Origin of the sequence: Lentibacillus songyuanensis (assembly GCF_039548255.1) — a bacterium.
In the GTDB taxonomy this organism is placed as follows: Bacteria; Bacillota; Bacilli; order Bacillales; family Amphibacillaceae; genus Lentibacillus_C; species Lentibacillus_C songyuanensis.
The window spans coordinates 1-50,884 of record NZ_JBCLVH010000027.1 but is presented as its reverse complement, the minus strand read 5'-3'; the positions used below and the strand labels follow the sequence as shown (position 1 = coordinate 50,884).

Below are 50,884 nucleotides of genomic sequence, written 5' to 3'. Positions count from 1 at the left end.
TACTCCCACGGGCAAATAATATATAAAGCCCACCTTAACTTATAAAAATTTGTGTCTTGACAATGGGGTCCACTTTATAAATCAGTTAAATTATAAGAGAAAACAAAAAGATTAAAATCCCATTATTTTGCGAATATCATAAATCCTCTCCAAAATTATTAACATTTTTTGTGATAAATTAAATAAAAATATAATCGCTACTGAAAGGTGTGTTTTCGTCTTTTTGAGACAATCAAAAACTTCGTGTATCAGAAATTCAACAGAGTAAGAAAAAGGTACAATAAGCAGAATTTAAACCGCTTATTGTGCCTTTTTTTCGCACTAACGTTATCTTAATGAACCACCTTCGTCGTGTCCCTATTTTCCCAAGCCGGAAGCATGTTAGACAGGGCTTTGTCTTGTCGGTAACCTAATACATATTCCGCCTGCATGATCGTATGGATTTCTCGTGTTCCTTCATAAATAACCGGTGCTTTCGAGTTACGCAGATAGCGTTCGACCGGATATTCATCGGAGTAACCATAAGCTCCATGAATTTGTACAGCGTCATCAGCAGCTTTGTTGGCAAAATCACATGCCTGCCACTTAGCAAGTGACGTTTCCCGTGTATTTCGTTTTCCTTGATTTTTTAGTTCTCCTGCACGATAGACGAGTAGACGACTCATTTGCAGGCCGGCTTCCATCTTGGCAATCATTTGCTGTACAAGTTGATGACGGCCGATTTCCTTGCCAAATGTTTCGCGTTCGTGGCAATAGTCGACGCTCGCTTCCAGACAAGCCATTATTTGTCCGCATGCACCAGCAGCAACGGTGAAACGGCCATTATCTAATGATGCCATGGCAATTTTAAATCCTTCGCCCTCTTTGCCGAGCAAGTTTTCTTTTGGCACCCGGACATTATCAAAGAAAAGCTCACCGGTGTTGCCAGAGCGGATGCCATGTTTTCCTTTGATTGCTTTTGACGAAAAGCCTTCCATTGTTCGTTCAACAATAAATGCAGAAATCCCGTGGTGTTTTTTGGATTTGTCCGTATAGGCGAACACTAAAAAGTGGTCAGCTGAATCGCAAAGAGAAATCCATGTTTTTTGACCGTTCAAGACATAAAAGTCGCCATCTTTAACCGCCGTTGTTGAAAGGGAGGCAACATCTGATCCGGCACCGGGTTCGGTTAAGCCGAAAGCCCCAACTTTTTCGCCTTTTGCCTGGGGTACTAAATATTTTTGTTTTTGTTCCTCATTTCCCCATTGCAACAGAGACATACTGTTTAAGCCAGTATGCACGGAAACGGCGGTACGAAAAGCGGTATCTCCGCGTTCCAGCTCTTCGCAAACGATAGCTAGTGCGTTATAATCCATGCCACTGCCACCATATGCTTCAGGGATACAAACGCCCATGAGACCAAGTTCGGCTAATCGATTCATAATTGCCGGATCAAAAGCTCCTTCCCGTTCCCAGTCACCAATGTATGGCATAATTTCTTTATCAACAAAGTTACGTACCGTTGTTCGTAGCATTTCCTGTTCTTCTGAGAATTCAAAGTTCATTCGAATCAACTCCTAAATTTAATTGGTTTTGATTACGCCTAATTTTGCGAGTATTTCCTCGGTATGTTCACCGGCGTCTGGCGGATGATGCTTTAAGCCAACCGGTGTCCGGGAAAATTTTAATGGACTGCCAATCATTTTTACATGGCCGGCAGTTGGGTGTTCACAGTCAATAAACATATTGCGTGCCTGTAATTGCGGATCATTCGTTACTTCTTCAAGATTTTGAATCGGCCCGCATGGAATCTTGTTTTGCTTACATTGTTCCTGCCAATATGCTGTCGATTTGGTTAAAAATACTTCCTGCAGTAATGGAACCAGTTCATCACGATGTTCAACCCGGCTTGGATTCGTTTGGAATCGTTCATCCTCGATGAATTCCGTTTTTTCCATTAGGAGGCATAATTTTTTAAACTGAGTATCATTTCCAACGGCGATTACCATCTCCCCATCTGCTGTTTTAAATGTCTGGTAAGGAACAATATTGGCATGATTGTTGCCAAGTGCTTGCGGGATCTTCCCGGACATTAAATAATTACTGCCAACGTTAACAAGGGCGCTGGCTGCTGAATCATATAGCGAGATATCAAGTTTCTGTCCCTTGCCTGATTGGGTGCGTTCAAGCAATGCGCCCTGGATGCCAATACAGGAATATAGTCCGGTTAAAATATCGGTAATCGCTACACCAACTTTTTGCGGACCGGAATCTGCGTCCCCAGTAATGCTCATCAGTCCGCTCATTGCTTGAATAATAAAATCATAGCCTGGCATATCTTTGTTGGGACCTGTTTCGCCAAACCCGGTAATGGAGCAGTAGACAATTCCTGGATTTATTTCAGCGAGCGTCTCATAGCCCAGCCCGAACCGCTCCATCGTACCGGATTTAAAATTGTTAATGATGACATCACTTTCAGAAACAAGCTTTTTAATTACCTCGATACCATCGGCGGATTTTAAATCGACGGTGAGGCTTTTTTTATTGCGGTTGGCACACAAATAATAAGCACTTACCCCGTCCTGAAACGGTGGACCCCATTTACGTGTTTCATCACTTCCGCCGGGTGCTTCTACTTTAATGACTTCCGCGCCCATATCACCAAGAATCATTGTACAATAAGGGCCAGCTAACACACGGGACAAATCAAGTACTGTTACATTTTCAAGCGCCCCAAGCATGACATCACTCCTTTTTTAATAATTAAAAAGCCAATTCAAATTGACTACAGTCGTGCTGTGAGTCAATTCGAACTGGCTGTATATCTGTTGGAACAGTACTGGAGTAGAACTGTAAACAGATTAGGCAGTATTTGTTTTGTGAAGTTTAATTTCTTCAGGATAGTGATCATGCTAAAAAAACGTGGCAACGCTTTCGCATGATTCAACTGTTATTTATTATAATCTATTCTGAAAAATATGTAAATGACTTTGTGTCAATTTGAGAATTTTTTCTGGGTGTGGAAGGGTACACGTAGGAAGAAAGCCTTTGGAAGTGATGCGCTTGTGAGAAGCTGAAGCTATTAACGTCAGCTTCGGTTTCAACTGATCAAGCCAGAATATCAATCTAAAAAGATAAACATCAACCGGCTAAGCCAAAACATCAACCAAACTTCCATACTGTTAACTTGATAAACAGGCCATGTATGTAAGACTGTTACATGGCCTGTTTAGTTAATTATTTTGCTGCTTTTTGCAGTTTGGTAATCATTTTTAGGGATCGACCTGTGCCGATTGCCACGGATTCAAGTGGGTTTGGAGCAATATGAACGGGAACGCTGATTACATTTGTTAGCCAATCTTTCATCCCGTTTAATAACGAGCCACCACCAGTTAGTACAATTCCGTGATCGACAATATCGCCACTTAATTCCGGTGGACAATTTTCTAATGTTGCCCGTATCGCTTCTAATATTTGCTGAAGCGATTCTTTTAAGGCATTGTGCACCTCATATGAGGAGACGGTTACTGTTTTTGGTAAACCTGCAACCATGTCTCGGCCGCGAACTTCCATGGTTTCCTCCTTATGATCAGGCAGGGCGTAACCGATTTCCATTTTGATGTTTTCAGCTGTACGTTCACCAATAAGAATGTTGTATTTTTTGCGGATGAACTGGATGATCTCTTCGTCCATCTTATCGCCGCCAATACGGATCGAATTGCAGGATACGACTCCGCCAAATGAAATAATGCCGACCTCAGAAGTACCACCACCGATATCTACAACGACATTGGCAATTGGCTCATCAACTGGCAAATCAGCACCAATGGCAGCAGCTACTGGTTCTTCAATTAAATGGACGTTTTTAGCCCCATAGCTTGTGACCGCATTGTGAATAGCCCGCCGCTCTACTGTGGTACTGCCGGATGGAGTGCATACGACGATCGTTGGTTTTCGCATGGACATCCCCATTTTTTTGCTAACCTTTTTTAGGAATTCCTTTAACATTTGAGCGGTCACATCATAATCCGCGATGACACCGTCTTTTAATGGACGGATCGGAACAATGTTTTGTGGTGTTTTTCCAACCATTTCTTTGGCTTCAGACCCAACGGCAACCACATTTTTTGTATTAATATCGATAGCAACAACGGAAGGCTCGTTTAAAACGACTCCCTTGGACTTTGAATAAATCAATATATTTGCTGTACCTAAATCTATTCCAATTTCTGCATTAGATAACATGATAAACTTCCTCCATTAATACAGTTTTCTATTTACATAACTTCTATACCATATCATATTTTCTGGGGGTAGATCATTACTTTACAAATATTGTTAGGAAAGCGAGTGGACGGTTTCTTTTAAGCTGTAATAGATTATCATCATAGGTAAAAACGCAAGTAACAATATCGTTACAAAATCAGACCTTTTGTAACAAAACACATGAAATTCTGATACTGTCAATAGGCAATTTGATGCAAGATTTTCCACCTGATTGAACATTTTCCAATTTTCCTGAAAGCAGCTGACACTATTTTTCTAGTAAACTCGGGATTATCTATCGTGAAACAGATAACTATTTCTATCTTTTTATTGAATGGCAGCCCTTGCCAATTTTATTACAAAAATCCCATGCTATGATAATTGTGCAAAACAAAACGAAAAGGGAGAGTGAAAAATATGTTGAAAAAATTTGGTGTTGTTACTGCAATCACAACAGCATTGGTATTTGGCGGTGCATTAACTTCTGTAGATGCCTCAGCTAGTACCGATAATTCAACAAATCAATCATATAATGTTCATTACACAATGAATGGTGGAGACTGGAACAATTCTTCCAATCTAGTAAACAATTACTTCCATCATTTCCATTGTAATTGGAGCCAGCAAGGAAATCATCAGCAGCAAGCTGCTCCAACAAAGAATGGAACACAACAGGACAAGACAACGGAACAGCCAAAGCAAGAGCAACCTAAACAGACAGAAAACAATCAAGCATCTGCTGAAAAACAACCAGCTGCTGATAAACAAGAACAGCAAAGCCAAGAAAAAGCACAAGGGTTAAGTCAATATGAGCAACAGGTTGTTGATTTAACAAACCAAGAAAGAGAAAAGCAAGGCTTATCTCCACTAAAAGCAGATACAGAATTAAGCAAAGTAGCGCATGAAAAATCTCGTGACATGAGTGCGAATAATTATTTCTCACACAACAGCCCAACATATGGTTCTCCATTTGACATGATGAAGTCTTATGGTATTAGCTATCAATCTGCTGGTGAGAATATCGCTAGAGGACAACAAACACCTGAAGAAGTAGTGAATGCCTGGATGAACAGTGAAGGTCACCGTGCAAACATACTAAATGCGAAATTCACTCACATTGGTGTTGGCTTTGTAGAAAATGGAAACTACTGGACACAAGAATTTATTGGTAAATAAAATGAAATAGGATTGATAGGGACTAGCTACGGTTAGTCTCTTTTTTTATCTTATTTCACTTCCTATCCATTATGTTTAATCATTTTTCGATCGGGAATACCTTTTATAAAGGTTGTTCAAAGCAATGAAATCATTTTGAACAGCAATTTGTAAATAGTAGAGCAAAAGCGCTTCTATTTCTAATGGAAAACAAATTTTTAGGAGGAGATTTCCATGAATCCAATTGTAAAAGAATTTCAAGATGACGTTGCATTAAAAAATGAAGTAAAAGAACTATCTGCAAAAGGAATTAGTAAAGATGATCTGTACGTGATATCACATGATGTCGATCGTACAGAAAGGGTAGCTGGAAAGGTTGATGCTAATACAGTTGGTATCAATGAAGAAGGACTCGGCACAGCGGTTGGAAATATATTTCGAAAAAAAGGTGACGAGTTGCGTGAGAAGTTTAAAGAACTCGGCTTTACCCAGGAGAAGGCTAATGAACTGGAGGCGAAACTGGACCACGGAGAGATCTTATTAATTGTTGACAACGCAGAAAGTGCATAATTCAATCGAATAATATTTTGGCGAAAGATTGGGGAAACCCTGAAGGCTGCTTTTAATGAGCTTTCAGGGTTTCCTTTTGCGGTTTAATTAGATCGTGCTGCCTTGATGCATACTAGATACGTCAGTAATGAATATTTCGAGTGGTGACTAGTGATAATAGGTTACCGATCTTGACGTTTAGTATTTACCGAGAGTGGTATTGGTTCTAGAATGAATGGGCAAACGATTAATGACACTGTATTTGGTAAAGCATAGGATTAGTAATAACAGGGAAAGTTTTGAAAAGAGGCGACCGTTTAAAATAGATGAATTCGTTGTGAGGTGAGCATAATGGTGCAAGGCGCAGCAAATTGGAATACGGAACAAACTCAGGAATGGTTAACTAATTATGTCAATGATTGGGTTTCTTTTTACCGTAAGAATACAGAAGATGGGGAAGTTGCCTCCTACATCCCGATTTTAGCACAAGCAAATCGAGAACATCTGGGAATATCTATTATTGGCAAAAATGATATGCAAATTCGGTCTGGTGACGTAGATGTTCCCTTTACATTTCAAAGTATATCCAAGGTATTAAGTTTTATTGTAGCTTGTATGGAGCGTGGTGTGGGTTACATGCTTGATCGCGTGGATGTGGAGCCGACTGGCGAGGCATTTAATTCTATTATGCATTTGGAAATGCGTCAGGTTCAGAAGCCATTTAACCCATTTATTAATGCTGGTGCGATCACTGTTACATCCATGCTGGAGGGAAGGACATCTGATGAGAAACTGGAGCCAGTTATTGCTTTAATGGAACGAATGCTTGGTTATCGACCGGCCATCGATGTGGATGTGTATGAATCGGAGCGGGATTCATCGATGCGCAATCGAGCTATTGGCTATTATTTGTTAGAGACCGGGTTTTTAGAGTCGGATTTAAATATTACGTTAGAAACGTACTTCAAACAATGTTCTATTGAAGTCACGGTCGACGATTTGGCTAGAATTGGCTTGATCCTGGCGTGTGATGGGGAGGATCCCAAAACAGAAGAAGAAATTATTCCTCGCCAGGTTGCCCGGATAACAAAAGCATTAATGCTGACGTGCGGGATGTACGATGATTCGGGGAAATTTGCCACCTATGTAGGAATACCTGCTAAAAGTGGTGTGTCAGGAGGAATTATGGCTGTAGCACCTCCAAGGGTTCGGGAGGAAGAATTGCCATTTATGGAAGGCTGTGGTATTGGCGTGTTTGGTCCAGCTTTAGACGACAAAGGCAATAGTGTTGCCGGTATTCGTCTGTTACGCCATATCGCTAAGCAGTGGGATCTTAGCGTGTTTTAGGGAGCGTGGGATAGCCGCGAGAATGATGAGCACCGACCGAGACAAGACGCCAAACGATCGAAAAAGCAAGTTAACCGATCGAGAGAAGGCGCCAAACGATCGGGAAAGTAGTCTAATCGATTGAGAAGCGCCGCCAAGTGATCAAGCAAGCATTCTAACCCATTGGGTCAATGTCTCACGATGCGTGTTTGCGTTTTTCATTTGATAGCTCCGTTTTTGTTATGTTGATGAACGTCTCTGCTTTTGCTGCAGGTGCTTTGGTGACCAGGCTGACTACGATGAACAATACGGATGAAATAATCATTCCCCACACCCCTGCTCCGAGTCCCAATGGTGTAATTCCAGTGAACTCTAGCACCATAACAAGAATTGCGCCTAGTGAGACGCTGGTTATAACGCCGCTTGCCGTTCCTCGTTTCCAAAAAAATGTCCCAACGAAAGCAGGTACCGAAACAATGAGTCCGGACGATGCTGCTACCGATAAGACGGCAATAAGATTAAATTCTAATTCAGCAAAAGCAAATGCTAATATGGCAATAATGGGGATGACAATTTTCCCTACTTGTAACTGTTTCGCATCGGAAGCCCGCTTGCTGCTATTTCCGTAAACATCCCGAGCAAACATGGATGACAATGTCAACATGATCGAATCAATGGTCGAAACAGCAGCTGCCAGGATGCCAATCATGACAATCACGCCGAGAATAGGCGGAACCAAATCAGATGATAGTAATTTTGGTGTGGCCAGATCGGCTGTAGTTAGATTAGGAAACATTTGTAACGCTGAAAAACCCCATAATACCGAAACAAACGTATAAATAAAACCAAACACAAGAAAACCAATTAACATTTGTCGCAAACCCTTGAGTGAAGCAGGCATGAATAGGCGCTGGCTTACTTGCGGATTGGACAAGCTAAAGAAAAACCATGGCAATGTCAGCCCTAGAAATGTAGTAAAACTGAAATAGCCATTACCTGGAACGGACAGGGAGGCTGGGTGGTCTGTTTGTAACGTGTGAAAAAACATTCCAAACCCGCCCAAATGATGAACGACCAGCAATACAACAACTGTTGCGGTGATAATCATAATGACAGCCTGCAGCGAATCAGTCCAGACAACTGAGCGAATACCGGCAATATAGGAAAATACAATTGCTAAAATCGTAGCGATAATAACCCCTGTGGTAAATGGTATGGCATCATTTGTCATTCCCTGCAATAGATACCCCACCCCTGCAAGCTGGACCGCACAATATGGAATGAGAAATAAACAACTGACAAGCGAAATCACTGCGGCGGCTAGTTTGCTGTCGTAGCGGTCTCCTACCATTTCAGCAGGAGAGACATAGCCGAATTTTTTACTGGCAAGCCAAAAACGCGGCCCAAATAGCGCAACAAGTGAAACTCCGGTAAAATAGACAATTTCAAATCCAAGTGCACCAACGCCGCCTTGATACGTAAGCCCAGCTAGTCCAACCAACATAAAGGCACTATAAGTAGTGGCGCTATAACTCAATGCAGATAGAATACCATTCATACGACGTCCGCCAATAAAGTATCCGGACATATTCGTACGATCGCCGCGGCGTGCCAACATTGCAACAGCCAGTGCGATGATGATGTAGATAGTAATTCCGCTGAATACAAGATTTGTTGACATGTTATTCCCTCCAGTCCCTGGTGACCATAATGTTGGCAATGATGATGAGACTGCCGATAATTCCCCATAATAGAAAGCTTCCATACCAGGCATGAATGGAGGTCATAATCGTATACGGTAAAATATACGCTAATAAAATAAGTACGACGATAAATGTTCCCCAGATTTTTTTTGTATGCATCGTGATTCTCCTTTATGTGAATAATTGAACAAACGGAAAACTATTGCTGTATTCATAAATGATTTTACATGTGTCTTTACACATATATTTACATAATATGAGTGAAAACGCAATACTTATTTTTCAAATAGCAAGGTATGACCTTCAGGCGGTGATCTTTGGTATAATAAAAGCAATCAAAATAGTGATCAAAAAGTGGAGGTGATGCATGTGAATAAAGTTTTCGGTGAAGAGAGAAGGCAGTTAATTTTATCGTGGCTGAAGGAGAGTGACCAGCCATTGTCAGGAAAACTGTTGGCTACCAAAACAAACGTTAGCAGGCAGGTAATTGTTCAGGATGTATCTCTCTTGAAAGCAGCTGGTGAACCGATTGTTGCTACATCAAGAGGATATGTTTATTTTCAGGAATCGGCCAATACGAAATCATGTGCAACCGTTATAGCAGTATGTCATCAAGAGGTAGATACGGCAAACGAATTGTACACCTTAGTCGATTATGGGGTGACGGTTAAAAATGTTATGGTGGAGCATCCGATTTATGGTGATCTCACAGGCTCATTGATGTTGAAGAACAGACGGGACGTGGATGTTTTTATTCGCGAGTTAAAAACAAAGGAGGCATCTCTGCTGTCCGAGCTTACCGGTGGTGTGCATTTACACACGATTGAAGCAGAAACAGAGCAGCAATTAAGGGAGGCAAAAGCAGCATTACGAACTGCCGGCTACTTGTTGGAATGAGGCATGGGGACTGGTAATGGAAATAGCATGGTGCTTTATCTTTCATGTCACGGGACGCAAACATAGGATTGAGTATGAGGGAAAGTTAATCGAGCGCCGCCAAAAGTTAATCGAGCACGAGAGAAAGTTGATTGTATTCTCGATCGGTTATCCTACAATCTCGAGCGCTCGAGTCATATTGTCGATCGGTTCTCCTACAATCCCCGATCGTTCGAGTCATATTCCCGCTCGGTTAATTCGCTTTCTCGATCGCTTAATGCCCATCCTCGATCGGTTCTCCAGTATTCATGATCGTTCATACCTCATCCGGTCTTCAGCTAACACCTACCTCATGTTTTAATTTCCTGTCACTGGGTAATAGAATATGTAACTATATGCTATTTTTCCAACTCAGCAAAAAATCCGTTATAATAAAATGGAGAACGTGATACGACAGGCTGAAGGAAATTGAATCTCTATTTTCAATACAAGGATGGGGTATAAGAGCCACTAGTAGCAGAAAAAGATGCTGGCTCTTGATAGGATAATGGCGGATGATCAACTTATTAGTAGATAGAGGACATATTTTTCGAACGCCGGTCAGACGTATCCGTTTAAAAAGTCGTATTAGCTTGGTACAATCAATGTAGCGCAAGTAGTACTGATGAGACAAGGAGAGATAGCAATGGGTAAACAAAAATTATGTCTAGGTGTTTTCTTGGGTGCAGTGGCTGGAGGGTTAACTGCTTTATGCGATAAGGAGACAAGATCCTTTACTAAACAACAGCTGAAACTAGTCAAGAACACGACAGGTTATTATGTAAAGCATCCAACTGACGCCATTCGAAACGTGCAGGATACACTTAATGGTTTGAATCAAAAGGTCAATGCAAATGCAGACAATGCGATTAATGCATTGGAGCAGGTGGAAGAGACGTTAAACAAGATAAGTAAGAAAGACGAGCCCAAAAAGCTGGAATCGACCATGTAAGGTAATGAAAGGGGAAGATGGTATGGTGAAAACGAAGCAATTTTTTAAGCAGCTGTTTAGACGAATAACGGATGATGATGTGTTCGGTCTTTCGGCACAGCTTGCCTACTTTTTACTTTTATCACTCTTCCCGTTTCTATTGTTTTTGGTGACGTTGATCGGTTATTTGCCATTAGATGAGGATATGATAACGGAATTTATTCAGACTTATGCGCCGGCCGATATTACCGAGATGATCACGAGTAATATGAGTCAATTGGTAAATAATCAAAACGGCGGGCTGTTATCAATTGGAATTATTGGTACTTTATGGTCCGCATCAAATGGAATTAAAGCAATTATGAAGGCCTTCAACCGGGCACATGAGGTTGAGGAAGATAGATCGTTTATTTTTGGACGGCTAATTGCGATTGTGTTGACAATTGCAATGGTGTTGGTAATCGCTGTTGCCTTTTTGCTACCAGTTTTTGGGGAAATGATTGGTAAATATGCTTTTACCTTATTTGGATATTCTGACGGTTTTATCCAATTTTGGTCCTTGATGCGCTGGATACTTTCATCGGTTATTATATTTATTGTGTTAGTTATTCTATATAAACTAGCACCAAACACGCGAATTTATTTTAAACATGCCATTTGGGGTGCGATTTTTGCTACAATTGGCTGGCAACTAGTTTCACTGGCATTTTCCTATTATGTTAATACGCTTGGTAACTATTCGGCAACATATGGAAGTCTTGGTGCGGTTATCGTGTTGATGATTTGGTTTTATATATCCGGGATCATTATCATTATTGGCGGCGTGATTAACGCGATTATGATGAATAAAAAACAGAAGGGATAGCAGTCATCAGTCATATGGGTGACTGCTATTTTAATAACTGCAAGCCATTTAAGAATGACTCTACGGATTTCGTTCTCATTCGGATGCCAGAGGTGTTCACTGTACATATAGGAACCTTTTCAGCAGGTCAATCATGATGCGTGAATAAACCGGAATTTTACGTTATGATGGGAAGTAGGCTAAGTATCTTGAATGGAGGGAGATAAATGGATTTTTATTTAAAGGATAATGGGATGCGAACAGAATTTGAATATGGGACATTATCGGTGTCAGGTGATGAGCAGTATGGATACCGTCCATTTCAATTAATGGTTGCTTCCATTGTCGGCTGTAGTGGTTCTGTTTTCCGTAAGATCCTCGATAAACAACGTACACAATATGAAGATTTACAGATTCATGCAGATGTAGAACGTAATCCGGAAGTGGCCAATCGCATTGAAAAGATTGTATTGACCTTTACCGTAAAGGGGAAGCATTTAGATCCGGCAAAGTTACAGCGAAACCTGGAGCTTTCACGAAAAAATTGCTCAATGGTCCGCTCGGTTGAAAACAGTATAACGGTTGAAGAAAACCTGGAAATTATTGAGTTAAGTAAATAGCAGAATGATCGGTCCATCGTGAACAATTCACCTGGACCGTTTTTATTTTACAAGATACTTCTAATAATGCAGGTATAATATCCATGTGTCCGAAAAAACTAAAGCAAAACGGAAAGGAATGGGACACATGAAACGAAAAAAAGTCTGTCAATTTGTCTTACTTGTAATGGTATGTTCATTACTATTTCCACTAAATAGCTTTGCTGCAGAAAAGAAAAAATCCAAGGATGATTTTAAGGTACCGAGTCACGCACTGAATATTTCCAAGGAGAACACATTCCCTAATTCTACCGAGGATCAAGAGATTGTGGAGCCAAGTAAAGCGACAAAGGAATTAATCGATGGTGTGAATGTGCCGATTAAGAATCCAGATTTAATAAAGATGTTAAATGAAACATCAGTGAAACCGTCATTTTTTGCTGTTGGCTACCGCGGCATGGTTTATTTGGGACGCTGGCCGGTGAATTATAAGTCACTTGAAACAACAATCAACTGGCAATATCAGCAAATTAATGAAAACGAACTGAATAATATGGGTGGGGACACCAACCAAAAGATGAATTATATTCAAAAGGAACAGAAAGAAGTCAAAGGTGCGCTTACCAACAAGATAGCAAAACCAGATGATATTAAGAAAATGATGCTGCTTGAGGCAAAGGACAAAACGAAACTGCCGCTTGCGTATAAAACAGTCATTGGAAGTAATACGAAAAAGGACAATTCCTATGCCGTACCAACGGAAAAAGTGGGCAACTTGAAAGCCTATGCACCTGCTGTTAGTGAAAAAGGTCAAGTGACATTTGGTGAAGTCTATTTAAAATTAAAAGGAAATAAAAAATCGATTGAAATTAAAAATGTGACGAAACAAGGTATTGGCGCCTGGGTACCAATTCAGGATTATGTTTCTTTTTCGTTTAATTTGCAATAAACAACTCCAGCCTCTTTGAAACTCTTTTGACATACATGGAAGGGATCCAAAGAGGTTTTTCTTTGTATATATCAGCTGATGAATAATTTGTAAATTCTTTGGAAAAGGTAAGAAAAAACAGGTGGGTTGTTATGCGAAAATTATGCTTGATGATGGTTTCCTTAGTCTTATTTGCGGCTACCATGTTGCAAGTTACGACAACGGTTAATGCTGGAGGATTCGGCTGGGGATATAAAAAAAATACCGAACATAAAATACCGGAAATTGGCAAGTACAAGGAAATGCTAAAGAAATATGGTGCATATTATGCGGATGATTCCGGAGAAAAGGTTGTTTATTTAACCTTTGATAATGGCTATGAGCAAGGCTATACGGACGACATTCTTGATGTATTAAAGGAAGAAAAGGTGCCGGCGACGTTTTTTGTAACGGGCCATTATGTTGATAGTGAGCCTGCGCTTGTGAAAAGGATGGCAGATGAAGGCCATATTATTGGGAATCACTCCTATCATCACCCAGATTTAACGACGCTGACCAAGGATTCAATGAAAATGGAACTGGAAGACTTGGAGGCGAAAGTCGCCGAAATTACGGATCAGAAACAGTTGAAATTCATGCGGCCACCAAAAGGTGTTTTTAATGAACAAACGTTAAAATGGGCAAATGATTTGGGATATATTCATATCTTTTGGTCGTTGGCCTTTGCGGATTGGAATACAAAAGCCCAAAAAGGCGGCGATTATGCTTTTAACCAAATCATGCAACAGATGCATCCTGGGGCAATCGTGTTACTGCATACGGTTTCCTCCGATAATGCGGCAGCACTTTCCAAACTAATTAAGGAATTAAGAAAACAAGGCTATCAATTTAGAAGCCTGGATGATTTGGTGTTAAAGGATACACTGCCAAATGCGATTTTCGGTTTATAAAGGACACTTCATAGGGTAAGATTCAGAATCAATAACAGGGAAATTCGTAAAATGAATTCCCTGTTATTTTTTCTTTTTTCAGCGATACTAAGAGGGTATGAAGCTCAATAAGAAGTCGGAATACGAAGGAAATGATCTTCATCGAGGTAATGATGAACCAATCGAAATATAAAGAAGATCTAACCAAATAATATGGTAAGTAATTACTTGATATTTACTAGGTGCTCATAATAATCTTTTATAGCCGGTTAATCAATCTTAGGCTTTCTAAATTTATTTGATATATGCGTGATTTATGTTTAAAATTTTCATAAGGTTTGTTATAATGAGTTTATACCTTTTGTTAGGAGTTGGTACTAAAATGAAGAAAGAAGATTTGATTGCTCCAAAGGATTATAATATCGTTATGGAAATGGAACGCTATGCGGCAAAACCTGATCTGGAAGCATTGATTTGGCAAGATGATCAGGGACATCACGAGCGGGTAACATATACACAGCTAATGAATAATGTCAATCGTATTGGGAATGTTTTTTTGGATAATGGATTGAAAAAAGGGGACAAGGTATTAGTTATGATTCCACGATTGATTGCGGCTTATGAGGTTTACCTGGCTGCGTTGAAAACGGGAATTATCATTATACCGAGTTCGGAAATGCTGAGGACACAGGATTTACAATACCGCATTACGCATGGGGAAGTAAGTGCCGTTGTAAGTTATTTCCCATATGTTGAGCAGTACACCGAGATACGGGAATATGATCAGTTAACACGGTTTGTTGTTGGTGAACCGGTTGATGACTGGAAGTTCCTGGATCGCCTAAAGGCTGAAGCGTCAGACGAACTGGCAATGGCAAATACGACAAGGGATGATATTGCCTTTTTACCCTATACTTCAGGGACGACCGGTAATCCAAAGGGTGTCGTACATACACATGGCTGGGGATACGCGCATTTAAAAACCGCCTCGGAAAATTGGCTCTGTATTAAGGATGGGGATAAGGTCTGGGCAACAGCGGGGCCAGGCTGGCAAAAATGGATTTGGAGCCCTTTCTTATCTGTGTTGGGGTCCGGAGCAACAGGTTTTGTCTATCATGGAAAATTCGATGCTAAAACATATTTAAATTTACTTCAGGATCAGGAAATTAATGTTTTATGCTGTACGCCGACCGAATACCGGATTATGGCAAAAGTGGACAACTTGGACGACTATCAGCTGCCAGCTCTCCATAGTGCCGTATCTGCTGGCGAACCGCTTAATCGGGAGGTTATTGATACCTTCCGCAAATATTTTAACATAACGGTTCGCGATGGTTATGGACAGACCGAAAATACCCTATTACTTGGAGTTATGGAAGGGATGGAAGTCAGACCTGGATCTATGGGAAAACCAACTCCGGGCAATGAGGTGGAAATTATTGACGAGGATGGCCAGCCGCTAAAACCGGGAGAGGTCGGTGATATTGCTGTGAAACAAGATTGTCCGGCATTATTCCGCGAATATTATAAAGATGAAGAGCGGACCAAGATGTCACGGCGGGGCGAATATTATGTAACCGGTGATCAGGCAAAGAAAGATGAGGATGGCTACTTTTGGTTTGAAGGTCGAAGTGATGACATCATTATTAGTTCCGGCTACACAATCGGGCCATTTGAAGTGGAGGATGCGTTGGTCAAACATAGCTATGTGCAGGAGTGTGCGGTCGTAGCTAGTCCTGATAAAGTACGGGGGAATATTGTAAAAGCATTTGTCGTTCTGAAAGATAGGATCGACGGTACAAATCCTGATCTTATTAAAGAATTGCAGGACTTTGTCAAAGAACAGACGGCACCATATAAATATCCACGATCGATTGAATTTATCCCTGAACTGCCAAAAACAACGTCAGGAAAAATTAGACGGGTGGAATTAAGAAACAAAGAAAAAGCAAACGTGTAGAATAAGAAGAGCCACTGACACAACGTTTGACGTCGTGATCGGGGCTCTTCTTTGTTGTTTATTCATCATCTGATAACTCTAATTCCTGTTTTAATCTTCTGCTCACTTCCGACAGCCCCTGATCGGTTGGGGTAAAGTAAGAAGCTCCGCCGATCATTTGATCAGATCCATCAATGGTGAGCGTGTCAATTCCTGATGCGTCAAGAGATGAATATGCTTTTTCCAATGCATAGATTTCCCCTGGAGAGAGGCTTGTTTCGACGTCTTTACCAAGAATATCGGAAATTTCCCCGATTTTGAAGATAGTCCCCACTGAAATCGCTTCTTTAACGGCGGATTGAATAAATTGACGCTGCCGTTCTTCTCGCGGATATTCACTGTTGACTGCCCGTTTGCGCATTCGGACAAAAGCCAGTGCTTCTTCCCCGTTTAATTTGGCTTGGCCTTCCTTGAAATAGATCCGCTCATCATGATTATAAATATTTTTTTCCCAAAAGCCATTTTTGATATCCACGGTTACTCCCCCAAGAGCATCAACAATATCACGAAATCCATCAAAATTAACCGTGGCATATTCATCGATGGGGATATCCAGCAACCGCTCTGCTGTTTCCACGGTAAATTTATTTGGACCATAACCAGTGATGGAAGCATAAGTATAGGCGGCGTTAATTTTATGAACCCCTGCATACTGCCCAGCACCTTCAGCGGGAAGTTCCACCCTGGTGTCACGTGGAATTGAGGTCAGCGTCATTTTATTCGTGTGCGGGTTAAGCGTCACAATCATTTGTGTGTCGGCTCGTCCATTTTTATCACTGGTCGCATACGCTTCAACACCAATCAACAGAATCGAAATGGGGTCCTTGCCAATTGCAACATCTTTTTCACGAAGGGCCGATCGCTCGCCGGGACGGTCCAAATCCTTGTATGAACCCTTTGCAGCTTGATATGCCTGATAAAACAAATAACTGCCGATACCAACAATAATAATAAATAAGAAAAGAAGCATCAGCAGGATACGTTTTTTCCATTTTCCTTTCTTTTTCTGTTGATGCCGATCCGAACGTAGCTCACTCACGCGTGCTTCCCCCAATCTTTGGCATTCGTCAATAATAAGTAGTATATCTTTGTGCTTATTATATGTAAAAAGTTGAAACTTAACAATGTGTGGTTTGACCTTTTTGACCTAGCTGTGATGTGTGTTAAATGGTCAAAACGGGAATAGTGTATGAATAGAAAAGCTTTACAACGCGGGTTTTGCTGTCTTCATAAAAAAGCCCAAAAAAATTTCAAAAATCCCTTGAAAGTCAAAGAAGGTCAGAGTATAATGAAATTACAAGGTCAAAGATAGTCAAAGTCAAACTTGATCTTGGCTAGCGCAATAAAGTCTAGTCGATACGATAAATCACAAGGAGGAATAACTAATGAAATGTCAAAACTGTGGTATTCGTCCAGCAAATATTAATGTCTCGATGCAAATAAATAATGAAAAGGTGCAAATGCACGTATGTCAACAATGTTTTGAAGAAATACAAGGGAAAATGATGAATCCATCCGGTTTCTTCTCCGGATTTGGTGGCCAAGAAGCTTTTGGTTTCCAAAGTAATGGTCAAAGCCAAGCCGGAACTAGAACACAGACCGCTCAGGGTAATGGCGGCAACGGTCTCCTTGACCAAATGGGGAAAAACGTGTCTCAATCTGCACGTGCTGGTTTGATTGATAACGTCATCGGCCGTGATAATGAAGTAAAACGCGTGATTGAAACGTTAAACCGTCGCAATAAGAACAACCCAGTCTTAATTGGTGAACCTGGTGTTGGTAAAACAGCCATTGCAGAAGGCTTAGCTGTAAGAATTGCAGAAGGTAATGTACCAACCAAACTAATGAATAAAGAGATCTATTTACTTGATGTGGCCTCATTAGTTGCTAACACAGGTATTCGCGGTCAATTTGAAGAACGAATGAAACAATTGGTTCAAGAATTGCAAGAACGTGAGGAAGTTATTCTGTTCGTCGATGAAATTCACTTGTTAGTTGGTGCTGGAACTGCAGAAGGTTCACAGATGGATGCCGGTAACATATTAAAACCAGCACTTGCCCGTGGTGAACTGCAATTAATCGGTGCAACAACATTGAAGGAATATCGTAAAATTGAAAAAGACGCAGCACTTGAACGTCGTTTCCAACCAATTATCGTTAAAGAGCCAAGTGTGGAAGAAGCGGTACAAATTTTGAGCGGGATCAAAGACCGCTACGAAAAATTCCATGAAGTGCGTTATTCTGATGATATTATCCGTTCATTTGTTACGTTATCACAGCGGTATATCCAAGATCGTTTCTTGCCAGACAAAGCAATTGATTTAATGGATGAGGTTGGTTCACGCTTGAATCTTGCCAATGCGGAAAATGATTCCGTGTCCATTGATCAAAAACTAAAAGAAGTAGTCCAGGAAAAAGAGCAAGCCGCAGAGAAAGAAGACTATGAGCGTGCGGCACACCTAAGATACCAAGAAATACAATTGCAAAAGCAACTGGAAAAAGCAAAAGACGAAGCACAAGTGATTGATGTCGGTCTGGAAGATGTTCAATTAATCATTGAAGAAAAAACAGGTATTCCGGTTACAAAATTACAAAAAGATGAGCAAGAACAAATGAAACATCTTGCTGAAAATCTTGGTAAAAAAGTAATTGGACAAGAATATGCAGTGGATAAAGTTGCCAAGGCGATTCGCAGGAGCCGTGCCGGATTAAAATCGAAATATCGTCCAATCGGATCATTCCTATTTGTTGGTCCAACCGGTGTCGGTAAAACGGAATTAACCAAAGCATTGGCAGAAGAATTATTTGGCTCACGTGAATCGCTTGTTCGACTTGATATGAGTGAGTACATGGAGAAACATGCCGTGTCAAAAATTATCGGTTCACCTCCAGGTTATGTCGGCCATGAAGAAGCGGGTCAATTAACGGAGCGTGTACGTCGTAATCCATATTCGATTCTCTTGCTTGATGAAATCGAAAAAGCACACCCAGATGTACAAAACATGTTCCTGCAAATCATGGAGGATGGCCATTTAACTGACTCCCATGGTCGTACGGTGAGCTTCAAAGATACCGTGATTATCATGACAAGTAATGCCGGAACAGGCGAAAAACAAATCAATGTCGGCTTTAATCGATCTGAACACGAGTCAGTAACCATGTTGGAAAATTTAAGTGCCTACTTTAAACCGGAATTTTTAAACCGTTTTGACTCGATCATTACGTTTAACGAGTTAACAGAAAACAATTTGCTTGAAATTGTTGATTTAATGCTGAACGATTTAACACAAAATATGGAAGAAAATAAAATAGACATCAAGATAACAGATGCTGCAAAACAGGAATTAGTTAACCTTGGCTATGACCGTCGTTTCGGTGCACGACCACTGCGCCGAGTCATCCAGGATAAAATTGAAGACCAATTAACAGATCTGTTATTAGAAAACCAAGATGTCCATGCAGTAAATGTTGATGTAGTAGATGATGCTATCACTGTTCAAGCATAAATAAGATGAGAAAAAATCCTGTCCCACCATCCCGGGGCAGGATTTTTTTTGAGTAAAAGAACCGCCGGGACTATTAAAACGTAAATTGCTGATAATTGTTGCAAAACTGCCGATAAATTGTCGGAAACCGCCGATAAAAGTATCAAAACCTCTGATAAATTTTACAAGGCGATATTTTCGCTGTCCCACTATAACGTTAAACTACATACTGCCGGCCCGTTAAGGCGGGATAAACTGTTACGTAATTGTAAATAAAATTACAGGCACTGACATTCATAATACGTCAAGGATATGAAAAAACTATCGTATATCATATTTATAAAAAGGATGTCACACCATGCGGATTCTTAAAGTTTTTTATATCGTTTTGTTATTACAATTATTTATCATACCAGTTCCGACATCTGCCCAAAGCACACAGCCACAGCAGATGAAGATCCATTTCATTGATGTTGGACAGGGAGACAGTACGCTCATTGAAACACCTGGCAAAAAAAACATTTTAATCGATGCCGGCCCACCCAAGGCGGGTAAGGATGTTGTGGCGTTTCTCAAGGAGCATCACATTAAAAAAATTGACCTATTAATTGCTACCCATCCGGATATTGACCATATTGGCGGACTGCCAACAGTCATGAAATCCATTAAGATTGATAAAGCGCTGGACTCAGGCAAACTGCATTCCACGAAAACGTATATCCGGTATATTAATCAAATTCATAAACATAAAATTCCCGTTGAAATCGTCAAGCAAGGTGATGTGGTTGATGTTGACCCATTAATGGATATCGACGTGTTAAATTCATATGAAGAGCATAAAAATAACAATCAATCCTCTATTGTCCTAAAGGTTAGTTTTAATGAGGTTGATTTTTTACTTATGGCGGATGCAGAGCGGGGTCAGGAAGAACGATTAGTGGAGCAGGAGAAGGATATACAGGCAGACATTTACAAGGTCGGCCACCATGGATCAAATACAAGTACAGGGTATCCTTTTCTTAATCTGGTCAAACCGAAAGTAGCGATTTTGACCTATAGCAAAACGAATCATTACGGCCATCCGGTAGACCGGGTTGTTCGCAATTTGCAGCGGATTCATGCCATGATTTATTCGACTGCTGTCTATGGGGATATTTCCATTTTAACGAATGGAAAAGGTTATTTTATCTTTACAGAAAGAACACCACTTGATGGATTGACGGAGAAGACAGGATAAGACTGCTAATTTTCAATAAAATATATTTACAAATTTAGATAATAATGATAATATACCATTTAGTTTAGTCTTACTAAAATTTAAAAAATTGAATTTTCTCTTTTGGTTTTCGTTTTTATTATAATAATCGACGGTTTTTTAGTGCTACAGCAAACAAGAGGGAAAATCAAAAACTATTCTATGATAGGGGGGCATTTAGTTTGCGTTTGTGATTCTTAAATAATAAGGGGGAAATCATGAAGAAAATTGAAGATTTCTTAGGAGATGTAAGTGATATTGTTTGGGGAATACCGCTGCTTATTCTTTTAGTTGGTACAGGCATTTATTTAACAATTCGGCTTGGGTTCCTGCAAATTCGATCATTACCTTATGCATTAAAACTTGCCTTTTCCAAAAATCATGATAAATCATCAGAGGGAGATATATCTCACTTTCAAGCGCTTATGACTGCTTCAGCTGCAACAATCGGAACGGGAAACATTGTTGGTGTGGCAACGGCTGTGGTACTTGGTGGCCCTGGGGCGATTTTATGGATGTGGTTAGCGGGATTATTCGGAATGGCGACAAAATACGGAGAAGCTATTCTAGCTGTAAAATTTCGCGTGAAGGATTCGGAAGGTAATATGGCAGGGGGGCCAATGTACTATTTAGAGAAAGGGCTAAAACAAAAATGGTTAGGTGTGTTGTTTGCAATTTTTGGCGCCTTCGCTGCATTTGGTATTGGTAACGGAACGCAGGCAAAAGCTGTTGCCGATTTAATGAATGATACATTTTCCGTTCCTTTTTGGGTTACAGGGTTAGCGCTTGTTATTTTTGCGGGATTGGTTATTCTTGGGGGAATTAAGTGGATTGGTCGTGTTACCGCTTTTTTTGTTCCATTTATGGCCGTATTTTATATTCTTGCCGGTTTAATTGTAATTGTGGTGAATATAAACCTTGTACCTGAAGCAATTGGAACTATTTTTACTTATGCATTTTCAGGTCAAGCCGTTGCCGGTGGAACTGTTGGTGCGGTTATCCGTTATGGAGTGGCACGCGGATTATTTTCCAATGAATCTGGACTGGGATCTGCTCCGATCGCAGCTGCTGCGGCTAAAACGGACTTACCGGGTAGACAAGCTTTGGTATCCATGGTCCAAGTTTTAATTGATACATTGATTATTTGTGCGATTACCGGGATTACGATTGTTATGTCTGGCCTGTGGGAAGATAAATCGATTGAAGCGGGGGTACTTACTTCTGCAGCTTTTGGAAAATTGTTAGGTGGTGTTGGACCTTACCTAATTACATTTGGTTTATTGTTCTTTGCAGCCTCAACAATTTTAGGGTGGAGTTACTACGGGGAGAAATGTTTCCAATACCTATTCAAAAATCCTGTTGCTGTTAAAGCATATCGTACCATTTTTGTATTATTTATTTTTGTCGGAGCAACAGCGTCCATTGATGCAGTTTGGGCATTAGCGGACGTATTAAACGGTTTGATGGCTATTCCAAACTTGATTGGGTTACTTGGTTTATCAGGAATAATTATTTATGAAACAAAACGTTTTCAACAAAAAGTTAAGGAAGAAAAAGAGGAAAGCATTCAACTAGCGAAAAAGGCAAATGGGTAAATCATTTGTTTAATATCTTATAAAGATGAAAAAATAATCCCTTAGCGCTTGGCTTAGGGATTATTTTTTATTCCGCCTTAACGGGCAGTAAGCCCCCCACATCAAGATATTGAGGGGCAACTAAAAAAGATAAGTGGGGGAAGGGCAGGCAATGAACGCCACGTCCTGTGGCGACACCTGCACTAGCATGTCTGCATTCATCGGAACCCCCCACTTAATGAAGTTTCACTTTATAGTTTTTTAACGGACCCTTATGTATTAATTTTCAGTCAAATTAATTTACAAATTTAAACAATAGTGATATCATATTAATATAATAACTATATAATTTTAAGGAGGAGGCGCCATGAGGGAACGAGATGCATGGTCGATGAATGGATTTCTGGGAATTCTCTTGATCGCAGCATTAATTGCGGGAACAGTGATCAGCTTTTTTCAAACACAATTTATTATCGGGGCAATTTGTCTGGTGATTGCGATTGTACTGGGAAGTGGTATCACACTAGTACAACCAAACCAATCGGTAGTTGTTATTTTTCTTGGAAAATACATGGGAACCATCCGGCGCGAAGGAATTGTTGTCACTGTACCGTTTTCTGTGAGAAGGACAATTTCGTTGCGGGTACGAAATTTCAATAGTAAGCTTTTAAAAGTTAATGATGTCAATGGAAATCCGATTGAAATCGCTGCGGTTATCGTGTTTAAAGTGATCGATTCGGCTAAGGCTGTATTTGATGTCGATAAATACAATCAGTTTGTGGAGATTCAAAGTGAGACGGCGATTCGGGCAGTGGCAACCAAATACCCATATGATACGTTTGAGAACACGAAATTATCATTGCGAGGAAATGCAGAAGAAGTATCGAACGAATTGACGGAAGAGTTACAGGATCGGTTAAAGGTGGCTGGTGTGCAGGTGATCGAGGCGCGATTAACGCATTTGGCTTATTCCACCGAGATTGCCCAGGCCATGCTGCAGCGGCAACAAGCAGATGCCATTATTGCTGCCCGCTGGAAGATCGTTGAAGGTGCGGTTGGCATGGTACAGGATGCAATCCAGCAGCTTGAAAAACAAGGTATTGTCGATTTGGATGAAGAGCGTCGCGTAGCTATGATCAATAATTTACTTGTTTCTATTGTTTCAGATAATGGTGCACAACCGGTCATCAACACAGGGTCACTGTACCAATAAGGTTTTAAAAAGAGGGATTCGATGGCAAAGAAAAAGAATTTCCCGTTACGAATAGATCCGGCATTATATGATATTTTGCAGTACTGGGCCAAGGATGAGTTTCGCAGTGTCAACAGTCATGTGGAATTTCTGCTAAGGGAAGCGGCCAAACGTGCTGGCAGATTGCCGAAAAAGGATGATAAGAAGATAGGTGAAGATTAGCTGGGAGGATGACAGATTGAATGTGAAAACATTTTCTAGCATGTCGGAAAAAGGATTGGATAAGAAAATAAACGACTTTTTGAGTGATACCCCTTTTGAAATTGTCGATGTGAAGTTTTCAATTAGCATATTTTCTTATAGTGCGATGGTTATCTATAAAGAGAAAATATATTGAAAAAGCTTACTGGTTTTACTAACGACGGGTGAAAGTGTCGTCTAAAACCAACATCATGTGGTAGCTGATCTATTGATACTACCACTATAGCACAAGCAAACTATTAACAGATCTCTTTGATTTGAATTTCAGAAATTTATTTCCCTTAAAAAAGGCTTTGCACCACACACTGGTGTAAAGCCTTTTTTAATTCTTTCTAAAAATAATCTTGACAGTACACTACATTTGTTATATGGTTAGTTACATAAGTAATTAACCAACTGGCCAAGGGGGTTGCCATGAAACGTAAATTGGATGACGACAAGCCTATTTTTCAGCAAATTAAAGATCAAATTGAAGACTCAATTATCAATGGTGCGATCAAGCCGGATGAACGTGTGCCATCTACAAATGAATTCGCGCAGTATTATCAAATTAATCCGGCAACAGCAGCCAAAGGAATAAACGAGTTGGTGAATGAGAACATTTTATTCAAAAAACGGGGTGTGGGCATGTTTGTAACGGGTGATGCCAGAGTATTGTTAGTGGAAAAACGAAAGCAGCATTTTTTTGAAAACTATATTGTTCCATTACAAGATGAAGCAGAGAAATTGCAATTAAGTCATGAAGAAGTATTGGAAATGATTAAGAAGGGGGCGACAAGAGATGCGCATTGATGTGAACCAGTTAACGAAACAATACAAGGATACGACAGCGCTTAATGGAATTTCTTTTACATTGGAGGAGCCAAAGATTTACGGACTGCTTGGCCGAAATGGTGCTGGTAAAACGACGTTTATGGAAATTTTGGCGGGACATATTTTGGCGACTAGTGGTGAGTTAACGATTGATGGGGAGAATCCATTTGATAATCAGCGATTAACTGAATCGATTTGTTTGATTAAGGAGGGGAACAATTTTAAACGTGATTTAAAGGTGAAACAAGTTTTACGGCTTTATTCCATATTTTATCCAACCTGGGATCAGGAACTTGCTGATGAGTTGATGGGGGTATACAACTTAAAACGAAATGCCCGAGTTAAGGCATTGTCTAAAGGGATGACATCCGCACTGGGAATTATTGTTGGTCTGGCAAGTAAAGCACCGATTACGGTATTTGACGAGCCGTATATTGGATTGGATGCGGCAGCACGCAGTAAGTTTTACGAGATATTATTGGAAGAATATCAGTCAGAAAAACGGACGATTATCTTATCAACCCATCTGATTGATGAAGTAAGCCTGTTATTTGAAGAAGTGCTGATTATACAGGACGGTAAGCTGATCCTCCAAGAAGAAGCGGAGACATTGCGAAATCACACATGTGCTGTAACGGGAAGTGTCGAACAGGTGGAAGCATTTATTCAGGATAAAACCGTGATTAATAAGAAGGAGCTTGCCGGAATGATGACAGCATATGTTTATGGAAGTCAAGATGAGGCAAAATCCTCGGGTCTTTCAACAGAAGGAGTTCCGATTCAGGAATTAATGATTTACCTAACAGAAGGAAAGCAGGGGGCTTAAATATGAGCAGACAAATTAAAGGGTTACTTTACTTTTATATCACGGATGCCAAACATTCATTAATGGTTTTTTGGTCGATTTTATTTGGAACACTGGTAATTAGTATTGTTGGTGCATATTTGCTTTTAAATGTTGCAGAAGGACAAATGAACTTTGGATTGTCGATTGCTGCCTATATTTATTGTGGTATATACGGATTTATTTCCGCAAAACATGGGACGCCGTTTTCGATTAAATTGGGGGCCACGAGAAAAAATATGTTTGTCAGTACAGGTATATTCCTAATGGGATTGGCCATTGTGCAAGCAGTCCTGGTTAGCACCGTACAGACAGTTGTTGTAGCTGGTGCGAAAATAGTTGGTATTGATACCTTCCAGTTTATCCATCCGGCACAACTCTTGACAGATAATTGGGTAACCCGGTTTGTGATCGATACAGCGATGATGTTCTTCTTGTTATCCTTATTGTATTTAATTGGGCTGCTGTTCTATAAATATGGCTTGCTTGGTAGCGGTATTGTTTTAGGCATACTGGCTGTTATTCTGTTGTTTGGAGTAGCAAAGGGTTGGGTTATCAACTTTTTTATTGACATAGCAACGTCATTCTCGATTACGTTTTTCTATGAGATATTATTGATTGGTATTGTGATTTACGGTGTTAGCTGGTTGTTGATCCGAAAAATCACGACGACTATAGCACGTTAACCGTCATTTCGTTATATGACATGTCAATGGTTATTTGATCTCACTCTTATTGGGCAGTAAGACTCCCACTTCATAAACCAAAAAAAGATAAGTGGAAGTCAATTGCATGACAAAGGTCCAATTTTTTTCGGGCTGCACGATGCAGTTTCACTTTATATTTTCCCACGTAAAAAGCAGCCAATCACTTTCCAATGGAAATGTTGGTTGGCTGCTTATAATCGTTCATATTCCTGAATTAAATTGCCCATTAAAAGCTGAATAGATTTTTGCTTTTTTAATGGAAGCTTTTTTAATTGATAGAGATGATTTTTTAATTCAGGATGCTGCATGACATATTCCACAATCTCCATTGCTTCCACATCAAAGGGTTTGGTATCCGAACTGTAGATTCGTTTGAACTCCTTCAATAGGTCCTCTCGTAAGGATTGGTTACCAACAAGATGATCAATGGTAATATCGAATACGGTGCTTAACTCGATGAGAGAGGATACATCCGGGATGACGACGTTGTTTTCCCATTTGGCGATGACGGAGCGGGAAGTTGATAGTTTTTCAGCAAGATCCCGTTGTGTCCATTCATGTTGTTCACGTAGAAATTTTATATTATAGGAAATTTGCTCTAAATTCATGTTTATCACACTCTGCTACATAGGATAAAAAGTGTCCATCGAAATTTCAATGAGACATATTTAATCCTATCAGACTGAAGAGAAAATAATTGCTTTTTGTTGTTCTTATAACGAACATATAGTAAAATGTTCTTAAAGGGAACGCGAGAGGGATGAGTAAATGGTTAGTTGTTTGATCTTGTACCATCATACCATCACGAGTTTAACAAAATGTTTCATGTTACGTGCTATCTTCAAAGAAGAAGAACTTGAAATTCATGTTCAGGGGAATAATACGGTGGTCATTTATTTGTGGAACGTTAAAAAAGCAGCGGTCTGGCAAGCGGCTTTAACATTTGAAATGACGAATATGATGACTGGCTATGGTTACGGAGAACGAAAAAAGGATGCTGAGAAAGAAGCGCAGAATATATTATTCAAACGAATGGCCATGGAAGAAGCTCCTGATTCATTACAGGTTGAGGAAACGCCTGCTGTATATACAATTGGTGTGGCAACATAAAGAAGGAAGCCAATAATTACCGGCTTCCTCTTTGCGTGAACTGGTTATACACCTTATCGGCACCTTTAAATTCGCGCTGATACAATACTTCCTGTGTCTTGTTCAAAAACTTCTCGCCTTGGTGACTGTGTTTTGGATTCTTCTTCATAGACATCCCTCACTTTTTTTGATTAGGGTTACCTGCAAAAGAAAAATTATACACATTTAGGAAACTTCCTCAACCGTTATGATTTCTGTTTCATCAGCACATTGCAGATACGAGCAATAATGTGTTCCTTGGTATACACACCATTCAAAGGACACTTTTTTCACTTATGCTTTGTGTCTAAAATTTGTTTCAGCGCTTCTTCCAGCCAAGGATAGCGAAACGGATATTGATTGGTTTCAGCTTTATTGGGCAGCACATATTGTCCATTGGCTATCAGCTGGCTCATTTGTCCTAATCCGGCTTGAATAAATGAAGCGGGAGTTGGCAGCCAGTAGGGACGGTGAAGTATCTCAGCTAATATCCTAGTGAATTCTTTGTTGCGTTTTGGGTTTGGAGCGGTGACATTTATTGCTCCCTCGATATGGTCATTCATGATACAAAATTGGATGAGATGAACCGCGTCCTCAATATGGATCCAGGAAACCCATTGCTCACCGTTGCCAATCCTTCCTCCAACGAACATTTTTACCGGTAAGCTCATATAAGGAAGGGCGCCTTGCTTGCCTAAGATCACGCCAAAGCGGGTAAAGACAGTGCGGATTCCGAGTTCTTTTGCCTGGCTGGCCGTTTGTTCCCACTCCCTAACCACATTGGCTAAAAAATCGTTACCGGGCGTTGTTGTTTCTTCCGTGAAAATGAGATCTTCAGACATGCCATAATAGCCAATCGCCGAACCATTAATCAATACGGCTGGTTTCTTTTCCATTTGCTCCAGTAACGCAATTAGCCGCTTGGTTGTTTCAATTCTACTGGTTTGAATGGCCCTTTTCTTCTCCTTTGTCCAATAACCAAACAGAGAATCCCCTGCCAAGTTAACGACTGCATGAATAACAGAAAAGGCAGTCACATCTTCCTGATAGCCCAGATACGTAACGGAATCAGTACTGGTATGTGCTTCTGGTGAGCGTGTAAGGATATAAACGTGGTGTTTTTCCTTCACTAGTATATTTGTTAAATGCTGACCGACGAACCCTGTTCCGCCGGTGATTAATATATTCACGTTGCTCACTCCTCTTACCGTATAGTTTAAGTATATTCCGAAATCGGATTTGCCATTCTTATAGCAGAACTCTTGTCTACTTTTTGTTATGATAATGTTGGGGGTGATCGATTGACAAAAATCACACGCATTACGACGCAAAAAAAGCACAAGAGCCGCTATAATATTTATATTGATGATGGGAATGGGGAACAATATGGATTCAGTGTCGATGAATCGATCCTGGTTGAATACCGATTAAAAAAAGGTCTAGAATTGGATGATGTGATGATCACAACGCTGATGAATCAAGATACACTGCATAGATCCTATACCCTGGCGATAAATTATTTAAGCTACCGTATGCGAACGAAAAAAGAGATTCACGATTATTTGGTTAGAAAAGAAGTCGATGAAGCTCATATTCCGACGATTATGGATCGTTTGGAACAGGAAAAACTAATCGATGATCAGCAATTTGCTGATACATTTGTGCGGACACGAATAAACACAACCAGCAAAGGACCACGACTGGTACAAAAGGAATTACAGGACAAAGGCGTGCAAGCAGTTATTGCTCAGCAGGCAGTTACCACTTATAGCTATGAGATACAATACGAGAAAGCACGTAAACTAGTAGAAAAGAAGTTGAACCAGCAAAGTAAACACGCGTTTCGACAACGCCAACAGCAGTTGCAGGGCCAATTAATGCAAAAAGGATTCTCTCAAGCTGTTATCAAGGATGTTCTTGCCGAAACTGCGGAGCTAAAGGATGATACGGCGGAATGGGAAGCCCTCGTTTCTCACGGTAAAAAAGTAATGCGCAAGTATCAAAACAAAGTAACAGGGTCAGCACTTGAACAAAAAGTAAAAGAAGCATTATATCGCAAAGGGTTTACGATGGATGCGATTAACCAATATCTTGATAGTTGAATGATCAACCGCCGCTTCACAACCTTGTACAGTTGAAGCGGGGGGGTTTTTATTATTGCCATACGTTTGGTTCAATACTTTCTTCGCTTTGATAAATTGAATGACTTCATCAAAGCGATGAGGCATTGAACGAAGCTTTTAATCTTTCCTTCGTGACTTCATCATCTAGGTTATGAATGGCAATACGATTACGTTTTAGGTCTTTTGTGCGAAGTTTTGGCTGAAAGCAGATTGCCGGAGAGGACAATCCCTTTCCGGCTGTTTTCGGTTAGGAATCGATTATGATTTCGTTGCGACCGTCATCTTCGTTAAAAATTTGTTGGGCAACAGGTTCCGGTCCCATTAGCCCGGAGGCGTCTTTGACATGGGTGGAGTTGTTCCAAAATGGGGTGTTCATGCCACCCATATAGACAGCCGTGATCGCTATGTCTGTGTTTTCCCATTCCTTTTGCAGGCTTTCGGTGAACCCGCGAACGGCAAATTTACTTGCACAATAGATCGACTCGTGGACTTTTCCCCTTAGCCCGGCAGTGGAAATAATCGTTAGAATTCGACCTTTGCTCGCTTTAATTAGTGGAAGAGCAGCTTGAACGGTCAGGATGGTGCCTTTAATATTGGTATTCAATGTTTCATTCACGTCTTGAATGGAGTAGTCCTCCAATGGTCCAAATATTCCAATTCCGGCATTGTTGATAAATACATTGAGTTCACCAATTTGCTGAAAGGCGATACTTACCGATGCCTCTTGCTGGACATCACATAGAACAATCTCACTACTGCCGTTTGTCTCGGCGATTTCGTGTCGGGCCATATGTAACTTTGTATCATCTCTTCCTAGCAAAAAGACATGATAGCCGTTTCTCGCGTATTTCAAAGCCAGTGCTTTCCCTAAGCCACTTCCAGCTCCGGTTATTGCAACAGTTTGCATGATGATCACTCCCAAATTTAAGGTAAGTACGACATTAGCTTCCCTTACCATTGTCTTAAACTATCGGAGAAAAGTAAACTTAAAAGGTAGTGATGAAACCTGAAAGTCTGGTAAAATGGTATTGTAGATCGCTTTATACTACTTACAACAATAGTGCTTCTTATCGTTTGGTTACATGTTATAATTGAGCATGCTTATTTGAAAGGGGAAGGAATACAATGGATTATCGCTATAGTGATTATTCGATTGAACAGTTACGGCACGAGGTTGGCCGGCTGAAGGAGAAGGCACAAAAAGCAGAACAGCTTGGCAATATTAGTGAAGTTGCCGTCAATGAACGGAAAATGCAGGTGGCCATGGCTTATATGCTAAACCCGGAAGACTTTCATGCGGAGGATATTCATCAAATTAATGGGGATCCAGGTCATTCATTTAAAATAAATTATATTAACGGTGTGTTTGCGTGGGGCCATCGTGTGAACTTATTGGATGAAGAATACGAGCAAGAAGAAGCCGTTCCTATCTCATTATTGGGGGATAAAGTAAAATAACTAAGGGTCGCTTCCACATAGCGGGGAGGCGATCCTTAGTTTTTAAACCGGATTGTCACTAAACAACAGCTTATTTTGCAATTTTTTTTCGGAATAAATCCATCCGGTATACGAACTCAAGATGTGCTGATCATTATCCATGTGCACAACAGCTACAAATGGATAATGTCCTTTTGACCGATAACGGAGGTCAATAAATCGTATCTCGGTGAAATCATCAAAGTCATTGATTTCCCAACGATACACAGGTGAAAAGGATAAAAAAGCATCGACATTTACATCTTTTTGGGCAATTTGCATTTGTTTTGTATTAGGTAATGGTATTTTTTTAAATTCATCAACAATTTGGATATGCCCATTTTCTACACTGCCAACGTAAAAATGGTCATCTGTTGTGATAGCAACACGCCAGATATTGTGCTTGATTGTTGGTGACGTTGCAATTTTCTGGGTATCGGGAAAATAATCATATATTTTCTTTACAATTTCCCGCTTATCAAGATACCGTTTAATGTAATATAATAAAATAACGGTATAGACGATGATCCATGTATAGCCGGGGTTTGCTCCGAGTATCCAAGCAATGATACCTGCTATATGCAAGAGGAAAATATACGGATCGAATGTATTGATAAATCCATGGGCGACCCAGCGGTGGGTAAACGGCCGGTATGCCTGCGTTCCGTACGCATTGAAAATATCCACGAGCACATGGGTAATAACCGCCAGGAACGTCCAGAGCCATAAGTGGAATAAATTCACTTGTGGAACAAACGCATGGATGATGCCTGCGATCAGGATGCCCCACATTAAAATGGCTGGGACCGAATGTGTTGCTCCCCGGTGATTACGTATATAAACAGCATTACTTTTCATTTTTAAGATGGTGTCGAAATCTGGTGCATGGGAACCGACAATTGTGCCGACTAAAACGGCATGGAATAATGTAGGATCATTGTGTACGGTCGGATCAAGAGTTGCTAATCCACCGAGTGCAATTCCCATGACGATATGGGTACCAGTATCCATAAAGCAAGTTCCTCCTTAAGGAATGATCAGCTTTTATCATGTGTTACGGGCTGTAGTCCCCGCAACTATGCGTGCATAAATCAAAATGAAAATGTGACGGTAAACAGCAATATTACTGATTCTGTTCGTGCCTGTATGATGCAGGTCCCAAAGGCGTTGGAACTTAGCCTTTGTTTCTTTATTTTCGTGAGGGGGTGTAGGCTATGTCTAGATCCGCTTTGGATATCTTGTTAGTCGGGACCCTCTCGAATGATGTCGAAAAAAGTGTTTGTGTAAGTTGATTCATATAGTTTTTACGTTATTATTGTACCATAAAGGATGAAATATTTTGATAGATAAACGGTTACGAAATTTTGACAATCTGGCATTTCAACAAGATTTGATTCATTGGTATCAGCAGAATAAACGCGATCTTCCATGGCGAAAAACGCAGGATCCTTATAAAATATGGGTATCTGAGATTATGCTCCAACAGACAAAGGTTGATACGGTTATCCCGTATTTTCACCAATTTATTGAAAAATATCCAACACCCCGTGCATTAGCAGAAGCTGATGAACAAGACGTGCTTAAGACATGGGAAGGATTAGGGTATTATTCGCGCGCAAGAAACCTGCAAAGTGCTGTAAGAGAAGTCGTTGCAAGTTACGATGGCAACGTTCCTGATGCTCCGGACGAATTGGGTTCCTTAAAGGGAGTTGGTCCTTATACAAAAGGGGCGATTCTGTCAATTGCTTTTGGCCAGCCTGCCCCCGCAGTCGATGGGAATGTGATGCGCGTGTTGGCCCGTGTATTATACATCGATGATGACATTGCCAAGTCCAGTACGAAAAAACAGTTTGAAGCATATGTAGCACAACTAATTTCGAAAGAGGATCCTTCGTCATTTAATCAGGGAATAATGGAATTGGGGGCTCTTATTTGTACCCCGAAAGCACCTGCCTGTTTACTATGTCCCGTACAGCAGCATTGTCGGGCATTTGCTAAAGGGCGCGAGCAAGAACTTCCGATTAAATCGAAAGGAAAAAAACAAAAAATCGTTCCGTATGTTGCCTTATTGATCAAAAACGAGCAAAACCAATACGTGATTGAAAAACGTGCAGAAAGTGGGTTATTAGCAAATCTCTGGCAGTTTCCGATGGTTCCAATCGATGAAATCGGTCTGGAGCATATTGAAAACTGGATGTTTGCTGAATATGGCGTTCGTATCCATTTGGGTGATGAAGCAGGGACCCTAAAACATGTATTTTCCCATTTGATTTGGCAAGTAAACATAAGTTATGCGACGACAAAGCAAACAGAAACGGCAGATGACCGGATTCGGTTTGTAAATCAGAACGAATTGGAATCATATCCTTTTCCTGTTTCGCACCAAAAAATGCTGCAATATATAGGAAAAGATGTCGGTTAAATCTGGAACCATTATTTTACATCGAAAGGTAATTTTACCTATCACTTTTTTTGGATAACTTTCACCTATATGAGCATGTTAAGTAGTGCGGAGGTGATATAGATGGCTAAAAAAGCTAACCAACAGGCTTCTGGTACAAACGTTCAAAAAGTAAAGCAACAAAACCAACAAGCTGCTCAAGGCCAGAGCCAAGGTCAATTTGGTACTGAATTTGCATCTGAAACAAACGCACAAGAGGTTAGAAAACAAAACCAGAAATCTCAACAAAATAAGAAGTAATTACCTACCCCGATTTTTGCAAAAAGAGTTTCCTGCCCAGGAAGCTCTTTTTGTCGTATGATGCTTGTTGCGTTATAATGGAATAAAAAGAAAAGGTTAAAGATAGAAGGGAAGATAGCATGGCTGGTCCGAAAGCAGGTTCAAAAATTCAAATACATAGCTACAAGCATAACGGTCAGCTGCATCGAATATGGGAGAATAGTCTTGTCTTAAAAGGGACGGAGTCTATCGTGATTGTAGCCAATGATAAAACAGAGGTAATTGAAAGTGATGGCCGGACATGGGTGACCAGAGAGCCAGCCATTTGTTATTTTCATGCGAAGGTTTGGTTTAATATTATTGGAATGCTGCGAAACGACGGGATTTATTACTATTGCAATATCGGCTCCCCGTTTGTGTACGATCGTGAAGCATTAAAATATATTGATTATGATTTGGATGTGAAGGTGTACCCGGATATGACATTTGATATTCTGGACGAGGATGAATATGAAGAACATAAAGCACAAATGGGTTATCCGTTAGTCATCGACCGTATATTATATAAAAATTTGGATGTTTTACTGCGTTGGATTCGTCAGCGCAAGGGCCCGTTTGCTGCCGATTTTATCGATGAGTGGTATGAACGGTATCTGTTGTATCGATAAAGGTTAACGGTGAGTTTGACTGGCTCTAGAAGGAGACCGTTTCAAGGGAAAATCTGGGTGAGCTATTTGGTTGCCCGCTGCTGGAATAAACATTATAATGCAGGGCGTAACCAATGAAAATAAAAAACTGGAATGAACTCCTTGTTACACGGTAGCAAGGCTTTTCTATTGAAAAAACAAGGCAGGTATTAACTATGGGGAGTATTAGACAGTATTTGCAATTCGTCAAACCATATAAGTGGAAAATCATCTGGACGGTACTGATCGGGATTATTAAATTTGCTATTCCATTACTCATGCCATTAATTTTAAAATATGTGATTGACAACATTATCAGCGTGGATGATATGAGTCATGCGGAAAAATTGCACAAGCTATTCTGGGTAATGGGTGGCTCGTTTGTTGTTTTTCTGGTATTGCGTCCGCCGGTGGAATATATACGACAATATTTAGCCCAGTGGGTTGGAAACAAAGTGTTGTATGACATACGCGACCGTTTATTTGACCATATACAAAAATTGAGCTTAAGATTCTATGCACAGACAAAAACCGGCGAAATTATTTCCCGGGTAATACATGATGTCGAACAATCGAAGGTCTTTGTCATAACAGGCCTAATGAACGTTTGGCTGGATATGATTACGATTATTATTGCGATTGTCATCATGCTAACGATGAATATTCCGTTGACAATTGTCGCCATTATTCTGTTTCCGTTATTCGGTTTTTCGATTAAATTCTTTTATGGAAGGTTACGCCAATTAACTAGAAATCGGTCGCAAGCACTAGCGGAAGTGCAAGGGCATTTACACGAGCGGGTTCAAGGGATACCGGTAACGAGAAGCTTTGCTTTGGAGGACTATGAACAAGATCAGTTTGATAAACGAAATAAGAACTTTTTGGACCGAGCATTAAAGCACACCGATTGGAATGCCAAAACATTTGCCGTGACCAATACGATTACGGATCTTGCCCCATTACTGGTGATTGCCTTTTCAGGGTACCAGGTTATTAACGGGCAATTGACGCTAGGGACAATGGCTGCTTTCTATGGCTACATGGAACGTGTATACAGCCCGTTACGCCGCTTGATTAATTCATCGACGCAATTGACTCAATCGATTGCCTCTATTGATAGGGTGTTTGAGTTTTTACATGAGAAATATGATATTACTGACAAACCGGATGCAAGCGAACTCACGAATGTGGAAGGAACGATCGATGTGGAAAATGTTTCTTTTCAGTACGATGAGGAGGAAGCACCGGTGTTGAAGGATGTATCCTTACATGTGAAAAAGGGGGAAACGATTGCTTTTGTAGGCATGAGCGGGGGAGGAAAATCGACCCTAGTCAGCCTAATCCCTCGATTTTACGATGTAACCGATGGATCGATTAAGGTGGATGGTGTGGATATTCGTGACCTGAAGGCTCGTTCCTTGCGTGATAACATTGGCATGGTGCTTCAGGATAACACACTATTCTCCGAATCAATTGCGATGAACATTCGGATGGGAAATCCTAAAGCCTCAGACGAAGAAGTTGTCGCTGCAGCAAAAGCGGCCAATGCTGATGTTTTTATCAAGGATCTGCCACAGGGCTATGACACATTAGTTGGCGAACGCGGTGTAAAATTATCCGGCGGGCAAAAGCAGCGAATCGCCATTGCCCGTGTTTTCTTAAAAAATCCGCCGATCCTGATTTTTGATGAAGCAACATCGGCACTAGACCTGGAAAGTGAGCACACGATTCAAGAAGCAATGGAAAAATTAGCATCTGATCGGACCACATTCATTGTTGCGCACCGTTTAGCTACGATTACCCATGCGGATCGGATCGTTGTGATTGAAAATGGCGAAATTGTTGAAGTTGGCTCGCATGATGAATTAATGCAAAGACAAGGCAGCTATTATGATTTGTATCAAGTGCAGGGTTTGGATCTAGATGATGCCGTCGATGCGAAATAAGAGTTATGAAGAAACCTCCCCCGACCAGGTGGGAGGTTTCTTCGATTAAGTCCGTATAATTGTGTAAAAAGAAAAAGGGGTCAATTTAATTCCTTTTGGCTACAATGTTTTCGACTAGAAAAACCATTAGGAGGAATTAAAGATGACCCAATTACAGTTTAACCTAGATATGGACCTTTTAAAAGACTCGGTGATGAATTCTAACATTGACGCTGTTGTTAAATCCTCTGTCGTACTAGTATTAAATGAGTACATGGAAAAGGAACGGGATGACTTTTTAAAAGTGCCAGCCTATAACCGTTCAGGAGATCGTCAAGACTATCGGAATGGATACTATGAACGTGAATTTATGATGAGTATAGGAAAAATTAAATTACGCGTACCCCGAACGCGCAGTGGCGAATTTGCCTCAACTGTGTTTGAAAAATATAAACGTTGCGACAAGGCATTTGCCCTGTCCATGTTAGAAATGGTCGTAAACGGTATATCCACTCGTAAGGTAAAAAACGTGGTGGAGGAACTGTGCGGGGAGGGTGTTTCCAAATCCTTTGTGTCGTCCCTGACAGCAAAACTGGATCCGGTCGTCAAGGAGTGGGCCAATCGCCCTTTAAACACCCAGTACTATCCTTACGTTTTCGTTGACGCAATGTATATCAAAGTACGCGAACATCATAAGGTCGTTTCAAAAGGAGTTTATATTGCGACAGCGATTAATGAGGAAAACCAACGGGAAATTCTTGGCCTTAACATTGATCATGCAGAGAGTGAAGAAAGTTGGCAAGGGTTCTTTCAAAATTTAATAGGGCGTGGCTTACAATCCCCTAAACTAGTCATTTCGGATGCCCATTCCGGTTTAAAAAAGGCGATTCAAAAGGAATTTATCGGAACTTCTTGGCAACGTTGTACAGTTCATTTTAAGAGAAATCTTATTGATAAGATGCCTAAGAAGGACATGACAGAGGTCAAGGTTGATTTAAAGCGAATTTTTGACACTGTGACAGTAGGGGATGCAAGAAGGTTTAAAGAAGAATTTGTGATGCGCTATGAGGGGAATGCAAAGCTGGAAAAAGTCATTAAGAGCTTGGAAGAGGGCTTTGATGATGCCGTGCAATACCTAAACGAACCGGTGAAGTATCACCAATTTATTCGCAGTACAAACTCATTGGAACGTTTGAATGAGGAGGTACGGAGAAGAGAAAAAGTAATACGTATATTCCCAAATACTCAATCCGCTTTCCGCCTAATTGGGGCAGTACTAATGGATCAGGCAGAAGAGCAAAAAAAGAAAAGGATAATCATCAAAAAAGACTAGCAGGGCCTGCGCAGCGTGCGAAAATTTGATTTGGTAGGAAGGGGGTACCCCCTTCCTACCAAATCAAATTCAATCTAAAACCATAAAAGAGGTTGAAAACTTGTATCTAGCTTTTACACAATATTAAGGACTTGACTGTTTCTTCATCCCAAACGTGCGGGAACCCGGCTGAAACGTGCGGGAACCCGGCTGAAACGTGCGGGAACCCGGCTGAAACGTGCGGGAACCCGGCTGAAACGTGCGGGAACCCGGCTGAAACGTGCGGGAACCCGGCTGAAACGTGCGGGAACCCGGCTGAAACGTGCGGGAACCCCGTCAAAATGTGCGCCAGCTATAGCACTCTCGCATTTATCGAACTCCCCCCACATGTTAAGCAATTTTTCATACACATGATATAATCAAGGGAAAAATGGGTATTGGATACATATTGCAAAAAGGGAGGATGGATTAATATGGAAAAAATTATGATCATAGAAGATGACCTGAAGATTGCCGACTATCTTTGTTCCTATATCTCCAAATATGGATATGAGGTTGCCAAAGCGGAGAAATTTGAACATCTGATGGATACTTTTGAGAAAGAAAAACCGGATTTAGTTTTGCTCGATATCAATTTGCCGAGCTTTGATGGCTATTATTGGTGCAGGCAAATTCGAAAAGAATCGATTTGCCCGGTAATTTTTATATCCGCAAGAACTGGTGAAATGGATCAGGTGATGGCATTGGAAAATGGAGGCGATGATTTTATTACCAAACCATTTCATCCAGATATTGTCATGGCCAAAATTCGTAGCCAGCTGCGCCGGGCATATGGGGAATATGCACGAAAGTATGAGGAAAGAGTACTTGTTAAAGAAGGGTTGGAATTGTTCCCTGAGCGATTAGAGCTTCGATTTAACAATGATGTTGCCTCCTTAACGAAAAATGAAACCAATATCACCGAAAGTCTGATGGATCGTTATCCGCGTGTGGCAGGAAGAGAAGATCTGTTAGAGAAATTGTGGGATGATCAAACGTATGTGGATGAAAATACGTTAAATGTTAACATTGCACGTGTACGGAAAAAGTTTCAGGAACTAGGGATTAATGATGCCGTGGAAACAGTAAGGGGGGCGGGGTATCGGCTTCGTATTACATGGAAGGAGGATTAGCAATGAAGCTGTTTATTCGGGAGCATATGCTGTTGGCTCTTGTTCAATGTCTGCAATGTACAATTATTCCTGTCATGTTTTGGATGGACGGCTACCGAAATAGTAAAGTTATCCTGTATGCTATTTTTTTGTCCCTTTTCTTTTTACTATGTTATTTGATCTATCGGTATGTTAGCAGACGATATTATTACCAAAAATTATCCAAACCGATGGATACACTGGATGTCTCGCTAGAACAAACGGATGAGGCACCAATATCAAATGCGCTGGATCAATTATTACGTTCACAGTATCGTTTATACCAAGGAGAGATCCGCAAAGCAATGGATCGCCAGGACGAGCATTTAATGTTCATGGATCGCTGGGTACACCAAATGAAAACGCCGCTTTCGGTTATCCAGTTGACTGCACAGAACCTTGATGAACCGGAATCCTCAAGCATTCGAGAGGAAACTGATCGCATGCGTAATGGTCTAAATACGGTATTATACATGGCGCGATTGCGAACGATCGAAGAAGATTTTCAGATCCGTCCGGTTGCTCTGTCGAAGCTAGTGAATGAGGTTAACGGGGAGAATAAACGCTTTTATATCCGTAATCACGTGTATCCGCAGCTTCACGAAGAAATATTTGGAATTACCGTTGAAACGGATGAAAAATGGCTGTTTTTTATTGTTTCACAGCTCATTCAAAATGCGGTCAAATATTCTGCCGGTAAAAGCCAGCATATCATCCTGTCATTGTATGAACGAGATGGGGAAGCGATACTTGAAGTGAAGGATTTTGGCGTTGGAATCGCCGATGTAGATCAAAAGCGGGTTTTTAACAAGTTTTATACGGGTGAGAATGGGCGTAAGTATCGCGAATCTACTGGAATGGGCCTCTATCTTGTCAAAGAAGTAAGCAATAAGTTGGAGCATCATCTCGAATTCGAATCAGAGATAGATAAAGGTACAACGATCCGAATCGTCTTTTCCCGATCGCAGAACCTTACACCGATGTAAGAAACATGAAAGCATAATCGATGGTTGATTCCTTTTATTCGCTCTATACTAAGTTTAGAAATTGATGCTGAAAGGAGAACGATGATGCTAAAACTAACCAATGTAGGTAAAGTATATGAAGGAAAAGTGACTTACAGGGCTTTGACAGATATTAATTTAGACATCGAAAAGGGAGAGTTCGTCGCCATTATGGGACCGTCTGGCAGTGGTAAAACGACGTTGCTCAATATTATTTCCACAATAGACGCACCGACAACCGGTAATGTTGAAATCGAAGGTAAAACCCCTCACACACTCAAGAAAAATGGCCTTGCAAAATTTCGCAGGCAGGAACTGGGGTTTGTTTTTCAGGATTTTAATTTACTTCATACATTAACCGTGGAAGAGAATATTGTTTTACCATTAACATTGGATGGAACGCGGGTAAAGGAGATGAAGGAGAAGGCTCAGCGTATTGCCGATAAACTGGGGATTTCAGCTATCATGAATAAACGGACATATGAAATTTCTGGTGGTCAGGCACAACGGGTTGCAATTGCACGAGCTATGATCCATGACCCAAAATTACTGCTCGCCGATGAACCAACAGGAAATCTTGATTCAAAAGCATCCAAAGATGTCATGGAAATGCTTGTGTCTATAAATAAGGAGGAAGAAGCTAGTTTATTGATGGTGACGCACGATCCACAAGCTGCCAGCTATTCGGACCGCGTCGTCTTCATCCAGGATGGCAAACTTCATTCCGAAATCCACCGTGGTGACAGCAGGCAGGCATTCTTCCAAAAAATTATTGATATGCTTTCCTTGATGGGAGGCGATGGCAGTGACTTTTCGTCAGTTCGCGTTTAAGAATGTTTTACGCAATAAACGATTATACATTGCCTATTTCTTAAGCAGTCTGTTTACGGTGATGGTATTTTTTACATTTGCGATTTTTGCCTTTCATCCTGCTTTTACAGGGGGCTCGATTAATTCTAAGGCGATGTTTGGTATGGGGGTCGCTGGGGGAATTATTTATGTCTTTTCGTTCTTTTTTGTATTGTATTCAATGAGTTCATTCTTGCAGTCAAGAAAGAAAGAGTTTGGCTTGTTGATGACGCAGGGAGCATCCAGCGGACAAATTCGTTGGATGGTGTTTTTGGAAAATATGCTGATTGGATTTTTTGCGACAATTGGCGGGATTCTGTTGGGATTAGTGTTTGCCAAAGCGATCCTGTTGCTCGCTGAAAACGTCCTGATTATCAGTGAGTCGCTAGATTTCTACTTTCCAACATTGGCCATTGTGGTAACGTTTATTAGCTTTATCATTTTGTTTTTGATTATATCATTTTTTGTCTCATTTATTCTTCGGACTAAAAAACTGATTGATTTGATTAAAGGCGATAAACAATCGAAAGGGGAACCAAAAGCCTCCGTGTTGTTGGCAATCATAGCAGCGTTGTTGCTTGTAGCAGGGTATGGAACAGCTTTGTATGTCAAGGGTGAATTTGTTATCTTTGCTATGATCCCGGTTATTATTGTTGTTATTATCGGAACCTATCTATTATTCACTCAGTTAAGCGTATTTATTATTCGCCGGTTGAAAAAGAATAAGCCGATTTTTTGGCATAGGACGAACATGTTATTATTCTCTGATCTGTCATTTAGATTGAAGGACAACGCTAGAACATTTTTTATGGTGGCGATTATTTCTACGGTGGCTTTCAGCGCGATTGGAACCTTATTTGGTTTTCAATCGTATCTTACAAAAGGAATGAAAAAGGCCAACCCGTATTCCATTATGTATAATCCGCTTGAAGATGAAAGTCAAGCTGAAATGAAGCAGGACGTTCAACAGATCAACACAATTTTAAAAGAGGAAAATGTACAAGCGTCAATGGAAAATGTAACGTTAAATTACTTTAATGTCGAGCCTGCAGAAGATGTTTTGATCGCAAAGGCATCGGATTATAATCGATTTGCCAAACTAATTGGTGAAAAAGAACTCGATCCCCAAGAAAATGAAGCGTTTGTCGTGGATCAGAGTAGTTCGGTTGTAACGAATACAAATGACAGTGAAACCCTGATGAAAACTCCGATTAAACTTGATGATGGACAAACGATTCAACCGTATCAAAAAATATCTTCGGAGGTATTAGATGAATGGAGGGCCTACTATGTAGTCAATGATCATGTATATGATCAATTGGGAAAACCGCTAAGAACCGAAGATCATTTTGCATGGCAGGCGGAGAAGGGCACTGGTGATTCAATCATTGAAGTCGGAAGAAAAATTGATAAACAACTCGGCTATAAAGCACTGACAATCGATTATACGGTTTATCAAGTGAATAAATCATACGGACCGATTTTATTCATTGGCTTGTTTATCGGGATTGTATTCTTTGTTTCGGCGGGAAGTTTTCTATATTTCCGATTATTTACAGATTTGGATGAAGATAAACAGAAATTCCGTTCTATTGCCAAAATAGGGCTGACCGAGGGTGAATTGAAAAAGGTTGTTAATCGACAAACAGCGATGATGTTTTTTGCGCCAATTATCGTTGCTTTATTGCATGGGGCAGTTGCTCTCACTGCTTTGGCACACTTTTTCGATTTCAACTTGGTGAGAGAAGCTTCTTTCGTGCTTGGAGGGTTTGCCTTTATTCAAATTGTCTATTTCGTCATTGTCCGGTATTTCTACGTGAAGCAAATTAAGGCAGCTGTTTATTAAAGTTTTTTGTAACGCACCCTTTGTTGAAAGGGTGCGTTATTAATTATTTCGCCATTTCCTGGAAAGCTTGATCACAAGCGTCAATGGTTGCATCGATATCTACTTCGGTATGCGCAGTCGTTAAAAACCATGCTTCATATTTAGACGGTGCTAGGTTAATGCCTTGATTTAGCATTAATTTGAAGAAGGTTGCAAATGCTTCCCCATCGCTAGCTTCTGCCTCAGCATAGTTACTAATTTGCCCTTTGCCAAAATAAACGGTTAATGCACCACATTTACGGTTGATGGAAATGGAAATCCCGTGTTTGGAGGCCATTTCTGCAATTCCAGCTTCTAAACGAGCACCTAAGCGGTCAAGTTTTTCATAGACACCGTCTTCCTGTAATACTTCCAAACAGGCAATTCCTGCTGCCATCGATGCGGGGTTGCCAGCCATCGTTCCAGCTTGGTAGGCAGGTCCAAGTGGTGCAACTTGTTCCATAATTTCTTGACGTCCACCATATGCTCCGATCGGCAATCCGCCACCAATGATTTTACCCATGGCGGTCATGTCAGGTTCGACACCGTATAGCTTCTGGGCACTGCCATATGTAAACCGAAATGCGGTGATGACCTCATCATAAATGACTAATGCGCCAGCTTCATGTGTGATGTCGTTTACCGATTGCAGGAAGCCTTCGTGTGGCTCAACAATGCCGAAATTGCCGACAAGCGGTTCGACTAATACAGCAGCGATTTCATTTCCCCACTTATCCATTGCATCACGAAATGCTCTAATGTCGTTGAAAGGAACGGTAATGACATCTGCCGCTACTGCTTTTGGAATACCAGCTGAATCGGGTGTTCCAAGTGTTGCCGGGCCAGATCCTGCTTGGACTAATACCGAGTCGAAATGCCCGTGATAACAACCGGCAAACTTAATCACTTTGGTACGGTCTGTATATGCACGAGCCACTCGGACGGTTGTCATCACTGCTTCGGTTCCAGAGTTGGTAAAGCGAACTTTATCTAGAGAAGGGATCGCTTCCTTCAACATTTGGGCAAACATGTTTTCCAATCGAGTTGGAGTACCAAATAATGTCCCATTCGAAGCGGCGTGGGTGATTGCTTCAGCGATATGCGGATGCCCATGACCGGTAATGATTGGACCATATGCCCCTAAATAATCAATATATTTATTACCATCCACGTCCCAGAAATAGGCGCCTTTTCCATGTTCCATATAAACTGGAGCACCACCACCGACCGCCTTATAGGAACGGGATGGTGAATTCACCCCACCTACGATATGGGTAAGTGCTTCTTCATGCAGCTGCGTTGATTTGGTAAAATCCATAATGAATAAATCCTCCTTAATAGATGGGAGCCCCGGATGCTTTAGCGTGCTAATGGGCAGTTCCCGAAAAGTGCTTTCCAATCTTATTTTACACAACTTGCCTTCGTTTTGCAGTCCGTGGCTACGAGAAAAGCTGGATACTAAAGGTGAATCGCTGATAAATTGAGCAAAATCGTTGATAAATTGTACAAGCCGGTTTAGCTGTTAGTTTTTTGGCAGTCTCAGCCTCCGTGTCTCATTCTTTACCAGTGGTGTGCATATAATTAGTACAAGTGTGAAAAGAGCGGAGGATGTGTATGCATGTTTTTTTGTGGGTGCTGCTGATTGTTATAATTGGTACAGTTATTGGTGCAAGTTTAATTGGATTTATCCGTGATAAGACGTTGCGCGAGCGAATGGAAATGAAGGATGTGCGTTTTTCCACGGAAATTTTTTACACATTGCTGGTGATATATGCGATTGTAATCATTGGCTTTGCACTTATCTATTTTATTCTTTCCTTTGAACATATTGCATTAGCGGAAGATGGGGAATTAAGAGAAGTAGGTGTAGGTGGAACAATCATTCATTCCATTTATTTTAGTGGTGTGACTATGTTAACGATTGGATATGGGGATATTATACCGGTTGGAATCGGCCGAATTATTGCACTCATCGAAGCACTTATCGGGTACGTACTGCCAACAGCATTTGTACTGAAATTGGTGCAACATTCACGTCATAGCCGGGATCGTTAGCGAAATGACGATTGGACATGTTATAGTACTAATAGAATATTGTAGATGGAGGGATTAGCATGACAGTTGAAATAGGAAGTTCTGCGCCAGATTTTACCCTGCCAAATCAAAACGGCGGGCAGGTCAGTTTGAAGGATTTTCGCGGCAAGTATGTTGTCCTCTATTTTTATCCCAAAGATATGACACCCGGATGTACAACAGAAGCATGCGATTTCCGTGATCAGCATGAAAGCTTTGGCGAATTGGATGCCGTCATCATTGGCGTGAGTCCAGATCCAACGGAGCGACACCAAAAATTTATTGACAAACATGATCTGCCATTCCAGCTACTCGCTGATGAAGGTCATAAAGTCGCTGACGAATATGGCGTCTGGAAGCTGAAGAAGAATTTTGGCAAGGAGAGTTATGGCATCGAACGCTCAACCTTTATTATTGATAAGGAAGGGAAACTGCAGAAGGAATTCCGTAAAGTTCAGGTAAAGGGTCATGTGGATGAAGCATTGGAATATATTTCACGCTTAACGGGGCAGTAAGACTCTCACTTCGAGATCTTGAGGTAAGTTATAAAAGATAGGTGGGAGTCAACTGCCCGTAAAGGTCCGATTCTGTTCAACTAACATTAAGTGGGGGAGGAAGGGAATCCTTCATTTAATGAAGTTTCACTTTATCAGAGACAATCAATAACAAAGAAAGACAGTCCTGCTATTGGGGGCTGTCTTTTGCATTGCTGGTTCTATCATATGGATTTTCAGAATAAGCTAAAATTGACAAGTCTATTCTGATTATTTGAGGTGATCAGCAGATGGAACTTAGGCAAAATGCAAGAACGTATACTGCAAGCCGGATAACGAAATATGCAATCGTAAAGCGAATAATGGATATGATCGTCAGTTTATTTGCATTAATTCTGCTTGCGCCTGTGGCCTTGATTGTTTATCTTCTTCTTTATAAAACATCGGGGACGCCATGTTTAATACGAGAGGCACGAATCGGAAGGGCTAATCGCGTTTTTACAATGTGGACATTCCGGACAACCACGCTCCCATCGCGCGTCATTCGTGCATTGCCGCCACACCCGTTCCCAAAATCATGGAAAAATGGTGTTCCCGACTCGTTTACCTATCTTGTAAACAACAGGACAAGGACAACAAAGATTGGGGCATTTTTACATAAACATAAGTTGGATAAACTTCCGCAATTCATCAATGTATTAAAAGGGGATATGAGTTTGGTTGGGCCGCAGCCGGAATTACCAGAGATCGCGGATTACTATAATACCGTTCAGCAAAAGCGGTTGTTAATACGGCCTGGAATGACAGGATACGCACAAGTTCACGGACTCGTTCAAGAAGAAAGGCATGGTCAAAAAATTACCGATGATCTCTATTATTTGCGCAACTATTCATTCCAGTTTGATATGAAAATTCTTATGTATGCTCTAGTAAATCGAAAGCCCCACTAACATTATTGCTTCTTTCTGTTCAAATGAGCAGAAAACGTTTACCATAGTGTTAGATGATTCATACCAAGCTAGGGAGGAAGAAGGTTGAAACTATTATTCTCGGCAAAGCTATCAGCTAAACATCAGGAAAAACTAATCCAGCAATTTCCCGATCAATCGTTTACATTTTGCAGCACGATGGACGAGGCGCTTCCTTATTTATCGGAAACCGAGGTTTTGGTGACGTATGGAAGTGATTTGTCAGCTGAAATAATCGGGCAGGCGCAACAGTTGAAATGGATCATGGTGTTATCTGCAGGGATGGATAAAATGCCGCTAACTGCGATTGCAAAGCGGAATATTCTTGTTACCAACGCACGTGGAATTCATCGTACACCAATGGCCGAGTACGCGATCGCCATGCTGCTGCAGGTATACCGCCAATCTAAAACGATTATCAAAAATGAGACAAACCATGTGTGGGATAAACAGGTACGTATGGAGGAACTCGCTGAAAAAACAATGCTTATTGTTGGTGCGGGTGCAATTGGGCAGGAAGTTGCCCGTCTAGCGAAGGCCTTTCGGATGAAGACAATCGGTGTATCGAGAAGTGGGACAATAGTGGAGCATTTTGATGAAAATCATCCGAGTAGCGATTTTGGGAAGTTATTGCCACAAGCAGATATCGTAGTGTCGGTGCTCCCGAGTACGCCAGAAACGCGGAATTTTTATACAGCGGAGCATTTTAAGCGGATGCCAGTGCATGCGGTGTTCTTAAATATGGGCCGAGGAGACGTGGTTGCCGATGATGTGCTGTTGCAAGCTATTCGTGAAGGAGCCATTGCCCATGCTATTTTAGATGTATTTGATCAGGAACCACTTCCTGCAGATAGCCCGTTTTGGCACGAAGAGAATATCACGGTTACTCCACATATTTCTGGTGTTTCACCAAAATACGTCACCAGAGCAATGGCGATATTTTCACAAAACCTTATGAAATACTTGCACAATGAATCAAGCTACGTCAATCAAGTTGATCTATCAAGGGGGTATTAACATGGTACGAATTTATACACGATCAGGTGATAAAGGAACAACATCATTAATATATGGGAAAAGAGTCCCGAAAAATGATTTGCGTGTCGAGGCATATGGTACATGTGATGAAGCAAATTCGATGATCGGGTTGGCGCTTAGCTTTTTGGAAAAGGAAACATGGGAAGGAAAAGACGCATTTATGCACATCATGCATCGGGTGCAGACCATATTATTCCATGCCGGCGCAGAGCTTGCGACTCCACGTAATAAAGAAGTGAAATGGAAATTGAAACAGGAATATATCGACGAATTAGAACAGCAAATTGATGCTTGGGATAAGCATTTGGAGCAGTTGCACAACTTTATTCTGCCATCTGGTCACAGTGCCTCCAGTGCATTACATACTGCTCGTACTATCGCAAGACGCGCCGAACGAACTGCCGTTGGATTAGCGAAGGAATTAGCAAATCCACTCGTGGTATCATATCTGAATCGCTTATCCGATTTCCTATTTGTTGCCGCACGATATGTTAATCAAAACCTGGGTGGTAAGGAAACACCACTACAGGCGGATATCTAACTGACAAAAGCAAGCATGACTTCTTTTTTTGGAAATGCTTGCTTTTTGATTGTGATAATAATTCTTATTAGATAATATACTTATATTGACAGAACCTACTAAGAACAGGTACACTAATTATAAGAATTATAATTTAAGAATGTAACTAGTCATTTCTACCTTTTAATATTATAAGATGAAAGTGGGGTGCATGGCGGTGTCTGAACATAAGTTAAAGGAAGCGATTAATACACTAAAAGAATCTGGTGTCCGGATTACACCACAGCGTCATGCGGTTCTTGAATATCTTCTTAATTCCTTGATTCACCCAACGGCAGATGAAATTTATAAAGCACTTGAGGGGAAATTCCCGAATATGAGTGTGGCCACTGTCTATAACAATTTACGTGTCTTGCGTGAAATTGGCTTGGTACGTGAATTAACCTATGGCGATTCATCAAGCCGGTTTGATTGTAACACAACGGAACATTATCATATTATTTGTGAAGAATGTGGCAAGATTGTTGATTTCCACTACCCGAGCTTGGATGAAGTGGAATCACTTGCTGAGCAGGTGACAGGATTTGAAGTTAGTCATCACCGTTTAGAAGTTTATGGAAAATGTGAAGATTGCCAAAATGTGGAGGCGCAAAAGCACTAATAATCTTTTTCAAAAAAAGCGTTTATTTTAACAACAAACACCAGTTACCCATTGGTAAGCTGGTGTTTGTTGTTGTTGTTTTTAATCCTACTCTTAATTGGCAGTAAGTATCGGACTTCAAGGCGAAACAAAAAAAGATAATTCACTTATTGTGAAGTTTCCTGCTATACGGCATGATAATGTCTATGAAAAATTTTTTAATAAAAACCCGCCACAATGGACGGGTGTTATTGATTATTCTTTTCTTTCGCCTTTAGTTCACGTCGGTAACGCCTTGTGTTATATCGTTCATCAAATTCCTTGCCTTCCAAATCTTTATCAAGTGTCAATGGTTGTTTACAGTGCATGCATGCATCCACGCGGCCCAGCATTTTCGTCGGCTTTTCACAGCTTGGACAAATAATCGGCACAGCTCTAGTGGACAGCATACCAATCCAAAAGTAAACGACACAGCTAAAGATAACTGCAAGCATTCCTAAAATGAAAAAGATTGCCATTAACCATGGTATCTTTTTGGTTAATATCCCCACATACATTAAAGCAATACCAGCAAAAACCAAGAACAGGGCAAAGGAACGGATCTTATTAATTTTACTAGAATAGACTAATTGATCAGCCATGGTATTTCCTCCTTCATGAGTACATAAGCAAGTATAGCATATTTAAAGCATAATGAAATATAGAAAACCTTAAGCTATAACCCTTGCCAGTAAGCATAAAAATTAAGGTTCTCTTCGGTTTGTATTAAAGTTGCCCTCGACCAGATTCAGCGCTAAGGCAAAGCAAATTTCACTCCAACGCCATGATGAATGGCAATACAGGATTAAGGGATCCTAGAAAGCCGATTAGTACGGGCTTGTTGCTTAGATGCCACGTCTTTTTTTAGTACATGCAACATTATCTTATTGCAAAATAAGTATAAGATCGCCTAAATGTGCCAACACCGATCCACCTGCTTAGCAGGGAACAGGTGGTGTGTCGTTAAACAGACACTTTATTCCACGTCCTGACTTTTTACATTCGAAAAAGGATATTGCAGATTTTTAACGAATTATATAGTAATACATGGTATTGGAGGAATGGAAATGGAAGATTTGCTGCGACCGATTTATCAGGAACGCGCGAGTGATGCCAATACACTTGGCGTGCTAGTGATTGAAAAAATGAAACCTAATAGCCCAATTACCGATAATTTTGATGTGATATTATTAATTATTGTTCGTGAAGCCGATCCATCTTGGTACGTAAAGCATTATGAGTTTGATGATAAAACGGCGGCTATGCATGTGGTAACAAATGATCTTTTAATGAAATGGATTGATACAAGTGGGTATCGAAAAGCGATTGCCTGGTTAATTTATGGAAAGGTAATTTTTGACCGAAATGAATTTATCACCAATCTAAAGGATCAATTACGTGAATTTCCTCAGGATAAGCGAGATTTACGTAAGGCCATCGAATTTGGCAAACTAATCCGGAGTTATACAGATGCCAAAGACCTTTATGAATCGGGACAATACAAAGACGCCTATAGTCGAATTGTCCATTCGCTTCATTATTTAGCCCGGCTGGCTGTCATTGAAAAAGGCTACCACCCAGAAGTGACTGCTTGGAGTCAGGTGAAACAGATCGACCCGGAAGTATACAAATTATATGATGAATTAATTGAAAGTCACGAGGAATTAAACAAGCGGGTACAATTGATGATTCTTGCGGCTGATTTTGTTATCAGTACTCGTGCACAAGTTTCAGCGAAGCATTTATTAGATGTCATTAGCTCGGAAAAAGAAGCTTGGACATACAGTGAAATTAGATCAGATCCGCGTGTTTCCTCCTATTCTCTGGATCTGACGTCAATGATAGCTTATTTAACTGAGAAAGACATCATTCAAACGGAATTGATAAAAACAAAAGGTGTAGGAGTCTATCACCGGAAGTATCGAGCGGAACTCGATTAGACAACGTGATCACTGTACAACTGCATAATAATTAACTACGCTTGATTCTGATGAACTACATTCAGTAGCGTTGAATGTAGTTCTATTAACAACTTTTTGGAGATTGAATAGCTGTATAGCAAGCGGTATTGGCGGGTTGATTTATACTCCTGGTTAGGAAAGAAAGCTCCTTTACAGAGGGCTTAAGTAAGATTTTGACAAATGGGAAAAGTAATTTAATAAAAAACCCATTGACTTTGATTTCGGGCCATGGTAAAGTTAATTTCGTTGCCAAGACGTAGTGTGAATCACCTCAGTAAATAGATGAAACAATAAAATCTTTTGTTGACATGATATTACAAGTCATGGTAATATATAAAAGTCGCTTTTAAAGAATTTGAAAATAAAAGTTGACATCGGACAGTTTATCTGATATGATAAGAAAGTTGCTGTTAAAAAGCAACGGTAAGCATTTCGCTCTTTGAAAACTGAACAAAACAACCAGTATGATAACAGATGTCAGAGGCCAGGTCGGAAATTGAATCGTATGATTTGATGGATGATTTAGACCCTGGAATCAATTTTTGAAGCTAAGACTATTAATAGGATTGATTGGTGTCAATCTTATGACAAACTTTTTTGGAGAGTTTGATCTTGGCTCAGGACGAACGCTGGCGGCGTGCCTAATACATGCAAGTCGAG

51 protein-coding genes and 1 rRNA gene are annotated in these 50,884 nt (G+C 40.6%); 39 read left to right on the top strand and 13 right to left on the bottom strand.

What is annotated here, in order from left to right:
- Window positions 1-332 precede the first annotated feature (332 nt).
- The 3 genes from WMZ97_RS19170 to mreBH all read right to left on the bottom strand — a co-directional run bounded on the left by WMZ97_RS19170 (window position 333) and on the right by mreBH (window position 4,224).
- Window positions 333-1,544 carry an acyl-CoA dehydrogenase family protein gene (locus WMZ97_RS19170; protein WP_343273700.1) on the bottom strand — a complete coding sequence of 404 codons (1,212 nt, stop codon included), beginning with the start codon at window positions 1,542-1,544 and terminating at the stop codon, window positions 333-335.
- Between the two features lie 18 nt (window positions 1,545-1,562).
- Window positions 1,563-2,720 (bottom strand): CaiB/BaiF CoA transferase family protein, encoded by a 1,158-nt coding sequence (locus WMZ97_RS19165; RefSeq protein ID WP_343273699.1) that lies wholly within the window; start codon window positions 2,718-2,720, stop codon window positions 1,563-1,565.
- Window positions 2,721-3,216: 496 nt separating this feature from the next.
- Window positions 3,217-4,224 (bottom strand): rod-share determining protein MreBH, encoded by a 1,008-nt coding sequence (gene mreBH / locus WMZ97_RS19160; protein WP_343273698.1) that lies wholly within the window; start codon window positions 4,222-4,224, stop codon window positions 3,217-3,219.
- Between the two features lie 438 nt (window positions 4,225-4,662).
- Here mreBH and WMZ97_RS19155 point away from each other — a divergent pair, with 438 nt between their 5' ends.
- From WMZ97_RS19155 to WMZ97_RS19145, 3 genes are all read left to right on the top strand, one after another.
- Window positions 4,663-5,421, top strand: coding sequence for a CAP domain-containing protein (locus WMZ97_RS19155; protein ID WP_343273697.1), 759 nt, complete (start codon window positions 4,663-4,665; stop codon window positions 5,419-5,421).
- Window positions 5,422-5,634: 213 nt separating this feature from the next.
- The gene (locus WMZ97_RS19150) at window positions 5,635-5,970 is read left to right on the top strand and encodes a general stress protein (protein WP_343273696.1); all 336 of its coding nucleotides are present in this window, start codon (window positions 5,635-5,637) and stop codon (window positions 5,968-5,970) included.
- 330 nt (window positions 5,971-6,300) lie between these two features.
- A complete protein-coding gene (locus WMZ97_RS19145) occupies window positions 6,301-7,296 on the top strand; it encodes a glutaminase (RefSeq protein WP_343273695.1) in 996 nt (331 codons plus the stop codon).
- A 175-nt stretch (window positions 7,297-7,471) separates the two neighbouring features.
- On the opposite strand, the gene WMZ97_RS19140 is transcribed toward WMZ97_RS19145, so the two are convergent.
- Window positions 7,472-8,956 (bottom strand): sodium:solute symporter family protein, encoded by a 1,485-nt coding sequence (locus WMZ97_RS19140; RefSeq protein WP_343273694.1) that lies wholly within the window; start codon window positions 8,954-8,956, stop codon window positions 7,472-7,474.
- A 1-nt stretch (window position 8,957) separates the two neighbouring features.
- Entirely contained in the window at window positions 8,958-9,137 is a 180-nt protein-coding gene (locus WMZ97_RS19135; protein WP_343273693.1) for a hypothetical protein, read from the bottom strand.
- A gap of 201 nt (window positions 9,138-9,338) precedes the next feature.
- On the opposite strand from WMZ97_RS19135, the gene WMZ97_RS19130 reads away from it, so the two are divergent.
- The 7 genes from WMZ97_RS19130 to mbcS all read left to right on the top strand — a co-directional run bounded on the left by WMZ97_RS19130 (window position 9,339) and on the right by mbcS (window position 16,084).
- Window positions 9,339-9,875 (top strand): transcription repressor NadR, encoded by a 537-nt coding sequence (locus WMZ97_RS19130; RefSeq protein WP_405027725.1) that lies wholly within the window; start codon window positions 9,339-9,341, stop codon window positions 9,873-9,875.
- 664 nt (window positions 9,876-10,539) lie between these two features.
- On the top strand, window positions 10,540-10,845 hold the full coding sequence (locus WMZ97_RS19125) for a YtxH domain-containing protein (RefSeq protein ID WP_343273691.1): 306 nt from the start codon (window positions 10,540-10,542) through the stop codon (window positions 10,843-10,845).
- A gap of 22 nt (window positions 10,846-10,867) precedes the next feature.
- A complete protein-coding gene (locus tag WMZ97_RS19120) occupies window positions 10,868-11,689 on the top strand; it encodes a YihY/virulence factor BrkB family protein (RefSeq protein ID WP_343273690.1) in 822 nt (273 codons plus the stop codon).
- A gap of 206 nt (window positions 11,690-11,895) precedes the next feature.
- On the top strand, window positions 11,896-12,288 hold the full coding sequence (locus tag WMZ97_RS19115) for an OsmC family protein (RefSeq protein ID WP_343273689.1): 393 nt from the start codon (window positions 11,896-11,898) through the stop codon (window positions 12,286-12,288).
- A 118-nt stretch (window positions 12,289-12,406) separates the two neighbouring features.
- Window positions 12,407-13,216 (top strand): YfkD famly protein, encoded by an 810-nt coding sequence (locus WMZ97_RS19110; protein WP_343273704.1) that lies wholly within the window; start codon window positions 12,407-12,409, stop codon window positions 13,214-13,216.
- Between the two features lie 131 nt (window positions 13,217-13,347).
- Window positions 13,348-14,145: a delta-lactam-biosynthetic de-N-acetylase gene (gene pdaA, locus WMZ97_RS19105; protein ID WP_343273688.1), complete on the top strand. Its 798-nt coding sequence runs from the start codon at window positions 13,348-13,350 to the stop codon at window positions 14,143-14,145.
- A gap of 361 nt (window positions 14,146-14,506) precedes the next feature.
- Window positions 14,507-16,084 carry an acyl-CoA synthetase MbcS gene (gene mbcS, locus WMZ97_RS19100; protein ID WP_343273687.1) on the top strand — a complete coding sequence of 526 codons (1,578 nt, stop codon included), beginning with the start codon at window positions 14,507-14,509 and terminating at the stop codon, window positions 16,082-16,084.
- A 58-nt stretch (window positions 16,085-16,142) separates the two neighbouring features.
- Here the strand turns inward: mbcS and WMZ97_RS19095 are convergent, their stop codons facing one another.
- The gene (locus tag WMZ97_RS19095) at window positions 16,143-17,162 is read right to left on the bottom strand and encodes an LCP family protein (RefSeq protein ID WP_343273686.1); all 1,020 of its coding nucleotides are present in this window, start codon (window positions 17,160-17,162) and stop codon (window positions 16,143-16,145) included.
- Window positions 17,163-17,508: 346 nt separating this feature from the next.
- On the opposite strand from WMZ97_RS19095, the gene WMZ97_RS19090 reads away from it, so the two are divergent.
- The 9 genes from WMZ97_RS19090 (at window position 17,509) to WMZ97_RS19050 (ending at window position 26,233) form a co-directional block, all read left to right on the top strand.
- Window positions 17,509-19,629 (top strand): ATP-dependent Clp protease ATP-binding subunit, encoded by a 2,121-nt coding sequence (locus WMZ97_RS19090; protein ID WP_343273685.1) that lies wholly within the window; start codon window positions 17,509-17,511, stop codon window positions 19,627-19,629.
- 337 nt (window positions 19,630-19,966) lie between these two features.
- On the top strand, window positions 19,967-20,845 hold the full coding sequence (locus WMZ97_RS19085; RefSeq protein ID WP_343273684.1) for a ComEC/Rec2 family competence protein: 879 nt from the start codon (window positions 19,967-19,969) through the stop codon (window positions 20,843-20,845).
- 236 nt (window positions 20,846-21,081) lie between these two features.
- Window positions 21,082-22,458: an alanine/glycine:cation symporter family protein gene (locus tag WMZ97_RS19080; RefSeq protein ID WP_343273683.1), complete on the top strand. Its 1,377-nt coding sequence runs from the start codon at window positions 21,082-21,084 to the stop codon at window positions 22,456-22,458.
- A 346-nt stretch (window positions 22,459-22,804) separates the two neighbouring features.
- The gene (locus WMZ97_RS19075; RefSeq protein ID WP_343273682.1) at window positions 22,805-23,650 is read left to right on the top strand and encodes an SPFH domain-containing protein; all 846 of its coding nucleotides are present in this window, start codon (window positions 22,805-22,807) and stop codon (window positions 23,648-23,650) included.
- Window positions 23,651-23,671: 21 nt separating this feature from the next.
- Window positions 23,672-23,851, top strand: coding sequence for a toxin-antitoxin system HicB family antitoxin (locus WMZ97_RS19070; protein ID WP_343273681.1), 180 nt, complete (start codon window positions 23,672-23,674; stop codon window positions 23,849-23,851).
- A gap of 22 nt (window positions 23,852-23,873) precedes the next feature.
- Window positions 23,874-24,026 (top strand): sporulation protein Cse60, encoded by a 153-nt coding sequence (locus tag WMZ97_RS19065; RefSeq protein WP_343273703.1) that lies wholly within the window; start codon window positions 23,874-23,876, stop codon window positions 24,024-24,026.
- A gap of 278 nt (window positions 24,027-24,304) precedes the next feature.
- Entirely contained in the window at window positions 24,305-24,682 is a 378-nt protein-coding gene (locus WMZ97_RS19060) for a GntR family transcriptional regulator (RefSeq protein ID WP_343273680.1), read from the top strand.
- Window positions 24,672-25,529 carry an ABC transporter ATP-binding protein gene (locus WMZ97_RS19055; protein WP_343273679.1) on the top strand — a complete coding sequence of 286 codons (858 nt, stop codon included), beginning with the start codon at window positions 24,672-24,674 and terminating at the stop codon, window positions 25,527-25,529. Before WMZ97_RS19060 ends, WMZ97_RS19055 begins: the two co-directional genes overlap by 11 nt.
- A gap of 2 nt (window positions 25,530-25,531) precedes the next feature.
- Entirely contained in the window at window positions 25,532-26,233 is a 702-nt protein-coding gene (locus WMZ97_RS19050; protein ID WP_343273678.1) for a hypothetical protein, read from the top strand.
- A gap of 212 nt (window positions 26,234-26,445) precedes the next feature.
- Here WMZ97_RS19050 and WMZ97_RS19045 read toward each other — a convergent pair whose 3' ends face one another.
- Complete coding sequence (locus WMZ97_RS19045; protein WP_343273677.1) at window positions 26,446-26,862, bottom strand: helix-turn-helix domain-containing protein; 417 nt, start codon at window positions 26,860-26,862, stop codon at window positions 26,446-26,448.
- Window positions 26,863-27,022: 160 nt separating this feature from the next.
- Here WMZ97_RS19045 and WMZ97_RS19040 point away from each other — a divergent pair, with 160 nt between their 5' ends.
- Window positions 27,023-27,364: a hypothetical protein gene (locus WMZ97_RS19040; protein WP_343273676.1), complete on the top strand. Its 342-nt coding sequence runs from the start codon at window positions 27,023-27,025 to the stop codon at window positions 27,362-27,364.
- Between the two features lie 16 nt (window positions 27,365-27,380).
- Here the strand turns inward: WMZ97_RS19040 and WMZ97_RS19035 are convergent, their stop codons facing one another.
- Window positions 27,381-27,512, bottom strand: a complete 132-nt coding sequence (locus WMZ97_RS19035; RefSeq protein ID WP_343273675.1) for a YfhE family protein — start codon at window positions 27,510-27,512, stop codon at window positions 27,381-27,383.
- A 160-nt stretch (window positions 27,513-27,672) separates the two neighbouring features.
- On the bottom strand, window positions 27,673-28,572 hold the full coding sequence (locus WMZ97_RS19030; RefSeq protein ID WP_343273674.1) for a TIGR01777 family oxidoreductase: 900 nt from the start codon (window positions 28,570-28,572) through the stop codon (window positions 27,673-27,675).
- Window positions 28,573-28,683: 111 nt separating this feature from the next.
- On the opposite strand from WMZ97_RS19030, the gene recX reads away from it, so the two are divergent.
- Window positions 28,684-29,484, top strand: a complete 801-nt coding sequence (gene recX, locus WMZ97_RS19025; protein WP_343273673.1) for a recombination regulator RecX — start codon at window positions 28,684-28,686, stop codon at window positions 29,482-29,484.
- A gap of 268 nt (window positions 29,485-29,752) precedes the next feature.
- Here the strand turns inward: recX and WMZ97_RS19020 are convergent, their stop codons facing one another.
- The gene (locus tag WMZ97_RS19020) at window positions 29,753-30,412 is read right to left on the bottom strand and encodes an SDR family NAD(P)-dependent oxidoreductase (RefSeq protein ID WP_343273672.1); all 660 of its coding nucleotides are present in this window, start codon (window positions 30,410-30,412) and stop codon (window positions 29,753-29,755) included.
- A gap of 218 nt (window positions 30,413-30,630) precedes the next feature.
- On the opposite strand from WMZ97_RS19020, the gene WMZ97_RS19015 reads away from it, so the two are divergent.
- A complete protein-coding gene (locus WMZ97_RS19015; RefSeq protein ID WP_343273671.1) occupies window positions 30,631-30,963 on the top strand; it encodes a YfhH family protein in 333 nt (110 codons plus the stop codon).
- Between the two features lie 42 nt (window positions 30,964-31,005).
- Here the strand turns inward: WMZ97_RS19015 and WMZ97_RS19010 are convergent, their stop codons facing one another.
- Entirely contained in the window at window positions 31,006-31,992 is a 987-nt protein-coding gene (locus WMZ97_RS19010) for a metal-dependent hydrolase (protein WP_343273670.1), read from the bottom strand.
- A gap of 331 nt (window positions 31,993-32,323) precedes the next feature.
- On the opposite strand from WMZ97_RS19010, the gene mutY reads away from it, so the two are divergent.
- The 9 genes from mutY (at window position 32,324) to WMZ97_RS18965 (ending at window position 42,473) form a co-directional block, all read left to right on the top strand.
- Entirely contained in the window at window positions 32,324-33,403 is a 1,080-nt protein-coding gene (mutY, locus tag WMZ97_RS19005) for an A/G-specific adenine glycosylase (protein ID WP_343273702.1), read from the top strand.
- 102 nt (window positions 33,404-33,505) lie between these two features.
- Window positions 33,506-33,682, top strand: coding sequence for a gamma-type small acid-soluble spore protein (locus tag WMZ97_RS19000; protein ID WP_343273669.1), 177 nt, complete (start codon window positions 33,506-33,508; stop codon window positions 33,680-33,682).
- 119 nt (window positions 33,683-33,801) lie between these two features.
- The gene (ntdP, locus tag WMZ97_RS18995; RefSeq protein ID WP_343273668.1) at window positions 33,802-34,329 is read left to right on the top strand and encodes a nucleoside tri-diphosphate phosphatase; all 528 of its coding nucleotides are present in this window, start codon (window positions 33,802-33,804) and stop codon (window positions 34,327-34,329) included.
- A 194-nt stretch (window positions 34,330-34,523) separates the two neighbouring features.
- Window positions 34,524-36,293, top strand: coding sequence for an ABC transporter ATP-binding protein (locus tag WMZ97_RS18990; RefSeq protein WP_343273667.1), 1,770 nt, complete (start codon window positions 34,524-34,526; stop codon window positions 36,291-36,293).
- A 142-nt stretch (window positions 36,294-36,435) separates the two neighbouring features.
- Window positions 36,436-37,605 (top strand): IS256 family transposase, encoded by a 1,170-nt coding sequence (locus tag WMZ97_RS18985; RefSeq protein ID WP_343273666.1) that lies wholly within the window; start codon window positions 36,436-36,438, stop codon window positions 37,603-37,605.
- Window positions 37,606-38,057: 452 nt separating this feature from the next.
- Window positions 38,058-38,756, top strand: a complete 699-nt coding sequence (locus WMZ97_RS18980) for a response regulator transcription factor (protein WP_343273665.1) — start codon at window positions 38,058-38,060, stop codon at window positions 38,754-38,756.
- 2 nt (window positions 38,757-38,758) lie between these two features.
- Window positions 38,759-39,760, top strand: a complete 1,002-nt coding sequence (locus WMZ97_RS18975; RefSeq protein WP_343273664.1) for a sensor histidine kinase — start codon at window positions 38,759-38,761, stop codon at window positions 39,758-39,760.
- Between the two features lie 84 nt (window positions 39,761-39,844).
- Complete coding sequence (locus WMZ97_RS18970) at window positions 39,845-40,609, top strand: ABC transporter ATP-binding protein (protein ID WP_343273701.1); 765 nt, start codon at window positions 39,845-39,847, stop codon at window positions 40,607-40,609.
- Window positions 40,584-42,473 carry an ABC transporter permease gene (locus tag WMZ97_RS18965; protein WP_343273663.1) on the top strand — a complete coding sequence of 630 codons (1,890 nt, stop codon included), beginning with the start codon at window positions 40,584-40,586 and terminating at the stop codon, window positions 42,471-42,473. Before WMZ97_RS18970 ends, WMZ97_RS18965 begins: the two co-directional genes overlap by 26 nt.
- 43 nt (window positions 42,474-42,516) lie before the next feature.
- Here the strand turns inward: WMZ97_RS18965 and WMZ97_RS18960 are convergent, their stop codons facing one another.
- Window positions 42,517-43,809: a glutamate-1-semialdehyde 2,1-aminomutase gene (locus WMZ97_RS18960; RefSeq protein WP_343273662.1), complete on the bottom strand. Its 1,293-nt coding sequence runs from the start codon at window positions 43,807-43,809 to the stop codon at window positions 42,517-42,519.
- Window positions 43,810-44,105: 296 nt separating this feature from the next.
- On the opposite strand from WMZ97_RS18960, the gene WMZ97_RS18955 reads away from it, so the two are divergent.
- From WMZ97_RS18955 to perR, 6 genes are all read left to right on the top strand, one after another.
- Window positions 44,106-44,546, top strand: a complete 441-nt coding sequence (locus tag WMZ97_RS18955; RefSeq protein ID WP_343273661.1) for a potassium channel family protein — start codon at window positions 44,106-44,108, stop codon at window positions 44,544-44,546.
- 59 nt (window positions 44,547-44,605) lie between these two features.
- Window positions 44,606-45,079 (top strand): thioredoxin-dependent thiol peroxidase, encoded by a 474-nt coding sequence (gene bcp, locus WMZ97_RS18950; RefSeq protein ID WP_343273660.1) that lies wholly within the window; start codon window positions 44,606-44,608, stop codon window positions 45,077-45,079.
- 269 nt (window positions 45,080-45,348) lie between these two features.
- A complete protein-coding gene (locus tag WMZ97_RS18945; protein WP_343273659.1) occupies window positions 45,349-46,008 on the top strand; it encodes a sugar transferase in 660 nt (219 codons plus the stop codon).
- An 84-nt stretch (window positions 46,009-46,092) separates the two neighbouring features.
- Window positions 46,093-47,043, top strand: coding sequence for a D-2-hydroxyacid dehydrogenase (locus WMZ97_RS18940; protein WP_343273658.1), 951 nt, complete (start codon window positions 46,093-46,095; stop codon window positions 47,041-47,043).
- 1 nt (window position 47,044) lies between these two features.
- On the top strand, window positions 47,045-47,605 hold the full coding sequence (locus tag WMZ97_RS18935) for a cob(I)yrinic acid a,c-diamide adenosyltransferase (protein WP_343273657.1): 561 nt from the start codon (window positions 47,045-47,047) through the stop codon (window positions 47,603-47,605).
- Between the two features lie 196 nt (window positions 47,606-47,801).
- On the top strand, window positions 47,802-48,245 hold the full coding sequence (gene perR, locus WMZ97_RS18930; protein ID WP_343273656.1) for a peroxide-responsive transcriptional repressor PerR: 444 nt from the start codon (window positions 47,802-47,804) through the stop codon (window positions 48,243-48,245).
- Between the two features lie 227 nt (window positions 48,246-48,472).
- Here perR and WMZ97_RS18925 read toward each other — a convergent pair whose 3' ends face one another.
- Window positions 48,473-48,865 (bottom strand): YgzB family protein, encoded by a 393-nt coding sequence (locus WMZ97_RS18925; protein ID WP_343273655.1) that lies wholly within the window; start codon window positions 48,863-48,865, stop codon window positions 48,473-48,475.
- A 465-nt stretch (window positions 48,866-49,330) separates the two neighbouring features.
- Here WMZ97_RS18925 and WMZ97_RS18920 point away from each other — a divergent pair, with 465 nt between their 5' ends.
- Window positions 49,331-50,203: a nucleotidyltransferase-like protein gene (locus tag WMZ97_RS18920; protein ID WP_343273654.1), complete on the top strand. Its 873-nt coding sequence runs from the start codon at window positions 49,331-49,333 to the stop codon at window positions 50,201-50,203.
- A gap of 615 nt (window positions 50,204-50,818) precedes the next feature.
- Window positions 50,819-50,884: ribosomal RNA gene (locus WMZ97_RS18915) — 16S ribosomal RNA — on the top strand; the annotation flags it as partial.

Excerpts from the sequence above, each read along its gene's own strand:
- WMZ97_RS19120 (WP_343273690.1), top strand. The coding sequence starts at position 10,868 with ATGGTGAAAACGAAGCAATTTTTTAAGCAGCTGTTTAGACGAATAACG.
- bcp (WP_343273660.1), top strand. The coding sequence starts at position 44,606 with ATGACAGTTGAAATAGGAAGTTCTGCGCCAGATTTTACCCTGCCAAAT.
- WMZ97_RS19040 (WP_343273676.1), top strand. The coding sequence starts at position 27,023 with ATGGTTAGTTGTTTGATCTTGTACCATCATACCATCACGAGTTTAACA.
- WMZ97_RS19070 (WP_343273681.1), top strand. The coding sequence starts at position 23,672 with ATGGCAAAGAAAAAGAATTTCCCGTTACGAATAGATCCGGCATTATAT.
- WMZ97_RS19145 (WP_343273695.1), top strand. The coding sequence starts at position 6,301 with ATGGTGCAAGGCGCAGCAAATTGGAATACGGAACAAACTCAGGAATGG.
- WMZ97_RS19080 (WP_343273683.1), top strand. The coding sequence starts at position 21,082 with ATGAAGAAAATTGAAGATTTCTTAGGAGATGTAAGTGATATTGTTTGG.
- WMZ97_RS19060 (WP_343273680.1), top strand. The coding sequence starts at position 24,305 with ATGAAACGTAAATTGGATGACGACAAGCCTATTTTTCAGCAAATTAAA.
- WMZ97_RS19165 (WP_343273699.1), bottom strand. The coding sequence starts at position 2,720 with ATGCTTGGGGCGCTTGAAAATGTAACAGTACTTGATTTGTCCCGTGTG.
- WMZ97_RS19020 (WP_343273672.1), bottom strand. The coding sequence starts at position 30,412 with ATGCAAACTGTTGCAATAACCGGAGCTGGAAGTGGCTTAGGGAAAGCA.
- WMZ97_RS19075 (WP_343273682.1), top strand. The coding sequence starts at position 22,805 with ATGAGGGAACGAGATGCATGGTCGATGAATGGATTTCTGGGAATTCTC.
- WMZ97_RS18925 (WP_343273655.1), bottom strand. The coding sequence starts at position 48,865 with ATGGCTGATCAATTAGTCTATTCTAGTAAAATTAATAAGATCCGTTCC.
- WMZ97_RS19035 (WP_343273675.1), bottom strand. The coding sequence starts at position 27,512 with ATGAAGAAGAATCCAAAACACAGTCACCAAGGCGAGAAGTTTTTGAAC.
- WMZ97_RS19155 (WP_343273697.1), top strand. The coding sequence starts at position 4,663 with ATGTTGAAAAAATTTGGTGTTGTTACTGCAATCACAACAGCATTGGTA.
- WMZ97_RS19170 (WP_343273700.1), bottom strand. The coding sequence starts at position 1,544 with ATGAACTTTGAATTCTCAGAAGAACAGGAAATGCTACGAACAACGGTA.
- WMZ97_RS18945 (WP_343273659.1), top strand. The coding sequence starts at position 45,349 with ATGGAACTTAGGCAAAATGCAAGAACGTATACTGCAAGCCGGATAACG.
- WMZ97_RS19050 (WP_343273678.1), top strand. The coding sequence starts at position 25,532 with ATGAGCAGACAAATTAAAGGGTTACTTTACTTTTATATCACGGATGCC.
- WMZ97_RS18980 (WP_343273665.1), top strand. The coding sequence starts at position 38,058 with ATGGAAAAAATTATGATCATAGAAGATGACCTGAAGATTGCCGACTAT.
- WMZ97_RS19015 (WP_343273671.1), top strand. The coding sequence starts at position 30,631 with ATGGATTATCGCTATAGTGATTATTCGATTGAACAGTTACGGCACGAG.
- WMZ97_RS18960 (WP_343273662.1), bottom strand. The coding sequence starts at position 43,809 with ATGGATTTTACCAAATCAACGCAGCTGCATGAAGAAGCACTTACCCAT.
- WMZ97_RS18920 (WP_343273654.1), top strand. The coding sequence starts at position 49,331 with ATGGAAGATTTGCTGCGACCGATTTATCAGGAACGCGCGAGTGATGCC.
- mbcS (WP_343273687.1), top strand. The coding sequence starts at position 14,507 with ATGAAGAAAGAAGATTTGATTGCTCCAAAGGATTATAATATCGTTATG.
- WMZ97_RS18970 (WP_343273701.1), top strand. The coding sequence starts at position 39,845 with ATGCTAAAACTAACCAATGTAGGTAAAGTATATGAAGGAAAAGTGACT.
- WMZ97_RS19110 (WP_343273704.1), top strand. The coding sequence starts at position 12,407 with ATGGGACACATGAAACGAAAAAAAGTCTGTCAATTTGTCTTACTTGTA.
- WMZ97_RS19135 (WP_343273693.1), bottom strand. The coding sequence starts at position 9,137 with ATGCATACAAAAAAAATCTGGGGAACATTTATCGTCGTACTTATTTTA.
- WMZ97_RS19010 (WP_343273670.1), bottom strand. The coding sequence starts at position 31,992 with ATGGATACTGGTACCCATATCGTCATGGGAATTGCACTCGGTGGATTA.
- WMZ97_RS19125 (WP_343273691.1), top strand. The coding sequence starts at position 10,540 with ATGGGTAAACAAAAATTATGTCTAGGTGTTTTCTTGGGTGCAGTGGCT.
- WMZ97_RS19140 (WP_343273694.1), bottom strand. The coding sequence starts at position 8,956 with ATGTCAACAAATCTTGTATTCAGCGGAATTACTATCTACATCATCATC.
- mreBH (WP_343273698.1), bottom strand. The coding sequence starts at position 4,224 with ATGTTATCTAATGCAGAAATTGGAATAGATTTAGGTACAGCAAATATA.
- WMZ97_RS19045 (WP_343273677.1), bottom strand. The coding sequence starts at position 26,862 with ATGAATTTAGAGCAAATTTCCTATAATATAAAATTTCTACGTGAACAA.
- WMZ97_RS18985 (WP_343273666.1), top strand. The coding sequence starts at position 36,436 with ATGACCCAATTACAGTTTAACCTAGATATGGACCTTTTAAAAGACTCG.
- WMZ97_RS19000 (WP_343273669.1), top strand. The coding sequence starts at position 33,506 with ATGGCTAAAAAAGCTAACCAACAGGCTTCTGGTACAAACGTTCAAAAA.
- WMZ97_RS19150 (WP_343273696.1), top strand. The coding sequence starts at position 5,635 with ATGAATCCAATTGTAAAAGAATTTCAAGATGACGTTGCATTAAAAAAT.
- WMZ97_RS19115 (WP_343273689.1), top strand. The coding sequence starts at position 11,896 with ATGGATTTTTATTTAAAGGATAATGGGATGCGAACAGAATTTGAATAT.
- WMZ97_RS19090 (WP_343273685.1), top strand. The coding sequence starts at position 17,509 with ATGAAATGTCAAAACTGTGGTATTCGTCCAGCAAATATTAATGTCTCG.
- WMZ97_RS19085 (WP_343273684.1), top strand. The coding sequence starts at position 19,967 with ATGCGGATTCTTAAAGTTTTTTATATCGTTTTGTTATTACAATTATTT.
- ntdP (WP_343273668.1), top strand. The coding sequence starts at position 33,802 with ATGGCTGGTCCGAAAGCAGGTTCAAAAATTCAAATACATAGCTACAAG.
- WMZ97_RS18990 (WP_343273667.1), top strand. The coding sequence starts at position 34,524 with ATGGGGAGTATTAGACAGTATTTGCAATTCGTCAAACCATATAAGTGG.
- WMZ97_RS18955 (WP_343273661.1), top strand. The coding sequence starts at position 44,106 with ATGCATGTTTTTTTGTGGGTGCTGCTGATTGTTATAATTGGTACAGTT.
- WMZ97_RS18975 (WP_343273664.1), top strand. The coding sequence starts at position 38,759 with ATGAAGCTGTTTATTCGGGAGCATATGCTGTTGGCTCTTGTTCAATGT.
- WMZ97_RS18935 (WP_343273657.1), top strand. The coding sequence starts at position 47,045 with ATGGTACGAATTTATACACGATCAGGTGATAAAGGAACAACATCATTA.
- pdaA (WP_343273688.1), top strand. The coding sequence starts at position 13,348 with ATGCGAAAATTATGCTTGATGATGGTTTCCTTAGTCTTATTTGCGGCT.
- WMZ97_RS19055 (WP_343273679.1), top strand. The coding sequence starts at position 24,672 with ATGCGCATTGATGTGAACCAGTTAACGAAACAATACAAGGATACGACA.